Genomic DNA, 55,407 nt, shown 5'->3' with positions numbered 1-55,407 from the left:
CTTTGCGCAACGGGAGGACGGCCGCTTTCCGCCGGTGCATGCCACGCTGAAAGCCGCAAGCGCCGAGGCAGAAGGGGATGACGACGCGCCGGCTCGAGACCGGCGCGCCGTTATTTCGGCTCAGTAGCCGAGACCCTTCTTGCTGTCGTAGATCGCCTGGGGATTGTCGGAAGCCGTGTAAAGCTTCGATTCCGTCTGGATCCATTTCGGCGGCACGGTGCCCTTGGCCTTGTAGGCGACGAGCGCGTCGAGGGCGGGCCCGGCCATGTTCGGCGTCAGCTCGACCGTGGCGTTGGCCTCGCCCGCCGCCATCGCCTTGAAGATGTCCGGCACGGCGTCGATCGAGACGGTCAGGATGTCCTTGCCGGGCTTCAGGCCGGCTTCCTTCATCGCCTGAATGGCACCGACCATCATGTCGTCATTGTGCGCGTAGACGGCGCAGATCGACTTGCCGCCGCCTTCGGCCTTGATGAAGCTCTCCATCACCTCCTTGCCCTTGGCACGGGTGAAGTCACCAGTCTGGCTGCGGACGAGCTTGATGTTGGCCTGACCGGCGATGCCGTTCTCGAAGCCCTTCTTGCGGTTCGTCGCGACGCTGGCGCCGACCGTGCCCTGGAGTTCGACGACGTTGCAGGGCTTGGATCCGACGGTCTTCACCAGCCAATCGCCGGCGACCTTGCCCTCATGCACGCTGTCGGAGGTGACGGCGGTGAGATAGAGGTCCTTGCCGGCGGGATCGATGTCGCGATCAAGCAGAACGACCGGAATCTTGGCCTCCTTGGCCTCCTTCAGCACGCTGTCCCAGCCTGTCGACACCACCGGGGCGAGGAACACGGCATCGACGCCCTGGGCGATGAAGGACCGGATCGCCTTGATCTGGTTCTCCTGCTTCTGCTGGGCGTCGGCGATCTTGAGGGTGACGTTGCGCCGCTTGGCCTCCGATTTGGAAACCGTGGTTTCAGCTGCGCGCCAGCCCGATTCCGAGCCGATCTGCGAGAAGCCGACGGTCAGGTCCTTGGCCTGCGCATTGGCCGACACGGCGCCCGCAATCGCAGACGCGATCAAAATGCCCTTGAGCTTCATCATGATCCTCCTTGGTGAGCCACGCCGCTTGATGCAGCTTGTTATTCCCCCTTATGGCACAGGCGCGGAGGTGGAGGAATAGTCATATTGTTTGACTATTGGATGATGATCGCGCGGGCCGGGAAGCGACGTCGGCAGATCCCGCTCGAGCGCGGCCTCGCGGGCCAGCGCGGGCCATTCCGGCCGGATCGGCGGTGAAGGCCGCGCGCCGGGATCAGCCTTGTGTCTCGCAGCCAAGCCGCTTCAACGTCTCCTCGACCCAGCTCCGATCGTAGCGGCGCTCCTCGATCGCGCGCCTCTGCTTCTGCTCGACCTGCTGCTTGGCCTGCGCGGCGGCGAAGATCGTCTCCGTCTCGTCGTAGGGCACGCAGAGCAGACCGTCCTCGTCGCCGATGACCAGATCGCCGGGTTCGATCACCATGCCGTCGAGCGCGATCGGCACGTTGATCTCGCCGGGGCCGTCCCTATAGGGGCCGCGATGGGTGATTCCGGCGGCGTAGACCGGGAAGTCATGGGCGGCGATCCAGCCCGCATCGCGGATCGCGCCGTAGAGCACCATGCCGGCAATGCCACGCGTCTGCGCATAGGCCGCCATCAGCTCGCCGATCAGGGCGTTGGTGAGATCGCCGCCGCCATCGACCACGACGACGTCGCCCGGCGCCGCCAGGTCGATCGCCCGGTGGATCATCAGATTGTCGCCCGGGCGCGTCTTCACGGTGAGCGCCGGCCCGGCCAGCATCCCGCCCTTGTGCATCGGGCGCAGCCGCGGCCCACCCGCCGTCATGCGCGACATCGAATCGCTGACATTGGCCACGGGCAGCGAACGGAAACGCGCGACGACCTCGGCGCTCACGGCACGCTCACGCTTCAGGATGCGGAAACCGATCATATCGACCTCGTCTGGCGGGAGAAAATGGATGAGAGCCCGAAGGGGCCGGCAAAGCGCCACAGCATCGACCTGAATATCGTATTCAGCCCGATGCTGCGCACCATTGTTTTCGTATCGGCTTTTCCCGAAAGCCGCATTCACCCACCTTCAGCCGAGCCGCGACTGCTCGCGAAACTGACGCGGTGTGACACCGGTCATCCTCCTGAAGGCGCGGCTGAAATGCGCCGGATCCGTGTAACCGGAGGAAAAAGCGACGTCGATGATCCTGCAATCGGTGTCGCGCAGCAGCTTGCTCGCATTTTCGTATCTGACGGTGTCGAGGAGGTCCGAATAGGAGAGACCGAGATGGGCGAGCCTGCGCTGAAGCGTCCGGATGCTGATACCCGCGATCTCGGCGACGTCGGCAAGAGCGGTTGTTCCCTCGTCGAGATAGGCCGGAAGCATCAGCTTGAGAAGATCGACGATATTGTAGGCGGACGGGCCGTCCTCATTGTCGGGTGGCGGCGCAAACGAGGCGGCCGAACGGTTTGGGAGGCCGAGCAGCATGGTCGGTACTCTGATCCAAGCGGCATGCTGGCCCGATAAAAACCGCACGTTCGGCCAGCAGGATCGCGTCGCAGGGCTTGGCCCATAAGACGATTCAAAGCCGATCGCCGCCGGCATCCAGTCGGACCCTGCGAATTGCCGGACGATGTAGACCGAGAAGATGTTCTGGATCCACTGCGCGTGTTTCAGCTGCAGGGGCCATGGCCCGGTGAGCCTGCTGCAGACCCGCACGTGATCCGTGTCATGCTCGATCCACATGCTCAGGATGGTGTCTTCGCCTGACGCCTCGCGGCAGGCGTGCCGGAGCGCGACGAGCAGCGTCGGTGAATGCGCGATGAAGGCCCGCGTCTTTTCCCTCATATGCGAGAAATGCAGGCGCCGGGCGGCGAGGAAGCCGAAATCCTCGATACCTTGGCTTCTCTGGGCGGTCTCGACGAAGCGCAAGGCCGGCAGGAGCGGCAGGTAGAGCTCGCTCTTCTCGGCCAGGGACGATGGCAGCCGCGACCTCTCCAGGAGAGTTTCCGTCGGCGCGCCGATATCGTCCAGGATGCTGACGAAGGGCAGCAGAAACTGGCCGCGCGTCAACGGGATGTCAGCCATCAGGTCCACCGTCATCACAGGATCTGCACGTCCTCAGGCAGGCCCCTGAATCGCCTGAGGAGTGCAGAATAGCCATTTGCGGGTGGCGTGAAATGGCAAGACCGACAACCCGCATATGCACCAAGTATTCAAAATAGAGCATGTCGGCTGAGCCGAAGATGATCCGTCGCATGGAGCGTCCACTGCTGGAAATTTTCGCCTCACGGAGATTCGGCAATGCGGCCTTCTTATTCGGAAATCCCGGGCTTTCGTACGTTTTAGTTCTAATTCGTCAAGTGAGCGTCACCGCAAACCTCCAGATCCCACCTCGTGATCACCATTGAATTGCTCGACCATCTGCGGATGGCCTCTGAGATTGCAGATTGAGGAGTTTTTGAATGCTGTCGAGAATTGACCAACTGGCTGTGCTCTCGGCCTTCGCACTCCTTGGGCAGGGCATCGACTTGACTGGTACCGGTGCTGCACTGGCGCAGGATGCAAATGCTGAGCTGGCTAAAAAACTCAGCAATCCCGTGTCGTCGCTCATCAGCGTGCCGTTCCAATTCAACTACGACCGAGGCTTCGGACCGAACCGTGGCGACCGGAAAACGCTCGACATCCAACCGGTCATCCCGTTCTCGTTGAACGCGGACTGGAACATCATTTCCCGGACCATCGTCCCCGTCATCTGGCAGCACGACATAGCAGGGCCCTCCGGCTACCAATCCGGTCTAGGAGACATCACCCAGAGCTTTTTCATTTCCCCGACGCAGCCGACCGCCGGTGGGATCATCTGGGGCGCAGGTCCTGTCTTCCTGCTGCCGACGGCGACCGACGATCTGCTCGGAGGCGGCAAGTTCGGAATGGGTCTGACTGCCGTCGTTCTGAAGCAGGAAGGGGCATGGACGATCGGCGCACTTGCAAACCACATCTGGTCCGTTGCGGGGCGGGGAGACAGGTCCGACATCAGCGTGACCTACCTGCAGCCCTTCATCGCCTACAGGACATCGGACGCCTGGACGTTCACGCTCAATACCGAGAGCACCTATGACTGGAAGGCTGAACGATGGTCGGTGCCCATTAACGTCCAGGTTTCGAAGCTTATGAAATTTGGCGAGCAGCCGGTGAGTCTCACCGCAGGCGTGCGCTATTGGGCGGCCGCGCCAAAGAACGGGCCGCATGGCTGGGGCCCCCGTGTGGGGTTGACGTTCCTGTTTCCGACATAGGCGCAGTTGGCGCTGCAACACTGGTTCTGTCGCGCCGCGGTGAACTGACGATTCAGCAATTTGGTGCGCCGCCCCATGGGGAGGGAGCACAACCGGTCGCGATTGTCGCGAAATGGCAAGACGGACAGGCCGCCCATGCACGAGATGCTCGTGACGACATTCGCCGGCCAATCGGGCCGCGATCACGTGCTGCAGCAAGCCGAAGCGCTCGCGCAGATGCCGTTAGGCAGGCTAGGCAGGGGACAAGCAGCAATGTCAGGCGCAACGGCGCGCAATCTTGCCATCGGTTGGCTGTCGGCTGCGTTGTGTGGACCCGTTTTGGCGTCCGATCTCCGGCAGCCCGCCGCGCCACCAGGGCCTGTCCTCGCATCGGCGCCGAGCTTCTCGGTTACCAGCTACATCTGGGCGACCGCGATCGACGGCAGGAGCGCGACGCTGCCGCCACTGCCGCCCGCAGATATCAATCTGCGCTTCCGCGACGTGCTCAAGGAGTTGAACGGCGCGTTGATGGCGTCCGCCGAGATGCGCATCGAGCGCTGGAGCGTCCTGGTCGACGGGCAGTTCTCGCAGGTGACGATGGGCGGCAATCTGCCCGGCCCCTTCTTTTCCGCGCTGAAGCTGCGCTCGCAGACCACGACCCTGCAAGGCTCGGTCCTCTATCGCGTCTATGAAGACACCGTTCTTGCGCTGGATGTGGGGGCTGGCGTCCGGTTCTGGAACCTCGACACCAAGCTCGAAATCCTGCCCGGCCTCGCCAATCTTCGCATCGACCACCGTCAATCGCAGATGTGGGCCGATCCGATCCTCGGCGCCCGGCTCGGCGTAAAGCTCGACGGGCCGTGGAGTTTGACGGTGGCGGGCGACGTCGGGGGCTTCGGCGTCGGCTCGCGCCTGACCTGGCAGGCATTGGGCAGCCTCAACTACGCCTGGAGCGAAAACCTGACGCTGAAGGCCGGCTACCGGGCGCTCCATGTCGATTATCGCAGCGGCGGCTTCTTGTACGAGGTGACCCAGCATGGGCCCGCCATCGCCGCAACATACCGGTTCTGACCGCGATCTTGATGAGTTCGGCGATGTCGAAAGGGATGGGAATGTCGATGACAGGGACTGCGGTGCGAGCCGCCCATGTTTCGCTGCTTGCACTGCTCGTCGCGCTCTGCGGGCAGGCCCTGGCGCAGGCGGGCGAAGCCCGGCCAGAGGTCACCGACCCGCATTTCAAGATCGCGCCCGGCTATCTGAAGCGATCCGATCTGCCGAACAGCCTGGTCCTGCTCGGCCCGCCTCCAGAAGCAGGCTCGGCTGCGCTCGCCCGGGACGAGGAAGCGCGAAAGGCGACGCTTCCCTTGCGAAACACCGCGCGCTGGAACCTCGCCCGTACCGATGCAGACCTCGCCTTTCCGCAGGCTGCCGATAACTTCTCCTGCGCACTGGGCGTGAAGATCGACAGCCGGCAGACGCCGCGCCTCTCCGCGATGATGCAGAAGGTGCTGTCGGATTTCGGCCTCTCCACCTATGGCGTGAAGAACAAGTACAACCGGGTCCGCCCCTTCGTGGTTCACAACGAAGCGACCTGCCGGGCGGATCAGGAGGCCATTCTGCGGAATGACGGCTCCTATCCGTCGGGGCACACGGCTGCCGGCTGGGGCTGGGCCCTCGTCCTCGCGCAAATCAGCCCCGAGCACGCGGATGCGCTGCTCAAGCGTGGCATCGAGTTCGGGCAGAGCCGCGTGATCTGCGACGCGCATTGGCAGAGCGATGTCGATGCAGGCCGGATCATGGGCGCGGCGACCGTTGCACGACTGCAAACCGACCCGGCCTTCCTCGCCGATCTCAAGGCAGCGAAGGCAGAAGTGAAGGCGGCGAAGGCGAAGCGGCCGCTCCCGGTATCCGAATGCGCCGCGGAAGCGGCTGCGCTGTCGGCGCAGTAACGACGAGCACATGGATCAAAGACACCAATGAGGTACCGTTCGATGCGCATGACGCTGCTCTCCAGCCTAAGTTTCCTCGTTCTCGCGCCGTGCGTGGCGTTCGCCCAGCCGGTTGCGGTCAATGTCGACAACTTCAAGCGAGCCGAGTCCGATTTCTATATGGCCAAAACGGTCGATGCAGGCGCTCTCGGCAAGTTCGTCCACAACAGGGCGCCGACGCCGATCGACAAGCAGCCCGTGGTCCGGATGAACCGGGATACGCTCTATTCCCAGGCGATCTTCGATCTCGACGCCGGCCCGGTGACCATCACCCTTCCAGACGCCGGCAAGCGCTTCGTCTCGATGCAGGTCATCAGCGAAGACCACTACACCCCGATGGTGGTCTACAAGCCGGGCCGCACGACGCTCACCCGGGACAAGGTCGGCACTCGCTATGTGTTCGTTGCGGTTCGCATCCTTGTCGATCCCAACGACAGCAAGGACCTCGCGCAGGTTCACGCATTGCAGGATGCGCTGAAGGTGCAGCAGAAGTCGGCCGGCAAGTTCGAGGCCCCGAATTGGGACCTGGCTCAGCAGAAAAAGATCCGTGAGGCGCTGGAAACGCTCTCCGCTGCATCGGGCGACTTCAGCAACGCTTTCGGCCCGAAGGGCAAGGTCGATCCGGTCAAGCACCTGCTCGGCACCGCGTCCGGCTGGGGCGGCAACCCCGACAAGGACGCATCCTACCCCTCGGTGACCCCGGCCAAGAACGACGGCAAGACGGTCTACAAGCTCAGGCTCAAGGATGTTCCCGTCGACGCGTTCTGGTCGATCAGCGTCTACAACGACAAGGGCTTCTTCCAGAAGAACGATTACGACGCCTATTCGGTCAACAGCATCACCGGCACGAAGAGCGCTGACGGAGCGATCGACATTCAGTTCGGCGGCTGCGACGGCGAGATCGCGAACTGCCTGCCGATCACGGAGGGGTGGAACTACACATTCCGGCTCTACCGACCCCGTGCCGCGTACCTGAACGGCACATGGAAGCTGCCGGTAGCGCAGCCTGCATCGTAGAGGGCATCAACCTCCTTCGCTCGGCCCGGCAAGCAGCGGTCATCGCCCACCGAGGCTTGCCAGCCGGGATTTCGATCCGCATGTCGTCGTTTGGGACACAGAGATGCGGATGACGGGACCGGCCACCGACTTCTTGGCCTGAAGCCGGTCCGACAGATGCTGGTCCCGGTCTCTGCACGGCCGACCCGCGAGAGAATTTCCGCAGCCACCACCGAGCTTCAGACGGAAATCGCTGTTCCGTCACGCTGTGGGTCTGCGCTGCCCGAACACAGGCCATCGGCGATTCCAACCGCGCGGAGGACCCTCGACCGCCACTACGGCGCAGGCGGAACGGACGAATTGCCGACGCCCAGACCCGCTCAGATTTTGTTAGCGCGGCTCCTGGCGCGCACCGCCGGATAGCAGTTGCTCGCTCCCCGCGAGCGCGACGTCGACGGCGCGCCCCGAAGCCGTGAGAGAGTACTCGACATGCAACACCCGGCCGCTGAGATCGTGGCGCTCGACATAGCCGGCGGCCTCGAGAGCCTTCAGCCGGGCGGAGAGAACCCGCGCCGAAATCCGCGGCGGGAGTTGCCGTCTCAGAGCTCCGAAACGCAGGGGCCCGTGACGAGCCAGTGAAAACACGATGTGGCTCATCCATTCCTGCGAGAAGAACTTCAGGAAGCCGTCGGCCAGACAGTGTTCGTCTGCGGAATCATTCGAACTGGTCATGCGCTTTGCTCTGACTACCGGTATCTCTCAGGTAACTAATGGATTTCGCGCCGCCCGCCCCCTAGGTTCCGCCAGAGTTCGGATGTTCCGGGTTTCCCATACCGGTCGTCGGGCAGGCAAGGCCACATATTCGTTCGCCGCTCCAGGCGGCGACCAGCGCGCGGATGCCCGCGCTTTCGCAACCGGCCCCGGACGATGCCCGACCTGACGGGCCCGCGGACCACTTTAGAGAAGGAAGCTTGCCATGCCATTCGTGACGACGCGCGACGGGGTCGATATCTTCTTCAAAGATTGGGGCCCGCGGGACGCCCGTCCGATCGTCTTCCACCATGGCTGGCCTCTGTCTTCGGATGACTGGGACGGGCAGATGCTGTTCTTCCTGTCGAAGGGATATCGCGTCGTCGCGCATGACCGGCGCGGGCATGGTCGTTCCGCCCAGGTCTCCGACGGACACGACATGGACCACTATGCCGCGGATGCCTTCGCCGTTGCCGAGGCTTTGGATCTGCGGAACGCCGTCCATATCGGCCACTCGACCGGTGGCGGCGAAGTGGCACGCTATGTCGCCAGGCACGGCGAGCCGTCGGGGCGCGTGGCCAAGGCAGTCCTCGTCAGCGCCGTGCCGCCGCTGATGCTCAAGACCGAGACGAATCCCGGGGGATTGCCGCTGGAGGTCTTCGACGGCTTTCGCCAGGCCCTGGCCGGCAACCGCGCCCAGTTTTTCCTCGATGTGCCGACCGGCCCCTTCTACGGCTTCAACCGGCCGGGTGCGAAGGTCGATCAGGGCGTCATCTGGAACTGGTGGCGCCAGGGCATGATGGGCAGCGCCAAGGCCCATTACGACGGCATCAAGGCCTTCTCCGAAACCGACCAGACCGAGGATCTGAAGGCGATCGGCGTGCCGACGCTGGTCCTCCATGGCGAGGACGACCAGATCGTGCCGATCGCCGATTCCGCGCATGAATCGATCAAGCATTTGAGGCACGGCACGCTGAAGACCTATCCCGGCTTCAGCCACGGCATGCTGACCGTGAACGCCGGGACGCTCAACGCCGATCTGCTGGCCTTCATCGAGGCCTGAGATCCCGCGGGCAGCGGCCGTCAGCTTGCCCGGCCGCTGCCATTCCACGCGACAGGAAGACGTGATGAAACTCTATCTGGTCTCGCTAGGCGCCGGTCTGCTCGTCGGCGTCGTCTACGGCCTGCTGAACGTTCGCTCGCCTGCGCCTCCCGTGATCGCGCTCATCGGACTGCTGGGCATCCTCGCCGGCGAGCAGATCGTTCCGGTCGCAAAGCGCCTCGCTTCGGGACAGGGCCTGACGCTCGGCTGGCTGCGGCATGAATGCGGCGAACATCTCTTCGGCACGCTGCCGTCTCGCCCCTCGGGCGATCAAAACCATGAAAGGCGGGAGTCATGAGTCCGACACGCCGGCAAACCACCTTCGGTGTCGCCGCCGGGGCCCTGTCGGGCCTGCTCGGCACCGCCGCCGCCCAGTCTCCGCAGCGAGGAACCGCTCCCATGACCGCCGATCTCATCCTCCGCAACGGCCGTTTCACGACGCTCGACCGGAGCAACCCGATCGCCAATGCGGTTGCCGTCAAGGACGGCGCCTTCCTCGCCGTCGGCAGCGAAGCCGACGTGATGGCTCATGCCGGGCCGAACACGAAGATCATCGACCTGAAGGGCCGCAGCGCCCTGCCCGGGCTGATCGACAACCATCTCCACATCATCCGCGGCGGGCTCAACTTCAACATGGAGCTGCGCTGGGACGGCGTACGCTCGCTCGCCGATGCGATGAGCATGCTCAAGCGCCAGGTCGCGGTGACACCGCCGCCGCAATGGGTGCGCGTCGTCGGCGGCTTCACCGAGCACCAGTTCGCCGAGAAGCGCCTGCCGACGATCGAGGAGCTCAACACCGTCGCGCCGGATACGCCGGTCTTCATCCTGCACCTCTATGACCGCGCCCTGCTGAACGGCGCCGCGCTGCGGGCCGTCGGCTATACCAAGGACACGCCGCAGCCGCCGGGCGGCGAGATCACACGCGACGCCAACGGCAATCCGACCGGGCTGCTGCTGGCGCGCCCGAACGCCGCCATCCTCTACGCGACGCTGGCCAAGGGGCCGAAGCTGCCCTTCGACTATCAGGTCAACTCGACCCGCCATTTCATGCGCGAGCTCAACCGGCTCGGCGTCACCGGCGCGATCGATGCCGGCGGCGGCTTCCAGAACTATCCGGACGACTACGCCGTCATCCAGAAGCTCGCTGACGAGAACCAGCTCACGATCCGCCTCGCCTACAACCTGTTCACGCAGAAGCCCAAGCAGGAGAAGGAGGACTTCCTCAATTGGACGAAGAACTCGACATACAAGCAGGGCGACGACTATTTCCGGCATAACGGCGCTGGCGAAATGCTGGTCTTCTCCGCCGCCGATTTCGAGGATTTCCGCGAGCCCCGGCCCGACATGCCGCCCGAGATGGAAGGCGATCTCGAAGGCGTCGTGCGCATCCTCGCCGAAAACCGCTGGCCCTGGCGCCTGCACGCGACCTATGACGAGACGATCTCCCGCGCGCTCGACGTGTTCGAGAAGGTCGACAAGGAGATCCCTCTCAAGGATCTGAACTGGTTCTTCGACCACGCCGAGACGATCTCGGAACGCTCGATCGACCGCATCGCCGCACTCGGCGGCGGCGTCGCCGTGCAGCATCGCATGGCCTATCAGGGCGAGTATTTCGTCGAGCGTTACGGCGCGGCGGCAGCCGAAGCGACGCCCCCCGTGGCGCGCCTGCTGGAGAAGGGGGTGAAGACCTCGGCCGGCACCGACGCCACCCGCGTCGCCTCCTACAACCCTTGGGTCGCGCTCTCCTGGCTGGTCACGGGCAAGACGGTCGGGGGCTTGCGCATCACGCCGCAGCGCAACTGTCTCGACCGCGAGACCGCGCTCAGGATGTGGACGGAGCACGTCACCTGGTTCTCCAACGAGGAGGGCAAGAAAGGCCGGATCACTGTGGGCCAGTTCGCCGATCTGATCGTGCCGGATCGCGATTTCTTCGGCTGCCCCGAAGACGACATCGCGCATATCTCGGCGGACCTGACCATCGTCGGCGGCAAGGTCGTCTATGGCGCGCGGGACTTCGCCGGGCTCGACGAGAGCGCACCACCGCCGGCGATGCCGGACTGGTCGCCGGTCAGGACGTTCAAGGGCTATGGCGCCTGGGGCGAGCCGGATGGCGCCGGCAAGAATTCGCTGCGGCGGGCGGCCATGACGCATTGCGGCTGCGCCAGCTCCTGCGGCGTGCATGGCCACGACCATGCCAGCGCCTGGTCGAGCAAGCTGCCGGTCGGTGACCTCCGCAGCTTCTGGGGCGCGCTCGGCTGCGCCTGCTGGGCGGTGTGACCATGACAGCGAACGACCACGACTCGCAGCCGATGCGCGGCCTGCGTTGGCTGGCACTCCTGCTGCTCTGCGCCGCCTATATCCAGGGTCCGGTGACCAAGATCCTCGATTTCGAGGGCGCCATCGCCGAGATGACCCATTTCGGCCTGTCGCCCGCGCCGATTTTCGCGATCGGTGTTATCGTCTTCGAACTCGCGATGAGCGCGCTCATCCTGCTTGGCCGCTGGCGCTGGCTCGCGGCGCTGGCGCTCGCCATGTTCACGCTGGCTGCAACGTTCGTCGCCCTGCGCTTCTGGGAAATGCCGGCCGGCCAGGGGCGAATGATGGCGATGAACGCCTTCTTCGAGCATCTCGGCCTGATCGGCGGCTTCGTCATCGTGGCGCTCGACGACCTTAGCCAGCGAAAAGGATCAGCGCGATGACCGGCACCGCCTTGCAAGGATCCGGTTTCGCGCCGCTGCGCCAGAAGGTCTTCGCGGTCCTCTGGGCGGCGACGATCATCGGCAATATCGGCTCGTTCATGCGCGACGTCGCCAGCGCCTGGCTGGTGACCGACCTCTCCGGCGCACCCGCCGCGGTGGCGCTGGTGCAGGCGGCGGCGACGCTGCCGGTCTTCCTGCTGGCGATCCCGGCCGGCGTGCTCTCGGATATCCTCGACCGCCGCAAATTCCTGATCGCCATCCAGATCCTGCTCGGCTGCGTCAGCCTCTCGCTGATGACGCTGGCGAGCCTCGGCCAGCTCAGCGTGCCCGCTTTGGTCGGCCTCACCTTTCTCGGCGGCATCGGCGCGGCGCTGATGGCGCCGACCTGGCAGGCGATCGTGCCCGAACTCGTCGGCAAGGCCGATCTCAAGAGCGCGGTGGCGCTGAATTCGCTCGGCATCAACATCTCGCGCGCCATCGGCCCGGCGCTGGGCGGCTTGATCCTCGCCGCCTTCGGCGCCGGCTTCACCTATGGCGCCGACGTGCTGAGCTATGTGCTGGTGATCGGAGCGCTGTTCTGGTGGCGCCGCCCGGCGGGCGCCGACGACGCGCTGAGCGAGCGCTTTGCCGGGGCGTTCCGGGCCGGGCTGCGCTATGCCAAAGCGAGCCGGGAGCTCCATCGCGTGCTGCTGCGCGCGGCGATCTTCTTCGGCTGCGCCAGCGCCGTCTGGGCGCTGCTGCCGCTGGTCGCGCGCAATCTGCTCGGCGGCGGCGCCAGCTTCTACGGCGTCCTGCTCGGCGCGGTTGGAGCAGGTGCGATCGGCGGTGCCGTCATCCTGCCGCGCTTGCGGGAGCGTCTCGATGCCGATGGCCTGCTGCTGCTCTCGGCCGTGCTCACAGCGTTGGTCATGGCCGCGCTGACGCTGTCGCCACCGCAATGGCTCGCGATCGTCATCCTGCTCGTACTCGGGATGGCCTGGATCGTGGCGCTGACGACGCTGAATGGCGTCGCGCAGGCCATTCTGCCGAACTGGGTGCGTGGACGGGCGCTTGCCGTCTATCTCACCGTGTTCAATGGCGCGATGACCGCCGGCAGCCTCGGCTGGGGCGCGGTGGCGGAAGCCGCAGGGATCCGCGGCACCCTGCTGATCGGCGCGGCCGCATTGCTCGTGGCCGGAATCGTGATGCACCGGATCAAGCTGCCCGCGGGCGAGGCCGATCTCGCGCCCTCCAATCATTGGCCGGAACCGCTCGTCGCGGCGGAGGTCGGCAATGATCGCGGCCCCGTTCTGATCCTGATCGAATACCGCGTGCCGGCTGCCGATCGGGAGGCGTTCCTGCGGGCGATCAACGAATTGTCGATCGAGCGGCGCCGCGACGGAGCCTATGGCTGGGGCATCACCGAGGACACGGCCGACCCCGAGAAGCTCGTGGAGTGGTTCATGGTCTCGTCCTGGGCCGAGCATCTGCGCCAGCATCGCCGCGTCTCGAAGGCCGATGCCGATATCCAGCAAGAAGTCAGGCGCTTCCATGCCGGGCAGGAAGGGCCGGTCGTCCGCCATTTCCTGCATGTCGATCCGCCGGCCCGTCCTGCCGATGCCCCTGCAGGAACGAAGGCCTGATGCGGTCGCGCCATTCAACCACTCACGAACAGGAGAGCCCTATGAAGAAATATCTCGAAGTCCTCACCCCGCAGAATTGCCAGATCATCTTCATCGACCAGCAGCCGCAGATGGCCTTCGGCGTCCAGTCGATCGATCGACAAGTCTTGAAGAACAATGTCGTCGGCCTGGCCAAGGCCGCGAAGATCTTCGGCGTTCCGACGACGATCACCACGGTCGAGACCACGAGCTTCTCGGGTCATACCTATCCTGAATTGCTGGCAGTCTTTCCGCAGAACAAGATCCTCGAGCGCACCTCGATGAACTCCTGGGACGACCAGAATGTCCGCGACGCGCTCGCCGCCAATGGCCGCAAGAAGGTGGTCGTCTCCGGCCTCTGGACCGAGGTGTGCAACACGACCTTCGCGCTCTGCGCCATGCTGGAAGGCGATTACGAGATCTACATGGTCGCCGATGCTTCCGGCGGCACCTCGGTCGATGCGCATAAATACGCCATGGACCGCATGGTACAGGCCGGGGTCGTCCCGGTGACCTGGCAGCAGGTGCTGCTCGAATGGCAGCGCGACTGGGCCCGTCGCGAAAGCTATGACGCGGTCATGGGCCTCGTGAAGGAGCATTCCGGCGCTTATGGCATGGGCGTCGACTACGCCTATACGATGGTCCACGGCGCGCCGGAGCGTGTCGTCCATGGCGAGCGGATCGGCCCTCGGCCGGCAAAGGCCTGAGGTTCGGGAGGTCACAGCCGGGTGCTTTCGGCCGTGACCTCCGTCAATGCCCGGATGGATCAACGCCCCTTGTCGAGGAAGGGGCGGACCATGGCGATCGTGGCCGTGGGGTTCTCCTCCATGATCCAATGACCGGAATCGGGGATAACGCCTTCGGTCACGTCGGTCGCAGCATCCCGCATGACCACCGCCATCGTCGTGCCGAACGACTTCTCGCCGCCGAGCGCCAGAACCGGCATGGTGAGCTTGCCGCCGGCCTTCAGAAAAGCACGGTTGTCGATCGCGTCCTGATCGAAGGCCGCGAACTGGGCAAAGCCCGAATGCATCGCGCCGGGCAATGCGTAGAGCTTGGCGTAATGCTCGCGCGACGCCTCGGTGAAGCGCGCCGGCGTTGCCGAGAACTCGTTCCAGAAGCGGTCGAGATAGATGCGCTCGCGGCCGGCCACGAGCCGCTCCATGTCCGGCCCGCCGAAACGGAAATGCCAGAGCAGCGGGTTCTTGAGGATCTCCTCCCAGGGACCGACGCCGGGTACGGGTGCGTCGATGAGAGCGAAGCGGCCGACGCGCTGCGGATATTGCGCGGCGAAGGCGAAGCCGACCATGTTGCCAATGTCATGCGTCACCAGATCGGCTCGCTCGATCTTGAGCGCGTCGAGCACGCCGGCCACGTCCCCGGCCTGGGTCTTCTTGTCGAAGCCGGAGGCCGGCTTCGACGACAGGCCGAGCCCGCGCAGATCGGGCACCACCACCATGTAGTCCCGCGCCAGATCGGCCGCCATCGGCGCCCACATGTCGCCGGTCTCACCATAGCCGTGCAGCAGCACCACCGCCGGGCCCCGGCCGCCGACACGAACATGGATGGTCGCGCCGTTGGTCGCGATCTCCTGTGTCTTGAAGGAAGCCGGAAAGTCGGAAACCTGAGCGACCGCCGGGGTGGCCATGGCAATCGCTCCAAGTGCTAAAGCGAGCTTCAACATCCCAAATCTCCCGCCTGTCGGGAGGGCGGTCGCTGCGACCGTCGCTGTCAGCCCCGTTGGCGTGACGCAACGTAGCATTGGCCTCACGTTCGGATTAGCATCGCATCAGCGAAATTCAGATCCGGAAAAACCGAACGATGTTGAAGCTCGACGGCATCGCAACCTTCGTCGCGATCGCGGAGGCCGGCTCTCTGAGCGAGGCGGCCCGCCGGCTGCGCCTGTCGAAATCGGTGGTGAGCGACCGCCTCGCCGAGCTGGAACGCGGCCTGGGCGCGAGCCTCCTGCATCGCAGCGCGCGCCGGCTCACGCTCACCGAGGACGGAGCCGCCTTTCTCACCCGCGCCACCCGTATCGCCCGGGATGTCGAGGAGGCTGCGGCCGATATGGCGGAGCGGCGGGGCGCCCTCGTCGGAGCGTTGCGGATTTCGGCACCGGTCACCTTCGGCCGGATGCATCTCGGCCCGGCGATCTACCCTTTTCTGGCCCGGCATCCCCGGATCGAGTTGACGCTCGACCTCGACGACCGCCGTATCGACGCCGGCTCCGACAGCTTTGATGCCGTGCTGCGCCATGGGCCGATCGCGGATTCGCGCCTCGTCGCCTGGACGCTGGCGCCGAGCCGGCGGGCTCTCGTCGCGTCGCCGGACTATCTCGCGCGGCGCGGGACGCCCGGCTCATTGGCCGAGCTCGATGGGCATGACGGCATCTTCTACACGAACCGCGGCGTGGGCGACTGGCGGTTCCGCGGGCCCGAGGGCGCCATCAGCGTGCGCGGGCGCCCGGCGCTGCGGGTCAACAACGGCGACATGATGCGGGATGCCGCGCTGGCGGGTCTGGGCATCGCATTGCTGCCGCTGTTCATCGCAAGCGCCGAGATCCGGAGCGGCGGTCTGCGCATCGTCGACATCGGCGTTCAGCCTGAAACCGAATTCATTCACCTGGCCCATCCCGAAGGTCGCCGCCCCTCGGCGAAGCTGCGCGCCTTCGCAGATTGCCTTCGCCGCGCCTTCGGCGATCCGCCCCCTTGGGAACGCTGAGGCGCAATCCGCAGCAGGACGGACGACAAAGCTTCTCGCCGCCGCCTCTCATGCAGCAGCGAGACCTGCGATCGGATTTTGAGGCGTCAGCGCAGGCGCAAGATCATGTGCCTCAGCAGCGCTTCCCTGCGCGGCAGGGCCGATACGAGAATGTGCTCGCGCGGCAAGTGCCACTCGTTCCCGATGACGCCCAGCCCGTCGAGCGTCGAGGTCCCGACGCTCGACGTGAAATTGCCGTCGCTGCCAAAGCTGCCGCGCGTCGCGCTCAAATCGCCCCCCCAAGATCACGGCCGATTTCGCCGGCCTTCGCGAACAGGGGCCGGGAGCGATACGGTGTTTCCTGGTAGAATCTCGACGCTGATCGAGACGACACATCGATCCCGCAAGCCGGTTGGAGGAAATCATGCGCGTTGGCGTCCCCAAGGAAATCAAGGTCCATGAATATCGCGTCGGGCTGACGCCGGAAGCCGCCCGGGAATATGTTGCCGCCGGCCACGAGGTGTTGATCGAGGCAGGAGCCGGGACTGGTATCTCCGCCCCGGATGCAGCCTATGAGGCAGCCGGAGCGCGGATTGTGGGCCACGCTGCCGAGGTGTTCGCCTCGGCGGATATGATCGTCAAGGTCAAGGAACCGCAGCTGACGGAGTGGGGGCAGCTGCGTGAAGGCCAGATTCTTTTCACCTATCTGCACCTCGCCCCCGACCCGAAACAGACGGCCGGCCTGGTACAGTCCGGCGTCACCGCCATTGCCTACGAGACCGTGACAGACCGCTTTGGCGGGTTGCCACTTCTGGCGCCGATGAGCGAGGTCGCCGGACGGCTCGCGATCGAGGCCGCCGGCGTTTCCCTCAAGCGCCATGCAGGCGGGCGCGGCATCCTGATCGGCGGCGTGCCCGGCGTTCCGCCGGCCCGCATCGTCGTGATCGGCGGTGGCGTCGTCGGCACGCATGCTGCCCGCATGGCCGCCGGATTGGGCGCGGACGTCGTCATCATCGACAGATCGCTGCAAAGGCTGCGGCAGCTCGACGAGTTGTTCGGCGGCAGGGTCCGCACGCGATTTTCGACGCTGCATGCCATCGAAGAGGAGGTGGTCGCCGCCGACGTGGTCATCGGAGCGGTCCTCATCCCCGGCGCTGCGGCACCGCGATTGGTGTCACGCGCGCAGCTCTCGCGGATGAAGCGCGGGGCGGTTCTCGTCGATGTCGCGATCGACCAGGGCGGGTGCTTCGAAACCTCGCGGCCGACGACACATGCCGATCCGACCTTCGAGGTCGACGGCGTGATCCACTATTGCGTCGCAAACATGCCCGGAGCCGTCCCGCTGACCTCCAGCTACGCCTTGAACAATGCCACGCTCCCGTTTGGACTGGCGCTCGCCGCGAAGGGCCTCGACGCCATTCGCAGCGATCCCCATCTCGCGGCCGGCCTGAACGTCCACCGCGGCCAGATCACGAACGAACCGGTCGCCGCCAGCCTTCGATCGCCCTGCGTATCGGTGGAGAAGGCCCTGGCCGCATAAGGCGGTGGCTCCCGGCAGTTTTTCCCTGGACGGTTTGCCGGGAGCTGCCGAGCTGCTCCTGACGTGGAAGCCATCTGCCGCGAAAGCCTGAGATCGCGGTCCGACTACGGCGTGTTTGGGCGGGTGACGCTCACGTCGTGGCGTGGGGAAGCGCGGTCATCGCGTGCAGGTGCAGCCGCATCTTGATGTCCTGGTTGTGATTGCCGAAGCCGCGGCCGAAGATGTTGACGCCGCCGGGCCTGCCCTCCCTTTCGTCGATGCCGACACGCATCTTGATCGAGTGGTGCCGGTCGAGGTCGAGCTCCTCGATCGTGACATCGCTGAGTCTGCGCTCGCCGAGGAAGGTGCCTTCGGCCGTGATGCGCCAGGTCGTCAGAATGCCGTATTGCGATCCCTCGAGCTTCCACCAGTGCGGCGTGTAGGCGCCGCGGCGGTCCCCATAATCGCCGGGGCATGTCCAGGTTCCGATCTTGCGCTCGTTGACCCACAGGCTGATGTCCGAGGGCCAGTCGGAATTGGTCCCCGGCACTTCCGACGACATCTCCATCTCGAATTCGAGGGCTTCGACCTTGCGGTTGAGAACCTTCGCATTATTCGGGAATTTGTATTCGACATAGCCGCGACCGAACCAGATCAGCGCCGCCTGTACGCGGCGCGGATCGAGAAACAGTTCGGGCACGTCGAGCACCCCTAGAATGCGCTCGGTCGAGCACAGACCGCAGGGGGCGGAGACGTCCGAATTCGTATACAGCCCGAGCGGCATCTCGACCTCGACGACATTGTTCTCGCGGCTGGGATCGTCGGGGTCGAGATTGACGACGATCTCGGTATAGCGGGCGGCGCAGACCTTCTGCTGGCCCTTGGTGGCCTTGCCGAGCGAGGTCGAGATCAGCTCGGCCTCTTCCAGCACCTGGACGTTGGTCACGATCGTCGATTGCGGCAGACCGAGGATCTCCGCAATCTGATTGATGTTCTTCGGGCCCTGCCGGTTGAGCAGCCTCAGGATGCGCAGCCTGACCGGAGAGGCCAGGCCGCGCAGCACCTGATACTGCCGGTCGGCGTTAACGACGAGGAAGCCCCGGTCGCGCGGCTTGGTCGCGCCCGACGTGTCGCCGCGATTGCCGCGGCGGCCGCGCTGGTGTCGTGGCGGGCTCTCGTCCATCGTCGCGGGCTTCTGTCAGCTGTCCAGCCTGATCACATTCCACGAAGCCGGCTGCAAGGCCAGGGTGATGCTGTCCGGCTTCGTCGAGACCTTCTTCAATGTCGCCGGCTTGACCTTGAGCGGTTCCTCCTTGCTGTTGACCGCCTTCAGGTCGGCATGGCGCAGTTCGGTCGCTTCCGAGACCGTGAGCTTGCCGAAGCCGCGCGCATCGACGGTGACCTCGACGCCCTGTTCAAGGTCGCGATTGAGCAGGAAGAGCGAGACGCCCTTGTCGTCGCAGACCACGGACGCCTTCAGATAGGGCGCGTCGATCGGATAGAAGAGATCCTGCTTGCCCCTGGGGTCGAAATAGGAGGCCTCGTAGCTTTCGGATTTGACGATCGCCTTGAGCACGGTCCCGCGTCCCAGCCGGCTCATCTGCGCGAAGGGCCAGAAGATGGTCTGGCGCCAGGCCGGACCGCCGGTCTCGGTCATGATTGGCGCGATGACGTTGACGAGCTGTGCGAGGCAGGCGGTCTTCACGCGATCGGCGTGATTGAGAAGCGAGATGCAGGCGCCGCCAAAGACCAGGGCGTCCTCCATGGAGTAGATTTCCTCGAGGATCGGCGGCGCCACCGGCCATCCTTCCTTGACGCGGTCGGCCCGCACGCGCCGCGTCCGGTACCACACGTTCCATTCGTCGAAGCTCAGCATGATGCGCTTGTCGGAGCGACGGCGTGCCGCAACGGCGTCTGAGATCGCGACGACCTCCTCGATGAACTGGTCCATCAGGTCGGGGCTGGCGAGGAAGGCTTTGGTGTCGCCGGCGTAGTTGTTGAAGTAGGTGTGCAGCGAGATGAATTCGACCTGGTCGAAGGTGTGCTCCAGCACCTCGTCCTCCCAGCGGCCATAGGTCGGCATGTTGCGGCCAGAGGAGCCGCAGGCGGCGAGCTCGATCGACGGGTCGATCCAGCGCATCATCTTCGCCGCCTCATAGGCGACGCGCCCGTATTCCGTCGCGGTCTTGTGCTCCATCTGCCAGGGGCCGTCGACCTCGTTGCCGAGGCACCAGAACTTGATGTCATGCGGCTTCTTCCAGCCATGCTTGATGCGGAGATCCGACCAGGCCGTGCCGCCGGGATGGTTGCAGTATTCGACGAGATTGCGCGCCGCGTCGCCGTCGCGCGTGCCGAGATTGACGGCGAGCATGGGCTCGATCTTCGCCGCCCGGCACCAGTCCACGAATTCGTTGGTGCCGAAGCTGTTCGGCTCGGTGGTGAACCAGGCGAGGTCGAGCCTCGCGGGGCGGTCCTTGATCGGGCCGACGCCATCCTCCCAATTATAGCCGGAGACGAAATTCCCGCCCGGATAGCGCATGATCGTCGGCCCGAGCTCCTTGACGAGTTCGAGCACGTCCTTGCGGAAGCCACGCTTGTTGGCGGTGGGGTGGCCGGGCTCGTAGATGCCGCCATAGACGCAGCGACCGAGATGCTCGACGAAGGCGCCGAAGAGCCTCGGATCAGTGTCGCCGATGGCGAAGGCGCGGTCGAAGGTGATGCTGGCTTGTCTCATGACCTGTCTCCGGATGTTTCAACCGCTTTGCGTGGATGGGTGGCACGAAAGGCCCCGGCGCTGTCGGGCGTGAGCACGGCGTCGCGGAGTTGGCGGGAATAGGGATGCGTGGGTGCCGAGAGCACGGCACGAGCCGGTCCCTGCTCGACCACGACGCCCTTCTGCATGATGATCAGCCGGTCGCTGATGTAGTAGGCGGTGGCGAGATCGTGGGTGATGTAGACGATCGACAGGCCGAGCTCGTCGCGCAGCCGGCCGAACAGGTTGACGATCGACATGCGCAGAGATGCGTCCACCATCGAGACAGGCTCGTCGGCGACGATCAGCCTGGGCTTCGCGACGAGGGCACGCGCGATGGCGACGCGCTGCAGCTGGCCGCCGGAGAGCTCGTGCGGAAACCGCCCCGCGATTTCCGGGAGCGACAATCCGACCTGCCGCAACGCCTCGTCGACCGGTTCCTCGACGGCGCTTTTGTCGGCCGCGCCGCCGAAGCGCTCCGCCGTCATGAACAGATAGCGGTCGAGCTGCTTCAGCGGATTGAACGCCTCGAACGGGTTCTGGAAGATCGGCTGGACCTCGGCCATGAAGGCGCGCCGCTCATAGGCCGCGACGTCGCGGCCCCCGAGCCTGATCAGGCCGGAGCTGGGCGCATGGATGCCGAGGATCATCCGCGCCAGGGTCGACTTGCCCGAGCCCGACTCGCCGATCACGGTGAAGATCTCAGGCTTGTCGGCCGCGAGGGCGAAGCTCACCTCCTTCACGGCCTCGACGCGGCGCGTCGAGAACAGCCCCCCGCGCGAGAAGCTCTTGCCGACTCGGTCGAGTTCGAGCAGCGCGCTCATGCCGCCGCCCCCTCGTTGACCGCATGGCAGGCGACGCGATGGCCGGGAAGGCTCTCGATCATGGCGGGCACGGTGGTTGCACAGATCGGCATGGCCAGCGGGCAGCGCGGATGAAAGCGGCAGCCGGGCGGAGGCGCCGCCAGATTGGGCGGGGATCCTTCGAGGCCGTCGCGCTGCTGCGTGTCGCCGATGCGCGGCAGGCTCGCGATCAGGTGGCGCGTATAGGGATGCAGCGGCCGCGAGAAGATCTCGGGCGTCTCGCCATCCTCGACGAGGCGCCCCGCATACATGATGCCGAGCCGGTCGGTCAGGGCGGCGTGGACACCCATGTCATGGGTGATGAACAGCACGCTCGAGCCCATCTCGCACTGGATCGCGCGGATCATCGCCAGCACGTCTTTCTGCACGACCACATCGAGGGCCGTGGTCGGTTCGTCGGCGATGATGAAATCCGGCTTGCAGATCGTCGCGAGCGCGATGGTCACACGCTGGCGCATGCCGCCGGACAGCTCGTGCGGATAGGCGGCGAGCACCGACGGGTCGAGGTTGACGCGCTCCAGATGCGCTTCGGCCCGCGCGTCGAATTCGGCCTTGCTGCCGCCGAGATGGCGCCAGGCGAAGTCGCGAAAACAGTGCCTGACCCGCCTGAGCGGGTTCAGCACGTTCATCGAGCCCTGCATGATGTAGGACAGGTGCCGCCAGCGGATGGCGCGCACCACATCCGGCGGCGCCCGGCCGATCGCGTCCCAGCCCGGCAGGAAGGAAAAGCGGGCCGAACCACCGACCATTTCGAGCGGCGGCTTCAGCAGCCCCGCGATCGTCTTGACCAGAGTCGTCTTACCGGAGCTGGATTCCCCCGCAAGCCCGTAGATCTCGTTGCGGTTCACCGCGAAGGTGACGCCGTCCACCGCCCTCACCTCGCGGTTGACGCCGAAATAATGGCTGCGGAAATGCGCCTGGAGGTCGCGAACCTCGAGCACCGGCCCCGCATCGTCCCCACCGCTCATCGGCTGCCTCCCATCCGGGCGAGACGGCTGCGCGGGTCGATATATTCGTTCATCGAGACAGCCAGCAGAAACAGGCCGACGAAGGTCATCACCACCAGCGCGACGGGAAAGGCGATCCACCACCAGATGCCGGCCACGAGAGCGGTATGCTGGTTGGCCCAGTAGATCATCCCGCCGATCGTCGGTGTGTTGATGTCGGTGAAGCCCAGCACGGCGAGGGTGACCTCGATGCCGATCGACCAGTTCATGTTGTTCATCGTGGTGGAGAAGACGATCGGCAACACATAGGGCAGGTGCTCGCGCGCCAGGATCTCGTGCGTCTTCATCCCCGAGAAGACGCTCGTCTGCGTGAACTCGCGCGTCTTCAGGGAAAGGGCGACCGAGCGGATCAGGCGGGCGTCATAGGCCCAGCCGAGGCAAGCCATGATCGTCGCCAGCAGCGGCGTCGACATCGAATCGCGCAGGACGAAGTAGAAGAGGATCAGGATCGGGAAGAGCGGGATGACGATGAAGGTGTCGTTGATCGACATCAGCACCCGGTCGATCCAGCCGCCGCAGTAGCCGGCGAGCAGCCCGACGACGAGCGCGATCACCCGCGACAGCGCCGCGACCATGATGCCGAAGAAGAGCGTGTTGCGGATCGCCGCCGTGAGCTGCCAGAACACGTCCTGCCCGCGCGAGGTCGTTCCGAGCCAATAGGCGGTGGAGGGCGGCAGGTCGGGCGGCACGACATAGACGTCGCCCGCCGGATAGGGCGAGACGAGGGACAGCGCCGCCATCATCGCCACGATGCCGACGAGCACGAGCCCGATCCGGAATTCGAGGTTGTAGCGGATCAGGTCCCGCAGGATGGCCAGCATCAGCGCAGCTCCACGCGCGGGTCGATCAGCGGGTAGAGCAGATCGATCACCAGGACCCCGACCGAGACGGCGATGATCGAGACGGTGGTGACGCCGAGCACCAGCCCGTAGTCGCCGGCATAGACCGCATCGACAAGGAGGGTCCCGACGCCGGGATAGCCAAAGACCTTCTCGGTGATCACCGCGCCGTTGAAGATGCCGCCGAGCGACATGGCGAGCCCGGTCACCTGCGGCGCCAGCGCATTGCGCATGACGTAGGAGCCGAGCACCCTGCGGCTGTCGAGCCCGGCGATCTCGGCATAGACGACATAGTCCTCGGTCACGATGTTCGAAACGAGCGAGCGCATGCCGAGGAACCAGCTGCCGAGCCCGATCAGGATCAGCGAGAGCGCCGGCAGGACCGAGTGCCGGGCGACGCTCGAAACGAAGGACCAGTTCCAGCCCTGCTGCAGGTTCATTGCCGACCCGCCGGTGATCGGCAGCACCGGCCAGAGGAAGCCGAAGACGATGAGCAGCAGAAGCGCGACGATGTAGTAGGGGATCGGATGGACGCCCATGGCGACGACGCCCATCAGCTTCAGCGTGCGGTTGCGCTGGTAGTAGCCGGCGAGCCCGCCGAGCCAATTGCCCAGCACCCAGGTGATCAGCGTCGAGACGATCAGCAGACCCGCCGTCCAGGGCAGCGCGCGACCGATCAGGGTCGAGACGGGGGTCGGGAAGGCGGACAGAGAGGGGCCGAAATCGCCGCGCAGGACCCGGCTCCAGAAGGTGACGTATTGCTCGGCCAGCGTGCCCTTGAGCCCGTAGAGCTCCTGCAGCGAGGCGCGCATCGCCGCGATCGCCTCGGGCGCGGTGCTGCCGAAGGAGGTCACGGCCGAGATCGACTGCTCGACCGGGTCGATCGGCGAGGCATGGGTGATCACGAAGGCCAGGTTGACCCCGATGAAAACCACCACGGCGAACTGGGCCAGACGTTTCGCGAGATAGGCGGGGTAGGCGCTCATGCGATCCCGAAAGCTCCACCGGTCCGTGCGACGCAGACGTCACCGGCTGGCGATTGTCCTGGGAGGAAGGCGGGCCGCCCGGCGAGGCGGCCCGGGTTTCTCAGTTGGCCGGCTTCAAGCGCACGAACATGTAGCGGGAGTTGCCCCAGTTCGTGACCGGGTTCGCGTAGGGATCGTCGGCGGTCGGGTAGCCCTTCCAATAGGTCTGATCCATCGCGGTGAAGACGTTGTAGGCCATCAAGGGAATGATCGGCATCTCGCGGGTCATCAGCTTGACGTAGTCGCGACCGAGCTCGACGCCCCTGGGATCGTCGAAGTCGATCTTGCGAATGTCCTCAATGATCTTGTCGAGTTCCGGATGGCTCCAGCGCTGCCAGTTACGCAGCGGCTGCGGTTGGCCGGGCGGGGCGACGAACTGCGAATGCCAGCTGTCCATGAAGTAGGACAGGTCCTGATGGCCGCCCCAGGTTTCGACGCTCCAGCCGATGAAGGCGTCGAAATCGCCGGCCGCGCGCCGCGTCAGCAGCGTGCCCTGCGCAACGTCGATGCGCGCATCGACGCCGGCCTGCTTCCATTGCTGCACGATCATCGTGCCCGCCCGCGTCATGACCGGCCGGAGGTCGCCCTCGACCATGAGCCTGACCACAAACGGCTTGCCGTCAGGCGTCAGCCACTGGTTGCCCTGCTTGCGGAAGCCGGCCCGCGTCAGCAATTCGCCGGCGGCGGCGACATTGGTCTTCCACCAGCCGAGGCCGAAGGATTTGTCGATCACCGCCGGATCGGAGGGGATCTGGTCGCCCATGGACGGACGCAGCATGTCGGCGATCTGCTTGCCGACCGTCGGGTCGTAGGGCTTGATCTTGCTCTTGCCGGTATCGATCTCGAAATCCTTGAGCCAGGCCTCCATCGGCTTGTGATAGGCCTCCGGATGAATACCGGTCGGCGGCACGGCGATCGCGGAGATGGTCGCGGCGCCGCGATAGGCGGCCATGGTCACGGCCTTGACGTCGATCATCAGCGCCAGCGCCCAGCGCACGTCGCGGTTCTTCAGCTGCTCGTGCTGGGTGTTGAAGATCACCGCCGGCAAGGTCGGGTCCGGATGGCCATAGGGGAAGCCCTTGAACCAGGCGCGGGTGCCCTTGTCCTGCTTTGCCAGCGTGAACATGCCCTCCGGGGCGATGTCGTGAATGACGTCGAGCTCATGATTGAGCTGCGCGATGACGCGCTTGTCCGGCGGCCCCGGGTCGATATAGGCGAGATATTTCGGTCCCGGCTTGCCGTGCCGGCCGAGCGAGCTGCGCTGCCAGTCCTCGCGCAGCTGCCAGATGTACCATTTGCCGTCGGGGTCGAAGGAGTGGAGCGTATAGGCCCCGAGCGAGACGGGTTTGTTAAAGTCGAACTTCGCGGGATCTTCGACCTTCTCGAAGACGTGCTTGGGCAGGATCCAGATCGCCCCCCAGCGCACGGTGAAATTGGTGTGGAAGCGCGAATTGGACTTCTTGAGCTTGAAGATGACCGTCTCGGCGTCAGGCGTGTCGACGGAGGCGACGTTATTGGCGAGCACCGCCGAGAAGCGCATGTTCGGGTTCTTGATCTGGATATCGACCGTGGCCTTCACGTCCGCGGAGGTGAATTCGACGCCGTCGCTCCAGAACAGGCCGCGCCGCAGCTTGACCCGCATCTCGGTGAAGTCGGCATTGTAGACCGGCTTCTCGGCGGCCAGCGAATTGTCCCAGGCGCCGTCGAGACCCTTTTCGGGATCGATGTACCAGAGCGTGTCGAGAGCCGCCTGCTGCAGCCCGTTCGACTGGCTGCCGGCGTTGATCGCCCAGATGTTGAACCAGCCCGCGTTCTTGATCGTCCCTTCCGGATTCTCGAGAATCAGGAGCTCCTTGCGGGGAATGCTCTGCGGAACGCCCTGGGCCGCCGACGGCGTCGGCAAGAACGGTATTGCGGGTGCAAGGAGCGCGGCCGCAAGCAGCCACGCGCGCAGACGCGTCATCGTCACCTCCCTGAAGACGGGGCGTTGTTCGCCCTTCGATGACGCGAGCTTAGGCGGTGCCCAAAAGGGGGGCAACGATGGATATGGTCTATATCAGAAGGTTAGATATGAATGACGTAAGACATTGAAAATATGACTTATAATGCATCTTTTGAGCGCCCCGCCACATCCGGCCGCGCCGCTTGCCATGCCGTGAAGATCGCCCGGGCTGATGCGTCGGCGATCCGGCGCGACCGCGAACGATATGCAGGGCTCTGGCCGCCCTATCGCGCCCGGATGGAGGAGAAAGGTCCGCCCTGATCGGTGTCCGGGGTCCGCCCGAATCCGGGACAAGCCCATAGCGCCCGAGCACCGCCATCGCCGCTGGATCGCTCCCGCCCAGAGATTTCAAGCGATTTGCGATTTGCAGAGAGATTTGAGCTGCGAAAAATTCAGGACCTACTGTTTTCGATCGGCGCCGGCCGCAGCTTTAGCGCGAAGTATCGCACGTAATTTCTACATAATTGAAAATATTCGTCATCGTCCTTGAAAATAAAATATTACGAATTATTTCTTTAAAGTGTGATATTATGTTCTGCGGAAGGATTTTCTTCCGCAGGGTGGAAGAAAATATCATGAAGATTCCTTCACAAACCAAGCCTGCCATCTGGGGTGCCGTTGGTGGCGCGATCGCCCTGGCGGTAGTCGGATTTTCCTGGGGCGGCTGGTCGACAGCCGCGTCGAGCGAGCGCTTGGCGAAGCTCAGAGCCGAGAACGCCGTTGTCGCCGCCTTGTCTCCGATCTGCGTGAGCAACTTCCAAAATCAGCCAAACGCGGATACCGCACTCTCCGAGCTGAAGAAGATCAGCTCGTGGAGCCAGGGCGATTTCATCGCCAAGGGTGGCTGGGCCACGATGATCGGCAGCACATCGCCCGACTCGGCGGTCGCCAAGGCCTGTGCCGAAAGGCTCGGCATGCCGAAGACTTGAAGCGATCGCAGCGACCGTTCCGCGCGCAACGCAACGTCAGCCGAGCGGTCGCGACGCTTTCGGGACAGCGCGCCGGGGGCGTGTGCTGAAGCCGCGCGTGCCTTTGCCTGGTTTCCGGGGCGATAGCGATCTCGCATTATCGCTGGTCGACCTCGATGCCGGCGCCTGCCGCGACCGCCTGCATCGCGATCGGTCAAATGAGAACAGCGGCGGCGAATCCGTGGTATCCTGTCTGATCAGTCTCGCCGAGATTCGCCAGTTTGCCCGCGTCGGCGGGGATCGGCCGAAACTGGCGCCGCTTCGGGTCTTGCACGCCTGAGCCTTCGGCGATCTTGCACAAACAGATCGGCGGACATCTTGTCCCAGCCCAGTTTCCTGAACAGGCAGGCCTTGTACCTGCATCCCGATCCGTCGAGGGTCGTCGTGCGTTGGTATCGCCGCGCTGCTGGATGCGATGGACGTTTGCGACGCGCGCCTGGATACCCGTCGCAAAGACGCACGGCGTCCCGGCGGCCAACTTGCCCTCGAAAGTGAAAAACCATGACCGAACGGATCATCAAGGTTGGCGATATCGTGAACCTCTCATTCGGCTTCGCCGACCGGTCGGGAGAGGGAGATTATGAGGTCTTTCGCGTGATGCCCGTGCGCGAGAGCGGAGAGCGCCAGTATCGCGTCAGAGGCGCTGACGGACATGAGAGGGCGATCGGTCACGACCAGATCGTCCTTTCGACAACGAAATCGCCGGCATCCGGCTCCCGGTGACGATCATGGGTTCGCTGGCATCAGCGACCGGACAGAAGGGGCGGCCGCAGCCGCCTATCAGGAGAAAGCAGATGACCGAACATTCGAAATCCCGCACCCAGGCGGAAGCCGCATTCCTCAAGACGCAGACACAAGCCCTGTCGCGCAATCGCATCCTGTCGGAAGCCGAAGGCGTCAATCAGGCCCGCGACGCCAATACGGCCAGGCTGAAGGAACAGCGGCTCCAGAAGGAAGCCCTCGACCGCGCGACCGCGGCAGCAACGCCGAAGGCCGGCAAGCGCCCGAAATGAAAGCCAAGGCCGTCGCGGTCGCAAGCAACGAACCGAAGGAATCTGTCTTGGATATCGACGTGACGTCTAAACCGGGCGAGGCGGCGTGGCTGCTGACCGATCTGCTTGGCCGGGAGATGGGGCAGGTTGTGGAAGAAAGCCCGGGCGCGTTTCGAATCCAGCCCGCCGGTCATGCGGTGCAGACGATGGCGAGCATGAAGCTCGAACCCTATCGGACACTGGATGAGGCGCTTGCCGAGATCGAACGCTTCACCCGTGGAACTTGCAGGCGCGCGCAACCCGGCGATCGTGACGAGGAGCCGGCATCGTGACGAACCGCCCCGCTTCCGTCACGGCCAGGGAACGAAGCTGAGCTTTATTCCGGCCGCTTGCGGCGGCGCTTATCCGGGGTGCCGGCCGGCATGTCGATGAGTTTCGCCTTCCGCGAAGCCTTGGTTTCGTCAGAGATCGGCACGTCGGAGAGCGCTTCGTCGATATGCCGCCCTGCAACGGCGCGCGCTTTCAGTTGCTGGCTCTTGCGGGTGACATTCTTGGGCGAATCCAGCGGAAGCGACCGATCCATGTCGTGAACCGGGGCGTGTGTCGCAGCGTGTGTCTGGCCGTCCTGGGATTTGATCGCATCGGTCATCGAGGATGAACGGCCCGCGCTGTTCTTTGTTCCTCGTCGAGGCCCGCTCCCGAGCTTCGAGTCGGACAGTCCTGCATGTCAAATGACAGGGACATCGATCTGGCCGCGTGGCACGTACATGGCGTAAATTGGGAATGCCCCGCCAAGCGGAGCGAGAGCGGGGATATTTTGACGACGCCGGAACTGCGAGACGCACGCTTCATGCGCAGCCTGCTGGCGGCGTCCGACGACTGCATCAAGGTCATCGATCTTGCCGGCGGGCTGTCCTTCATGAGCGAGGGCGGCCAGCGCATCATGGAGGTCAGCGACTTCAACGCGATCAAGGGATGTCCCTGGCCTGATTTCTGGACCGATGAGGGCAACGCAGACGCCAAATTCGCGCTCGAGGAAGCGCGGGCCGGCCGCAGCTATCGCTTCCAGGGCATCGCCAATACGTTTGCCGGAAATCCTCGCTTCTGGGATGTCCAGGTCGGCCCGATCATCGGTCCGGACGGCAAGCCCGAGGCGATCCTGTCGGTGTCGCGCGACATCACGGCGATCAAGGAAGCCGAGCAACGGCAACGCCTGCTCGCGCTCGAGCTGAAGCACCGGATGAAGAACACGGTCGCCATGATCCAGGCGATCGCCAATCAGACGATCCGTGGCGGCGCCGAGATTGACGCCGTCAAGGAAGCCTTCACCGCGCGGCTCAACACGATGGCCTCGGCGCAGGACATCCTGACACAGACCGCCTGGGCAAGGGCGAGCTTGAAGTATCTCGTCGCAGAATCGTTGAAGGGGCATGGCGACCTGTCGCGCTTCCGGATCGAAGGTCCGGCCGTCGAGCTCTCGTCGAAGACCGCCCTGGCGATGGCGCTTGCGCTCCACGAACTGGCGACCAACGCCACGAAATATGGCGCGCTCAGCCAGGACGACGGACGTATCGACGTGACGTGGTCGGTCCTGGAGGGCGAGTTCAATTTCGAGTGGCGCGAGAGCGGCGGCCCTCCCGTCGAGCCGCCCAGCCGCCGTGGCTTCGGATCGCGGATGATCGAACGGGCCTTGGCCGGATACTTCAGCGGGACAGCCGGGATGGACTATCAGCCGGCCGGCGTGGTCTTTTCGCTCCGTGGGCCCATCGAAGCCCTCACCGCCGACTGATCAAGCCGCTTCCCGGAAGGCTTCGATCACCTCGGCTGGCCGGTACGGCTTCCTGAGATAGCGAGCATTCGCCGGCAGATCGCCTTCCGGGGGCAGGACGCGTCCGCTCGTCACCACGATGAGGACCGGCGGCCAGCCGAGGCGCACGGCGTGCGCCAGCTTCATGCCGTCCATGGAGCCCGGCATTTCGATATCCGTGAATACCACCGCGATGTCACGGCGGGCATTCAGGATGGCGATGGCTTCGTCGGCATGGGCAGCCTCGACCACCTCGAATCCGGCTTCCGCGATGAAGTCGGCTGCGTCCATCCGGAGGAGCGGCTCATCTTCGACGATCAGGACAACCAGCTTCGACATCATGTTCTTTCGGATGCGTCTCTCAAGCCAACTGCCCGCGGCAGCTCTTGTTGCCTCGCATTGAAAAGAATTGCGTCCGTTGTCCTGATCGCCGCATGAAAGCCGGCGGGGTTTCGATGAAGCCGAGCGCTTCCTGCCCGCGTCGCCTCAGCCGCGGTGCTGCCAGCCTGTCAGCTTGCTCCACGCGGGTTGAGAACGTCCCTCAGCCGATCCCCAACAAGGTTGATCGCGATGACGGTGAACAGCAGAGCGAGGCCCGGATAGAAGCTGATCCAGAACTTGCCGGAGAGCATGTACTGGTAGCCATTGGCGATCAGCATGCCGAGGCTCGGCTCGGTGACCGGGACCCCGAGCCCCAGGAAGGACAGCGTCGCTTCGAGCGCAATGGCGCGGGCCACCTGGACGGTCGCGATCACCATCAACGGCGTCAGGCAATTCGGTAGCAGGTGCCGCAGCAGGATGCGCCAGGGCGAGGCGCCCATCGCCCTGGCCGCCTCGATATATTCCTTGCGGCTCTCGATCAGCGCGCTGGCCCGGGCCGTGCGCGCATAGGCAGCCCATTCGACGATGACGAGCGCGAGCACGACGTTGAGCACGCCCTTGCCGAGAAAGGCGAGGATCATCAAGGCGATCAGGATCGCCGGAAAGGAGAGCTGCAGGTCGACCAGGCGCATCAAGGCACTCTCGATCCGCCCGCCGGCATAGGCAGCAAAGAGGCCGAGCAGGGCGCCGACCGCGGCCGCGACCACGGCGGAGGTCACGCCCACGAACAGCGAGATGCGCAGGCCATAGAGAATGGCCGAGAGCATGTCGCGCCCCTGGTCGTCGGTGCCCAGCCAGAACGTCATGCCGCTCGCCGAGGTCGAGCCGGGCGGCATGCGTCCGTCCAGGATGTCGAGCTGAGTCAGGTCGTAGGGGTTCTGCGGCGCGATCCAGGCAGCGAGGAGCGCGAGCAGGACGACGACCGCCAGCAGCGTCAGGCCGACCACGGCGGTGCGCGAGGCGGTGAAGGCGCGTGCGAATCGATTGAAGCCCGAGGCGCGCGGCGGGACGACTTGATCGAGCGAGGCCGGCGCGCTCATCGGCTCGTCCTCACGCGCGGGTCGAGCACCGCGTAGAGGCAATCGACCAGGAGGTTGATGGCGACGAAGAGCAGGACGATGATCATCAGATAAGCGACAATCATCGGCCGATCCAGGACATGAATGCTGTCGATGATCAGCTTGCCCATGCCCGGCCAGGAGAAGATCGTCTCGGTGACGACGGAAAAGGCGATCACCGATCCGAATTCGAGCCCGACGATGGTGACGACCGGGATCATGATGTTCTTCAGCAGATGCCTGCTCACGACCGCGCGCTCGGAAAGTCCCTTGGCGCGGGCGGTGCGGATGTAGTCCTGCGGGATGATCTCGCGCGCCTCGGCGCGGACGAGGCGCATCACCAGCGAGGTCTTGAACAGCGCCAGATTCAGCGCCGGCAAGATCATGTGCTGCAGCCCGTCCAGCGTCAGGAACGACCATTGGATGCCGAGGAACGCGCGCGTCTCGCCGCGCCCGCCGGAGGGCAACCAGCCGAGCTGCACGGCAAAGACCATGATGAGCAGCAGTCCCACCCAGAACCCCGGCAGCGAGAAGCCGAGGATCGAGCCGGTCATGATCGCCTTGGAGACCGGCGAATGCGGTTTCACCCCGGCGAACAAGCCGAGCGGGATGCCGATCACGATCGCCAGCAACATCGCCGCGACCGCCAGTTCGAGCGTCGCCGGCATGCGCTGGAGAATGACCTGCAGGGCAGGCTCGTTATAGACGAAGCTGCGCCCGAGATCGCCGTGGATCGCGCCGTTCAGGAAGGAGAGATATTGGACCCAGAGCGGCCGATCGAGGCCGAAGGCGGCAATGGTGCGCAGCCTCTCGCCCTGGTCGGCATCTTGTGAGATCAGCGTCTCGACCGGATCGCCGATCACGCTGATACCGATGAAGACGATCACCGTCATGGCGATCACCACGAAGATCGCCTGCAGCAGGCGCCGCAGCAGCCAGGCGCTCATGATCTGCGCTCGCCCATCTCACGCGCCTCGGTGGTGCTGCCATTCATCTGATTTCGCGCCGTCCGCTCATCTGCAGGCTGGGGCCGCTATTTGCCGATCCGATGCCCGGAGCGCTCGAGATCGAAAGCGGCCTCGGTGCTGCGGCTGAGATCGCTCTTCTTGATCCGCTGCGTCGGCGTCTTCGGGAACTCGTCGATCCTCTCGATATAGCGCGGAATCTGGAAATACGGCATCCGCCCCTCGCACCAGCGGATCAACGCCAGCGGATCGGGGCTGCGTCCGCCGGCCGCGCGGATGAACAGCTTGAGATCGTCGTCGCCGAGTTCGCTCGGCACGCCGATCAGCGCGCATTCTTCAATGTCGTCATGGGTAAGGATGATGCGCTCGACCTCCCAGGCCGAGATGTTGACGCCGCGCCGGCGCACGCTGTCCTTCTTGCGGCCGGCATAGAACAGGAAGCCGTCCTCGTCGCGCCGGGCGAGGTCGCCGGTCGAGAACCAGCCGTCCCTGACCAGCGCGGCGCTCGCCTCCTCCATCCGGAAATAGCCCTTGAAGGCGAGCTCGGCCTCGCGCGGCCTGACGACGATCTCGCCCGCTTCGCCGACAGGCACCTCCTGCCCGTCCTCGCCGAGCAGCTTCACATCGTAGAACGGCAGGGCGCGCCCGCAAGAACCGAGCCGGCCTTCCGGATTGATCGTGACGAAGGTCGTCATTTCCGAGAGCCCGTAACCCTCGCGCAACACGACGCCAAAGCGTTCCTCGAAGGCCCGCCAGACATCGATCGGGCAGCCGCCGCCCCAGGCCATGCAAACCTTGTGCTGCCGGTCGAGGGGACTTTCCGGCTGCTTCAGGAGCAGCGGCAGGACGCCGCCGAGATAGTGGATATGCGTGACGTCGTAGCGCCGGACCTGGTCCCAGAACTGCGAGGCACTGAACTTCTCGACCATGGCGAGCGTGATCGGCTCCATCAGCGCCGCGATCAGCACGGCGACGCCGGCCCCATGATGCAACGGCTCCCAGAGCAGGAAGACGTCTCCAGCCCTGGCGCCGGTCAGCGCCAGCGTCCCCATCGGCCCCGCACGCAGGCTGCGGTCGCTCTTCAGCACGCCCTTCGGTTCGCCGGTGGTGCCGGAGCTCGGCGTGATCGCGATGATGTCGTCGGCCAGCACATCGACGGGCGGCCGGCCAGGCGAAGCGGCATCGATCAAGCGGGAAAACTCTCCCGGACCGTCGCCCCCGCGCCAGACCAGCTTGAGCTCCGGCAGCCGCGCGGTGATCGGCGCGAGCAGCTCGGCATGGCTGCGATCGGCGATGAGCGCATGCGGCGCGAAGCGATCGAAGACGAAGTCGAGCGAGGCGCCCTTGAGATGGACATTGACGGGGATGCGGACCAGTCCCGCCTTCGCCAGCGCGAAGATGGTGACGATGTGATCGGGATGGCTCGGCAGCATCACGGCGACACGGTCGCCCTTGCGCAATCCCATCGCCAGCAACGCGTTCGCCAGCCGGTTGATCCGGCCATCGAGTTCGCCGACGGACCAGTCGCGCTCCCCGAAGCGGCAATAGACATGTGCGGGATCCGCGGCAGCGCGCCTGTCCCAGAGCTGCCCGATCGTGATGGCGTCGGTCTGCATGTCGTACCCCGGAATGCTCGCCCGGTCGACGCGCATATGTCGGCCAAGGAAGTATCGAATTACAATAACAGTGATTGAATATTGATATTATGTTCGGATATGTGTCAAGCCAGGGCGAGCGAGACACGGAGGCTGATTTGTCCGACATCGAACTGGAGCGCCACGGCGCGGTCGCGATCGTCGCGATCAATCGTCCGGCCAAGCGCAACGCGCTCAGCGGCGAGGCCTGGCGCGAACTGGGTGGCGCGTTCACGCAGCTTCATGCCGACGATGCGCTGCGTGCCATCATTCTCACCGGCCGTGGCGGCGCATTCTGCGCCGGCGACGAGATTGGCGCCTTCGCCGTCGTGCGCGACGATCCTCCGGCGCGCCAGGTCTATTGGGACGGCATCATGGCTTGCTACGCGGCGGTGTCGGCGGCACGCGTACCTGTGATCGCGGCCGTCAGTGGACCCTGCGTCGGCGGCGGCTGCACCCTGGCGCTGCGCGCGGATTTCCGGATCGCCGACGCGACCGCGCGTTTCGGCGTGCCCCCGGCAAAGCTAGGCCTGGTCTATCCAGCCGACAGCACGCAGCTCCTCGCCGCGACGGCCGGTCTCTCGATGGCGCGGCATATGCTCTACACCGGCGCTCTGATCGGGGCCGAGGCGGCGCTGTCCTGCGGGCTCGTGTCGGACGTCGTCGAGGACGATGTCGTCGAGGCGGCGCTACGCTTCGCCGCGCCCATGCTTGCCAATGCTCCACTCTCGATCCGGGCCGCCAAGCTCGCCTGCGACGCGATTCAGCTGGGCCGCCTCGCCGATGTTGCAGCCAATGTCGCGGCGCTGTCGGAGGCCGCCGATCGCAGCGAGGACTATCGCGAAGGCACGCGCGCCTTCGCCGAGAAGCGCAAGCCGGTCTTCACCGGGCGCTGAACCGGAACGCCGACAGGACGACGACGATGACCGAGATCACCGTGCCCACCGACGCGAACGTGTTTGGCGCCCTGTTCGGCCGGGAGCACGATCCGGCGCGCGTCTTCATGGAAACGGCGGCCGGGCGGCAGCTCCGCTTCGGCGAGGCGGCGGACATCACCGCCCGCTACGCCGGCCTGCTGGCCGGACTCGGCGTCGCGAAAGGCCGGTTCGTCGCCGGCCTTCTGGAGAAATCGCCGGAGGGCATCCTGCTCTATCTCGCGGTTTGCAGGCTCGGAGCCGTCTATCTGCCTGTCCATATCGGCCTGACCGACGCTGAAATCAGCCATATCCTCCGGGACGCCGAGCCGGTGGCGGTGGTCTGCGACCCCTCGCGGCGCGACTGCGTCGGCTCGGCCGGAACGCACCGAGTGCTGACGCTGGACGCAAAGGGCGCAGGCACGCTGACCGAGGGGAGCCGCGGAATCGAAGGGCTGGACGAACTCACGGCGGTTTCGCCGTCCGACGCGAACGCCATGGTCTACACCTCCGGCACGACGGGCCGGCCGAAAGGCGCGCTGCTTTCGGCCGGCAGCGTGATCTGGAACGCACGCGCGCTCGCCGCCTGCTGGCGGATCGGCCCGGACGATACCCTGCTCCACGCCAACCCCATGGCCTACGGGCTCTTCGGCACGACGACGCCGGCACTTGCCGGAGGCGCCGCGATGATCCTGCTGTCGAAATTCGAGACGGAGGCGGTGCTGGCCGCCTTGCCCCGCGCGACGATCTTCGCCGGGGTCCCGACCTATTACAGCCGCCTCATGGCCGACCCGCGTTTCGGCCGGGAGCTCTGCACCGAGATGCGCCTGTTCGTCACCGGTTCGGCGCCGATGCGGGCCGATGCCTTCGAGGCCTTCGCGGCCCGCACCGGCCATCGCCTCCTCGACCGCTACGGGCTGACCGAGGCCCTGATCGCCACCTCGAACCGCTTCGAGGATCACCGCCGCCCCGATACGTCGGGCCTGCCGCTGCCGGGTTCGCGGCTTCGCATCGTCGACAAGGACGGACAGGAGGTGCCGGCCGGAACGGTCGGGATGATCGAATTGCAGCAGCCTTTTCCGTTCCTCGGCTATTGGCGCGACGACGCGAAGACGGCAGCCGCCTTCCGCGACGGCTGGTTCGTGACCGGCGATTTCGGCCGCGTCGACGAGGAGGGCCATGTCAGCGTGCTCGGTCGCGGCGCCGATCTCATCATCACCGGCGGCCTCAACGTCTACCCCAAGGAAGTCGAGGCTGCGCTCAACGCCTTGGACGCGGTCACCGAAAGCGCTGTGATCGGCGTTTCGCACCCCGATTTCGGAGAGGCCGTCGTCGCCGTGGTGCAGCTGGCGAACCGCCGCACACCCTTCGATCCGCAGCAAGCGATCGCGGCGCTCCGATCTTCGCTGGCCGGCTACAAGGTGCCCAAGCGCATCGAGCTGGTCGACGAGATGCCGCGCAATACGCTCGGCAAGATCCAGAAGAACCTCCTCAAGCAGCGCTTCGCCGGAACGTTCGGCCCGGGCGCGGGTTGAGGCGCCGGACGAAGCTGCTACAGCTTGGACAGCCCCGCGAAAGGTCTCCGCACACCATGGTGTCGTCGATGTCGAAATCTGCGCCAGCCGCACCCCTGGCCGACCGCGGCGAAGGGGCGCCGGAGATCGACGAGCGCCTCTTCGTCGCCTCCGTCGCCAAGGCGATGAAGGTCCTGGAGGCCTTCGACAAGACGGCCGCGACGCTGAGCCTGTCGGACATCGCGATCCGTACGGGGCTCGGCCGCAGCGCCTCGCAGCGCTTCATCTATACGCTCGAGCGCCTCGGTTATCTCGATCGCGACGCCCAGACGAAGCGCTACGGCCTGTCGCGGAAGGTCTTCCGTTTCGCGCAAAATGCCAGCTCGTCGAACCAAGGGCTGGAAGCGGCCTATCCGCAGATGCGCATCCTGAGCGAGAAGACCCGGGAGACGATCTCCTGGGTCGAGGTCGACGGCGCCGACATCGTCATCATCGCAACGATACCGAGCACGCATATCTCGTCGGTCAACCTCCCCATCGGCACCCGGTTTCCGGCACTCTCCTCCTCGTCCGGCCAGATGCTGCTCGCCCATTCCGCACCGAGCCATGTCGAGAAGGTCTGGAAAGCGTCCGCCCCTTCGGTGTCACAGCGCACCAAGGCGCGCGACGCGGCCGAGATGATGCGCATCCTCGAAGCGGCCAAGGCGGTCGGCTTCTCCGTCACCGAGAAGAACATGGAACAGGGCAGCATCTCGGTGTCCGCGCCGGTTCATGATCGCGCCGGCCGCGCGATCGGCTCGATCAACCTCTCGACCCTGACCACGCGCTACAGCCGCGAGACCGCGATCGCCGAACTCGCGCCGCTCGTGCTCGAGGCCGCGACGAAAGCGACGGAAACGCTCGCCTCCTGAGCCGGGCCTCGGCGCCCGCTCACTCAGTCGGAATCTCTGGGTTTCAACGTGCGGGCGTCGCTCGCGCGCAATCGGGCTTGCGCTCGCTTGACAGTCAGCAAAAATCGTCTTCAAATATCAATTATTATATACCAATAATAAGGGGATCGCGTATGGCTGCCACCCTCACCTCGCCGGTAAAGCGCCTCGCGCTCGCCTCGACCCTCCTTCTGTGCCTGGGCGCCGCGCCTGCCTTCGCCGAGAAGCTGACCATGGGAATCGGCGGAGCGGTCAATTCGCTCGACCCTCATTTCTACAGCACGACGCCCAACAACCTGGTCGCGTTCCACATGTTCGACCGGCTGGTGCATCGCAGCCCGGAGGGCAAGCTCACTCCCGGTCTCGCTACGGAATGGCGCGCGATCTCCCCGACCGTGTGGGAGTTCAAGCTGCGCGAAGGCGTGACCTGGCATGACGGCAGGCCCTTCACGGCCGACGACGTCGCCTTCACCCTGAAGCGCGCCATCGACGTTCCCAACAATCTCGGCGGCTTCGCCGGCATCATCCGGCCGATCAAGGACACCGAGGTCGTCGGCCCCACCGTGATCCGCCTGACCACCACGTCGCCAGTGCCGAACCTGCCGAGCGACCTCACCCGCCTCGCCATCGTCTCGCGTCACGCCGGCACCGATGCGACCACGGCCGACTACAACAGCGGCAAGGCGGCGATCGGCACCGGCCCGTTCAAGCTGGTGAGCTATACGCCCGGCGAGCGCGTCGAATTCGCCCGCAACGACAACTGGTGGGGCGAGAAGCCCGCCTGGACGACGCTGACGATCCGGCTGATCCCGAATACCGCCGCACGGACGGCCGCCCTGCTGTCCGGCGATCTCGACCTGATCGACACGCCCTCCGCCAGCGATCTCCCGCGCCTCGAGAAGTCCGAGAACATCCACGTTGCCTCGGTCGCTGGCATGCGCGTCAACTACATCGTCCCGATGATCAAGCCGGCCGAGGATGCGCCGCCGATAACGGACAAGAAGGGCGCCAAGCTCGATCCGTCGCCGCTGACCAGCCAGAAGGTCCGCGAGGCGCTCTCGATCGCGATCAACCGTGCCGGCATCACGGAGCGGATCATGCTGGGCACCGCCAATCCCACGGGCCAATGGCTGCCGCCCGGGATCATGGGATACGATCCCAAGACCCCGGTCCCGGCCTATGATCCGGAAAAGGCCAAGCGCCTTCTGGCCGAGGCCGGATTCCCCAACGGCTTCAAGATCACGCTCTCGACCTCAAACGACCGGGTGCCCTACAGCGTCGAGGTCGCGCAGGCGATCGCGCAGATGTGGAGCCGCATCGGCGTCGACACCGCGATCGACGCCATCCCCTTCAGCGTCTACTCGTCGCGAGGCGCCAAAAGCCAGTTCACCGCCTATCTCGGGAGCTGGAGCAACAATTCCATGGAAGGCACGGGCCTGCTCAGGGATCTCGTCGGCACGCGCAACAAGGAGACCGGCTGGGGCCTCTACAATTGGGCGCAGTATTCCAATTCGAAGCTCGACGCGCTCAATGCCAGCGCCATCGCCGAGATCGACGACACCAAGCGCGAGGCCCTCGTGCTCGACGCGGTGAAGCTGGTCTCCACCGACGTCGCCATCCTCCCGCTCTACCACTTCAAGAACATCTGGGCGACGCGAGGCAAGGTGTTCTACCAGCCACGCATCGACGAGCTCACATTGGCAGTCGACGTGAAACACAAATAGCACGAGCACGCACAGTTTGATCTCGATCAGCGGCAAGCGCCAATAGCTGACCTTGTCGCCCGCCAGGAAGCAGACGCTGTTGGGCGAGCGAATGGGGGTGCCTTGCGCCGAGAGGCCTCCAGCAGCCTTCCTGGAGGCATCTCAAGCCGGGCATGCGATTCCGAACTGTTGTCGTTTTCCCTACAAGTTGCGATTAGACGCCGCCTCTGGCCTTCGCCACCCAGTCGTCGAACATGGCCTTGTTTTGGGTGATCCACTCATCGGCCATGCGGTTGATGTTGGCGCTGCTGGCGCCGTTCTTGTTGATGTTGAACTCCCAGGCCGACCAGCTCGCGAGCGGGAACTTGATCTGCTCGATCAGTGTCTTGATCGCCGGGTTGGCCGCGACGAACTGCTTGTTCGCGACAGAGGCCCAGTTCCAGGACGACATCGCCATGCGGCAGGGATCGGCTCCGCCGGCGCAGCCTTTGACGCCCGGTACCAGGGCTGAACCGCGGTTCGGCACGTTCGGCGGCAGCGCATCCTCCGGCGTGGGCAACCAGACGACGTCCTCGCCCGGGATCAGCGCGTTGTTCACCCAGGACGGGCTCCACGCATAGAAGAAGGCGGGCTCGCCGCGCTTCACGCGCGCCACGGCCTCGACCATCAGGGTCTCGTATTTGCCGCGCACCGAGCGGACGGTGTCCTTGAGGCCGAACTTGTCGAGCTGGAAGTCGACCACGTCGCCGCAACTCCAACCCGGGTCGCAGTTGATCAGGTCCGCGCGCCCATCCTTGCCGAACAGCGCGGCGATCTTGGGATCCTTCATCTGCACCAGCGTGGTGATGTTGTGTGCGGTCGCGGTCTTCTTGTCGATGAGGTAGCCGTTGATGCCGCCGCCGACGATCATGCCGCTGCCGAGCAGCTCGGCCTGCTTCTCGACGGCCCGGAAGGCGGGTTCGCGTTGGGGCATGTTGACGTCGGTGGCGAGGTCGAGATCGCCCTGCCCTGCAGCCTGGAAGAACAGCGTCGTGTTGAGCGTCGAGAGCTTCACCTCGTAGCCGAGCTCCTTCATCGCCCGGCTGATGATTTGGGCAGTCACGTAATTGGCGCCGAGGCTGTCGCTCTGGGCGTAGCGCACGGTCTTGCCCTTGCCCGGCAAGGCCTGGGCGAACGCCGCTCCCTGCAGGGCGACTGCGGCGAGCGCCGCCGCGGCAACAGTCTTGATAAACGGTCTGGCTGACAGGCTGATCATCGCGTTCTCCTCTTCGGTTATGGCTGGTCTTGTCCCCGGCCCGCCCTTTGTGGGCGGGTTCTTCGTTGAAATCGGTCGGTCACGCCGCCTGTCGGCTGGCCTCCGGCGGCGCAGGCGCGGTGATCTCCTCGCGGCGGTTTCCCCGCAGGAAGCGCATCAGCGCCTGAAGCAGGGAGGTGCGCTGATCACGTTTCGTCTCGGCGAGTTTCTGGGTGATGCGGTCGAGCATCATCGCCAGCAGGACGATGGCGATGCCGCCGATGGCGGCGCGGCCGACATCGAGCCTCCCGAGGCCCTGGAGCACGACGAGGCCGAGCCCTTCGGCGCCGATCATCGCGACGACGACCGACATCACCATCGCGGTCAGAACGGTCTGGTTGAGCCCACCGAGGATGGACGGGATCGCAAGCGGAAGCTGGATCTCCCAGAGCAACTGGCGGCTGTCCGCGCCGAAGGCGAGACCAGCCTCGACGATCTCGTGCTCGACCATGCGGATGCCGAGATTGGTGAAGCGGATCAGCGGGGGAGCCGCAGCAGTGACCACCGCGACCTCGCCCGGGACAGTGCCGACGCCGAACAGCATCACCACCGGCACGAGGTAAACGAAGGTAGGCGTAGTCTGCATGATGTCGAGGATTGGGCGGACGACGTTCCAGACCCGGTCGCTGCGGGCGCAGAGAATACCGATCGGGATGCCGATCACCGCGCAGAAAACGATCGCGGTCGTGATTAGCGAGAGCGTCGTCATCGCCTCGGTCCAGACGCCGAGCATGGCGATGACGATCAGAGACACGACGCTGAAGGCCGCGACGCCCCGGCCGGCGCTGCGCCAAGCGATCAAGCCGATCAGCAGGAGCATCGCGGGGAACGGAATCGCATGCAGCGCCCAGTCGTTGAAGCCGAGCAGACTTTCGACCGGCCATTTGATCGCCTGGAACAGCGGCCGCAGGTTCAGGGCCAGCCAGCGGACTCCGTCCTGGATCCACTGGTCGACCGGGAAGATCGCGAGATCGTCAGCCTTGATCATGCGGCTTCTCCCGGGCTCGGCAGGTTGGCGATACGGGCGAGTATCTGCTCCGCGCCGAGCAGACCGACGAGCTTGCCACTGTCGTCGACGACGCCCATGGCGTGATCGGCGCGGTAGCTGCGCGCGACATCGACGAGCCTGGCGCCCTCGGGAACGCAGAGATAAGGGCCACGCCCGGCCGGCAATTCGCCGGTCTGCTTCAGCGTGGCGATCTGGGCTTCGCCGAGTCCGGCGACCACATGCTCCTGCTGGTCGAGCAGGAGGCCGCCCCCGGCGCCTCCGACGACGATGCCGTTCGGCCCGCGCCAGAGCACGGTCGGCGCCTTCATCACCGAGTGTGCGTCGAACAGCCGTGCCCTGTCGACTTCGCGCGTGAAGGCGGCGACATAGTCGCTGCCCGGCTCGAGCACGATCGATTGCGGCGTGCCCTCGCGCACGAGCTTGCCTTCCGACATGATCGCGATGCGGGTGCCCAGCTTCAGCGCTTCCTGGAAATCATGGGTGATGAACAGGATGGTCTTGTTCAGCGTGCGCTGGAGGCGCAGCAACTCGTCCTGCATCTCGGTGCGGATCAGCGGATCAAGCGCGCTGAAGGCCTCGTCCATGATCAGGATGTCGGCATCGGTCGCGAGGGCCCGCGCGAGCCCCACACGCTGGCGCATGCCGCCCGACAGCTCATGCGGCAGGTGATAGCCCCAGCGCGCAAGCCCGACGACGGAGAGAATCTCCTCGGCGCGCTTGCGGCGCTGGGCCGGCGCGACGCCGCGCAGCTTCAGCCCGAACTCGACATTCTCGATGACGCGCTTGTTGGGCAGCAGCGCGAAGTGCTGGAACACCATCGACATCCGCGTGCGCCGGACCTCGCGCAGCGCCTTCTCGGAGAGCGGCACGATGTCCTGGCCGTCCAGCAGGATGCGCCCGGCGCTGGGCTCGTTCAGCCGGTTGACGCAGCGTGCGAGCGTCGATTTGCCGGAGCCGGACAGACCCATGATCATGTACATCGCGCCGGACGGGACGCTGAGCGAGACGCCATCGAGCCCAACAACCTGGCCGAGCTTCCCGAAGACGCTGTCCTTCGTGCCGCCGCCGCGCAGGATCTGCAGCGCCTCGGTCGGGTCCTTGGCGAAAACCTTGTAGAGGTTTTCGATACGCAGCCTTTCGCTCACCGCTGTTCCCCTTCTCATTGTCCGGTGGGGTCGACCTTCCGCCCGTTCTCCCAGGAGCGCTGCGCGGTCAGCGCAGCGGCGAAAAGTCGGTCGGCAGCAGGATCTTGTTCTCGGCCTGCTCGATGTTCTCGGAAAGCCTGGGCAGGAAGGCCTGCCAGCGCGGCTCGTCGGCAAGCTGCTGGCGCCTGCGCCGCCGGTCCTCCAGATCCTCATAGGCCCAAAGATGCGTGACCTGGCTGAGAGCACCGATCTCGGTGGTGAAGTAGCCGATAAGGCGGCCGAGGATGGGCTGCTGGATCGCGAGCCCTTCCTCGCGAACAAGCTTGAGATAGGTCCCCATCCTGCCCGTTCGGATGCGGTAGATGCGCTCCTCGACGATCACGCGCGGCCCTCCTCGGCGGCTTCGGTGAGAAAGCCCCGCATCAGCGCAGCAACCTGGCCGGGTGCCTCGTTCAGCAGGGAGTGACGCAGCCCCGGCAGGATGTGCAGCCGGGAGTCCGGAATGCGCTCATGCATGTAGCGCGACATGCGTGGGTTCGAGCCCTGATCGTGCTCGCCGGTCATGATCAGTGTCGGCAGCCGGATCTGGTCGATCAACCCGCCGAAATCAGTCTCGGCCAGCACGCGGTAGGCCGATGCGTAGCAATCGGGATCGTTCTCAGCGTTGCGGCGGCGGAGTTCGACGATCAGCTCGGGATTGCGCGCCTGAAAATCCTCGGTCAGCCAGCGCGACAGCGAGGCGTCGTAGTGCGAACCGCGATCGCCGGCCTTGAGCGCGGCGAGGCGCGCCAGCACGCGCTCCCGCTCCTCGTCGGTCCGGCCAGAGACCGTCGACAGCAGCACCAGCCGCCGCAGCCGCTCGGGGTGGGTCAGAGCGAGGCGCTGCGCGATCAGGCCGCCGAGCGAAAAACCGGCGAGATCGAAGCGGCCGAAGCCGGTGTGATCGGCAAGCGCGAGCACGTCGCCAGTGAAATCGTCGATCTCATAGCGGCCCTTGACCCGCGCCGAGCGGCCATGGCCGCGCAGGTCGAAGCTCAAGATGCGGAAGCGGTCGGACAGCCGCGTGATCACCCCGTCCCAGGACTCGCAATAGGAGCCGACGCCATGAACCAGCACGAGCGGCAGACCGCCCGAGCCGCTCAGCCGGTAGTTCAGCTCGACGCCGTCGCGAAGGAGCGTGCCGCTCACGTCAGGCGCCTGTGTCAGGGCAGCCGCATCCGCCATCGCCGTCAGGCCCCGACCGCAGCGAAGCGCGGACGGGCGGCCTCGCGTTCGCGGGCTGCGAAATGCGGCATCACCTCGTCGATGAAGAGCCTGAGCGTCCGGACCTGCAACTCGAAGGGCAGATTGTAGGAGAGGCCAAGACAGAACTGGTCGACACCGGCGGCCTCGTAGACCTCGAGCTTGGAGATGACCTCTTCCGGCGTGCCGAAGACGAGGTTATCGCGGATCGCCTTTGGGTCGTAGCTGCCGCGATTGGCGACCGTCTCGAATGGCACGGCCTCGGGGAAGCCGTTCTTCACCGTACCGATATTCTGCATCAGATTCTCGAAATAGCGCCCGTAATCGACGCTGTATCGGACGATCTCCTGCCAATCCTGCCTGCTGTCATAGACGCAGGTGCGGCGCTGCATCATGAATTTCGGGCGCGGGCGCTCGGGATTATCGGCGCAGGCCTTGCGGAACTTCTCGGCGAGTACTCCGATCTCCGCAACAGGCGCCGAAAGCGGGGTCGAGAGGATACTGGCGCCAATGCCGACGGCCCAGTCGAAGGTGCCGGGATCGCGCGCCGCGACCCAGATGCGCGGATGCGGCTTCTGCAGCGGCTTGGGTACCGAGGTCGCGAGCGGGAACCGCCAGTAATGCCCGTCATGGGCGTAGTCGCCCGCCCAGAGCTTTTGAACCGCGGGGACGAGTTCCTTCATATAGGCGACGCCCTCCTGCTGGGGCATGCCACCGGCCATGCGGTCAAACTCGTATTGATAAGCGCCGCGCGCGATGCCGATTTCGAGGCGGCCGCCGGTCAGGTGGTCGCAGAGCGCCGCCTCGCCGGCCAGCCGGATCGGCGACCAGTAGGGCGCGACCAGCGTCGCCGTGCCCAGCCTGATCCGGCTGGTATGCTGGGCGAGCCAGCCCAGCGTCTGGAACGGATTCGGCGAGATCGTGCATTCGATGGTGTGATGCTCGGCGGTCCACAACGTCTCGAAGCCGCCCTCGTCGGCCATGCGGGCAAGCCCCAGCATGTTGGACATGGCGTCCTGCATCGATTCATCGGGTGAAAAGCGCTCCATATTGATCGAGAGAGCGAATTTCATGGCTTGCCTCCGTGCAAACGTGCGGGACAGCGCATCAGCGCAGGCGGATGACGAACGGGTCCTGCATGGCACCCGAGTAGTCGATGACGACGTTCTTCAGGCGCGAGAACTCGCGCATGACCTCGAAGCCGCCGCGGCGGCCATAGCCGCTCTTCTTCGTGCCTCCGTTCGCAGACATGAAGGCGGCCGAGCGGTAGGTGTTGATCCAGACGGTGCCAGCCTCGACATTGCGGGCGAAGCGCATGGCTCGGTCGATATCGCGGGTCCAGATACCGGAAGCGAGCCCGTATTCGCTGTCGTTGGCGAGCGCGATCATTTCCTCCTCGCTCGAAAAGGGCACGACACCGACGACGGGGCCGAAGATCTCGTTGCGCATGAAACTCATGTCGTTGCGCGCTTCGGTCAGCACCGTCGGCTCGTAGTACCAGCCGCGCGCCAGCGCCTCGTTCTGCGGCTTGCGGCCGCCGACGGCGATCCTGGCGCCCTCGCGCACGCCGGAGCCGACGAAATGCTCGACCTTGTCGAGTTGCGCCGCGAGCGCGAGCGGCCCGATATCGGTGTCCTCGGCCATGGGATGGCCGACCTTGACGCGCCTGGTGCGCTCGACCAGCGCCTCGACGAAGCGGTCATAGACCGGCGCCTCGACGAAGCAGCGGGAACCGGCGACGCAGGTCTGGCCGGCCGCAGCGAAGATGCCGGAGACGACGCCGTTGACCGCGCGCTCGATGTCGACATCCGAGAACACGACATGAGGCGACTTGCCGCCGAGTTCCATTTGGCAGGGCACGAGATTGCCCGCTGCGTTTCCGGCGATCTTGCGGCCGGTGTCGGTCGAGCCGGTGAAGACGTATTTCGCGATGCCGGGATGGCGGGTCAGCGCATCACCGGTGGTCATGCCGTCGCCGGTGACGACATTGACGACGCCAGGCGGAATGCCGGCCTCGATCACCAGTTCCGCCAGCGCCAGCGCCGAGGCCGTGGCATGCTCGGAGGGCTTGACCACGATCGTGTTGCCGATGGCGAGGCAGGGCGCCAGCGTGCCCGTCAGCATCATCAGCGGCGAATTCCAGGGGATGATCATCGCGACGACGCCGATCGGCTCGCGCAGGTTGAAGTTCAGCGTGTCGAGCTTGTTGACCGGGATCGTGTCGCCCTGGAGCTTGTCGGCCATCCCCGCGAAGTAGCCGTAGGAGTCCGGGATCGCCCGCATCTGGGCGCGCATCTCCTTGATCAGCTTGCCGTTGTCGCGGCATTCGAGCTGGGCCAATTCCTCGGCATGGGCCAGAACGAGCTCACCGAGCCGGCGTACCAGCTTGCCGCGATCGGTCTGCGTCATGCGCCGCCAGGCCGGGTTGATCAGCGCGGCGCGGGCCGAGCGGACGGCGGCGTCGACATCGCCGGCATCGCCCAGGGCGAACTCGTACCATGGCTCGGCCGTGGTCGGATCATAGCTCGGCGCGTAGACGCCACCTTGCGGCGCGACGAAGGAGCCGTCGATGAAATGCCCGATGCGCGAGCCCTGAAGGGTTTCGACCGTCGTCTTCATGATGCGCCGCCGCGCTCCCAGAGTTGCGGAATGCCGGCCCAGGGCCGGGTGTCCTCGACCATCGCGAAGCGTCCGCCGTCATGGGAATCGATGTAGATGCCAAAGCGGCGGCCGTTGCTCTCGCTGACATAGCGGCGAAGAACGCTGCGGGTTTCCCGTGTCAGGATCTGCTCGTAGGGCAACTCGTCGAAGCCGAAGAAGCGCACGCCCTCGGGCAGGCAAATGTCGCCGGCATTACCTGCGAGTCGCGCCCGGTAGACAAGATGACCTGGATCGCCATCGGCGACGTCGAACACCGAATAGAGGAAGGTGTCCTCCGGCAGCAGCGGCAGGCTCTCGCCATTGGCGAGCGGCAGCCTTCCGTCGAGAATGCGGCGTGTCGCTCGCGGCAGGGCCCAGCCGCCATCGCCCTCGCGGCAGAGCAGGAGCCTGCCGTCGGACTCGACGAGGTAGTTGACGATCATGCTGCTCGACGCGAGCCAGCCCGGCGGCAGCGGGTCCTTCACCGCCGCATAGCGGCCGCGGCAGAAGGCCAGCGGCGCGGAGGGGCTGGTGCCGAATGCCTGCACCTGGCCGATCAGCACGATGTGGTCGCCGGCATCGACGCGCTGGTGCAGGCTGCAGTCGAACCAGGTCAGGCAATCGCCGAGTACGGGCGCGCCGGTATGGACGCTGTCATAAGCGACGTTGGCGAATTTATCCGGAGATTTGGAGGCGAAGAGGTTCGAGAGATCCTTCTGCTCCTCCTGCAGCAGGTTGACCGCGAAGCAATCCGCCGTTTCGAAGGCGGGAAAGCTCGACGCCCCCTTGCCGACGCAAACCAGCAACAAGGGCGGATCCAGCGAGACGGAGGTGAAGGAATTCGCGGTCATGCCGCGCGGACGACCCTCGGTGTCGTGCGTCGTGACGATCGTGACGCCAGTCAGGAAGGTCCCAAAAGCCCGCCGCAAGGCGACGGGGTCGATCGTGGTGGAATGTTGGGGCGCCGTCGCCAGCATGGCGATCCTCTTCGGTGCTCGTCACCAATGAGGATGAGGCTAGGCAGCCGCCCGCAGCCTTTCTTCCTCCGAAACGGAGGACACGCAGGCAAAAGGATTCGCCGCTTCAGGGGTAAGCGGCGGTTCGGCCTTCAATGACGTCGTGCATCTTCAACGCCAGTTCGAGGGTAAAGCGCCTTTCCGGCGTGTCCGGATTGATCTGGAACAGTTCCTCGATCCGGGCGAGCCGATAGCGCAGCGTCGTGACGTGCAGCCCCATCGCATCGGCGCAGGGTTGGCTGCGGCAGCCGGCGCGCAGATAGGCCGTCAGCGTTTCCAGATAGGGCGTGCCATGCTCGCGATCATGCGATGCTACCCGGCCGATGCTGCCCTCGACGAAGGCCCGCACCTCGGCCGAATCGGCGGCGCCAATCAGCATCGGCAAAGGGCCGAAATCGAGCGCCGAAAGCACGCCGCTGCGCCGGAAGCTGCGCGCGATCCGCAGCATTCGCCAGGCCCGCTCCCATTCTCCGGAATAGGCGTCGAGCCCGTCACAGACGCCGCCGATGACGGCGATGGGCTCGCCACGCGGGCCATGGCGCAGCGTTTCGACCAGGCGCTGCGCGAAACGGTCGAGCCGCTCTCGCTCCTCGCCCGCCTGCGCTGGGAGCAGGCAGACCAAGCCGGTTCCGATCGTGATGACATGGCAGCTCAGGCCATGTTGCCGCGCGAGCCGCTGGACGCTTTGATGGGCTTCCAGCGGCTCGCGCTCGCCGCCTGCGGCACCGGGAAGATCCACGACCAGCATCCGCAGCGCGCGCGACAGTGGCAGGCCGAGATGGCGCGCGCGGCGCGCGATGTCCTCCGGATCGCGCCAGCGCCGTTCGACGATCTCGAAGAATAACTCGGTCAGCGTGCGTGTCTCGAAGCGGAACTGGATCACGCTGCGCATCATCTGGACGCTCAGCGCGAATTTGGCGCTGTCCAGCATGAGCCGCCGCAGATCGTCGCCCGGCTCGGCGTCGAACAGGACGAGGGCACCGACGATATCCGCATCGACGCTCAAGGGCTCGATCAAGGCAGGCAAGACCAGCTTTCCGCCGTTGGCTTCGATGGAGATGCTGCCAATTTTTGCCTCGCCGTCGGCCACCGCGGCCTTGACCGTGGCGATGACGGGATCGGCCTGCCCCGTCGCCAACAAGGTGCGCCACGCAGCTTCGTCATAGGAGACGGGGGCTGGCGAACCTGCGGCGACGAGTCCGTTTTCGGCGAAATCCACCACAAGCACCGCGCATCGCAGCAACTCGTCGAGCCGAGCCGCCAGGGCCTCCGCCGATCCGCCCGACAGGACTTCCTGCAGCAAGGCTCCCTGGGCATGCAGCGCGCGACGCTGCTCCTCTGCTGCGCGCCGCTCTGCCCATAAACGATGCTCGCGCTCGACTGCGATCGCGCCGAGATGGGCGATCATGCCCATGAAGGCGAGGTCGTCGGAGGGCAGCGGCTTGATGTCGCGCGAGATGAGGCTCAGCACCATCGGGCGCCCTTCGGCATCGACGCTGGTCAGCGGCATCACCAGAACCGAACGGTAGTCGCGCTCGAAGGCCTCGCGCCGGTAGCCCGGGAATTCCTCCGAGGCCCGTGCGTCGGGGATGTAGACCGGCTCTCCCGTCCGCAACGCCAAGAGCGCCGGGCTCGTCGCCAGTTCCCAGCGATCCTCGAGCTGGCGTCGCAGCAGCGTCGGGTCATGACGCACGGAGACATGGGCGTAGCCATGCCCTACGTCGATCGACATGATCGAGCCCATGCTCCAGCCGCCATGGTCACAGGCCGCCTTGACCAGGTCGAACAGGATGCCGGGGAGATCGACGCCGGAGTTGATCCGGCTCGCCACCTCCCTGAGCGAATGCATTTGCGAAACAGGCGTAAGCACTTCGTCCCCCTTCCTATCTTGCGCAGCCTCGCAGCATTCCAACGGCCAAGCTTCCTCGCAATCATAGGAAGACATCCGGCTGACGAACACTAGCCTCGGCCGTCATCGCCACTGAGCTGTCGGGAGAGGGCCATGGATATCGGGGTGCGCAAGATCGCGACCTTCGTCGAGGAGACGATAATCGAGGGGGGCAAGGCGGCGCCGCGTCCGATCACCATGACGGTTGTCGCGGCAGTGGTGAAGAACCCCTGGGCCGGCCAGGGCTTCGTCGAGAACCTTCGTCCCGAGATCATGCGCATCGCGCGCCCGCTCGGCCTGGAGATGACGCGCCGGCTGATCGCCGTGCTGCCGGGGGAGCGGGTCGAAGCCTATGGCAAGGCCGCGATCGTCGGCGTAAATGGCGAGATCGAGCACGCTTCGGCGCTCATCCATACGCTGCGCTTCGGCAACACCTTCCGCGAGGCGGTCTCGGGAACCGCCTTCCTGAGCTTCACCAACACGCGCACCGCGCCGGGCGCGCTGATTTCGCTGCCTATGATCCACAAGAGCGAGACCGGCAAGCGTTCGCATTTCATCACGGCAACCTTCCAGATCGCCGATGCGCCCGGCCCCGACGAGATCGTCGTCGCGATCGGCGCCTCCGATGGCGGCCGCGCCCATCCGCGCATCGCCGACCGCTTCGAGGATATGAAGGAGATGGAGGCGGAGCTAACAGCACCTGAGCTCGTCAGCATCTGATCGAATCCGATGGTGGCAGACGCCATCGGCCTCATCTGTGCGAATGCGGTCCATGCCGGCGCCGATGCACAGCGCGGTGGGCCATCGAGACAATCCTGGCACACAGGGGCGTGGCGCCTTCGCAATGGCCCCGACCTAAGGCATCGGTGCGCTCGTGGGCGCCTGGTTTGATCGGCATCTATATGAGGCGACTGGCGTCGAGCTATCTTGAGGCTACATAAACTTGCATGTTTCCGATGGGAGGCAGCATCCCTCGCCAGCACATCGCGCTGCGCGCTCCCATCTTGCGCCGTATGTAAACATTGGCACGATGCCCGGAAGCAGACATTCGTTCAGGCACACCCTGGTGTCGGTGTCGGATTTAGACGGATATTTCTCACTCGCAGGCGAGCGACGAAGGCGTCCGCCTCAGCACTCAATCCCGCGGCAGGCTGCGGGCGCTGAAGTCACAGGATTGCTGAGCGATTGCCGCAATGCGCGCGGCGAGCGGCGAGATGTCGCCCTTGCGGTGCACCGCATGGTAACGGAGCGGTGGAATCGGCGGCTCGGTCCGGATGACGCGCAGCCGGCCGTTGGCGATCTCCGGGCCGAAATAGCTGGCCGTCAGGAAGGTGACGCCCAATCCGGCGGCGGCAAGGGCTGCCAGCACGTTCAGGCTGTTGCATTGAACGATGTGGTTGATCGCGAGTCCATTGGCCACCGCCCAGTCGAGCACCAGCTTCTGCAGGCCGGAGCCCTGGGTCTGCGTCAGGATCGGATAACGCGCCATCTCGCCGAGCGGGATCAGGTTCTCCTCCGGACCGAAGCCCGGCGCCGACACCCATTCGAGCTGAACCGTATCGAGCGGCAATGCCGTGAATTCCGGCGTTTGCGGGGGATCCAGCGCGATGACGAGGTCGAGCTCGGTGGCCGCCAGCTTGCCGAACAGGTCGACGCTGGCCGCGACTTCGGGAACGGGCACGACATTGGGGTAGTCGTGCTTCATCGCGACGATCAGCTTTGGCAACCAGGTCAGGGCGACGAGCTCGGTCGTGCCGAAGCGGAACGGCCCCGAGAAGGTCGCGGCCCCGCCGGCCGCCTCACGGAAGCGCGGTTCCAGCGCGAGCATCTCTGTGGCGATCGGCAGGCTCGCCTCGCCGGCCCGGGTCAGGCGCAAGGCATGGCTCGTGCGGTCGAAGAGGGGTCCGCCGATCACGGCCTCGAGTTCGATGATCCGCTTCGACACCGTCGATTGAGCCAGATTGAGATGCCGCGACGCCTCGGTGAAGCCGCCAAGTCTGGCGGTCCAGTAGAAGGCCTCGATCTGCCTCAGACTCGCCGGCATCGCTTTCCCCCATCGCTCGGCGCCACTTCATGATGAAGAAAAGCGATAGCTTGTGAGAAATATATTCGCTTTCTGTCATTCTCGCCATGTCACATGATTCCCGAAACCAAGCTCTTGGGGACGGAATCTTCCATGTCGTTGATCGGCCACCGTACCAATCCGAACAGCCCTGCGGTGCCGGAGGCGATCCTCGACGGCTTCCGGACCGCCCCCGTCTCGATCATCTCCGACGTGATGAACCGCCTGCATGGGACCAGGGCGCTGCGGCCCTATCATCGCTCCGGCCGACTTCTCGGGACGGCGGTGACGGTGAAGACGAGACCGGGCGACAACCAGACCCTGCACCGCGCCTATGAGCTGCTGCGCCCGGGCGATATCCTCGTCGTCGATGGTGGTGGCGACCTGACCCAGGCGCTCGTCGGCGAGATCATGATGAGCCGGGCGCGGGCGATGGGTGTCGCCGGCTTCGTCATCGACGGGGCGATCCGCGACGTCGATGCGTTCCAGCAGGCGGATTTTCCCTGTTACGCCCGCGGCGTGACCCATCGCGGCCCCTATAAGAGCGGGCCGGGCGAGATCAACGTCCCGGTCTCGATCGACGGCATGGTGGTGATGCCGGGTGACGTCGTGGTCGGCGATGCGGACGGCATCGTCGCCTTCGATCGTACCGACGCGGCCGGGCTCCTCGAACTGGTGCGCCAGCAGGAAGAGCGCGAGGCGAACGCGCTCGCCGCGATCGCGGAAGGACGCGTCGACAGCTTCTACATGAAGACCGGAAAGGCTGCGTCGTGACGGTACCGGCCATCCCGCTTTCCGCGCGCGTCGGCCGGATCAAGCCCTCGCCCAGCATGGTGGCGCGACTGCGAGCCCAGGAGCTGAAGGCGCAGGGGCGCGACATCATCGACCTCACCACCGGAGAGCCCGATTTCGACACGCCTGCCCATATCCGGGAAGCGACGACCGCCGCCATGGCGGCCGGCGAGACCCGCTATGCGCCGGTCAACGGCACGCTCCACCTGCGCAAGGCGATCATCGCCAAGTTCGCGCGGGAGAACGGCGTGACCTACGCCGCCGACGAGATCGTGGTCGGCAGCGGCGCCAAGCAGGTGATCTTCAACGCCCTGGCGGCGACCATCGGCGAGGGCGACGAGGTCATCGTGCCCGCGCCCTATTGGGTATCCTATCCCGACATGGTGCTGGCCTGCGACGGCACGCCCGTCATCGTCGCCTGTGGCGAAAATACCGGCTTCAAGCTCACCGCCGAGACGCTCGAAGCCGCGATCACGCCGCGCACGCGCTGGCTGATCCTGAACACGCCGTCGAACCCGACCGGCGCCTTCTACTCCGCCGACGAGATGACGGCGCTGACCGAGGTGCTGAAGCGCCATCCTCACGTCGCGCTGATGACGGACGACATCTACGAGCATATCCGCTTCGACGGCGGCGAGCCGGTCTGCCCGGTCGCGATTGCGCCCGAACTGCGCGAGCGCACTTTGCTCGTCAACGGCGTCTCCAAGACCTATGCCATGACCGGCTTCCGCATCGGCTACGGCGCCGGACCGAAGGCACTGGTCAAGGCGATCAACGTCATCCAGTCGCAGACGACCTCAGGCGCGGCCTCGATGTGCATGGCGGCGGCCGCAGCGGCACTCGAAGGTGACCAGAGCTTTGTCGGCGAGGCCCGCTCGGCCTATCGACAGCGGCGCGACCGCGCGGTCGAATTGCTCGACGCGATCGACGGGATGAGCTGCCGCAAGCCCGACGGCGCCTTCTACGTCTATCCGAGCTGCACTGGGTTGATCGGCCGGCGCCGGCCGGACGGGCGGGTGCTGCAGAGCGACCTCGATGTCGCGCTTTACTTGCTCGAAGACGCCGGCGTCGCCGTCCTCGACGGCTCGGCCTATGGGCTCTCGCCCTATCTGCGCCTGTCGATCGCGACTTCGCTCGGCGCGATCGAGGAGGCTTGCGCCCGCATCAAGACGGCCTGCGACGCATTGCAACGATCATAACAACAGGGGATCACGATGAAGCTCTTCTCGGCTCTCGGCCTTGCGGCCGCCCTCGCCGCCGGCCTCTCCGGAGCCGCCCAGGCCGACCAGCTCGCCGACATCAAGGCGCGCGGCAAGCTGATCTGCGGCACGCTCGGCACCTCCGAACCATTCTCCTTCCAGCACCCGCAGACCCGCGAGATCGTCGGCTACGATGTCGACATCTGCAAGAAGGTCGCGGACGCGGTCGGTGTTCCGCTTGAGCTGAAGAGCATCGCCGTCGAGGCGCGCATTCCCGAATTGCTGCAGGGCCGGGTCGACATCCTCGCCGCCAATCTCGGCTATACGCCCGAGCGCGCCCAGCAGATCGACTTCTCCCATTCCTATTTCGTCAGCCAGCAGAAGCTGCTGACCACCAAGGAAACCGGCATCACCTCGCTGGAAGGGCTGGCCGGCAAGAAGATCACGGCGATCAAGGGCTCGTCTTCCGAACAGGGCGTGCGCCGGCTGATCCCGACTGCCGAGACTGTGACCTTCCAGGACACCTCCTCCGCCTTCCTGGCGCTGGCGCAGGACAAGGTCGATGCCTTCTGCGGCTCGGAGCTCATCCTGGTGAAGCTCGCCAAGCAGTCGAAGGTGCCGATGGTCGTGATCGAGAAGTCGCTTTTCGTCGAACCCTGGGGGCTCGGCCTGCGCAAGGGCGAAACGGCCTTCAAGACGCTGGTCAACGAAACCCTCGCCAAGGCCGCGGACTCCGGCGAGATCGACAAGATCTTCTCGAAGTGGTTCGGCCCGGGCACGGCCTTCGACATCAAGCGCGACTACAAGATCGAAGAGATCAGGGGCTGATCTGACGGCAGGGCATCGGAGGGGAGCCGATCGATGGGCTATGTCTTCGATATCGGCAGCGTGCTGACCGGGAAATATCTCGACTGGTTCCTGATCGGCATCGCCACCACGCTGGCGCTGACGGCGGTCGCCTGGTGCCTCGCCATGGCGATGGGGATCGTCCTGACGCTTGTCCGGATGATTCCGTTCCCGCCGCTCGGCTGGTTCGTGGCTCTGTATGTCGAGTACCACCGCAACGTGCCGCTGCTGGTCCAGATCTTCGTCTGGTATTTCGGCGTGCCCTCGCTGCTGCCGCGCCCTGCCCGGCAGTGGATCAACGCCCATCACGGCGAATTCCTGCTGGCGGCGATCGCGCTCGGCCTCGCTGCGGCGGCCTATGTCGCCGAGGACATCCGCAGCGGTATTCGCTCGATCCCGAAGGCCCAGTACGAGTCGGCCCGCTCGATGGGCTTCGGCTATCTCGGCGCCATGGGCTATGTCGTGCTGCCGCAGGCGCTGCGCATCGCCGTGCCGCCGCTGATCAACCAGACCCTGCTGCTGTTCAAGAACACCAGCCTCGCCATGGCGATCGGCGTCGGCGAGCTGACCTATCGGACGCGCGAGGTCGAGAGCTACACCTTCAAGACCTTCGAGGCCTTCGCGGTCGCGACCGCGATCTATCTCGCCATCTCCTTCGGCATCATGGCGCTGGGCAGCTGGTCCGGCCATCGCCTCAGGCTCGAGACGCGCTGATGCTCGAGATCCTGCAGAACAACTGGCTGCTCTTCCTTGTCGGGCAGTATCCGCACGGGCCGATCGGCGGCCTCGTCATGACGCTGTTCATGGCCGCACTCTCGCTGGCGCTGTGCTTTCCCTTCGCGATCGGCCTGGCGCTGGCGCGTCTCAGCCCCTATCGCTGGCTGCGCCTGCCGGCGACCGCGATCGTGCACACGGTGCGCGGCCTGCCGCTGATCATGTTCATCTTCTGGACCTATTTCTTCTCGCCGCTGATCATCGGTCGGGCGGTCGGCGGGGTCGAGACGCTGGTGATCGCGCTCGTCGTCTACGAAGCCGCCTATCTCTCCGAGATCATCCGCGCCGGCATCGAGGGGCTGCCCAGGGGCCAGACCGAGGCTGCGACCTCGCTCGGCCTGCGCTACTGGCCGACGACGATCAAGGTCGTGCTGCCGCAGGCGCTGCACAACATGCTGCCGAGCATGGTCAGCCAGTTCGTTTCGACCATCAAGGAGACCTCGCTGGGCTA

At 65.4% G+C, this 55,407-nt stretch carries 56 protein-coding genes (1 of these 56 running past the window's edge); 28 read left to right on the top strand and 28 right to left on the bottom strand.

Annotated features, from left to right (window positions below):
- Positions 1-120: 120 nt before the first annotated feature.
- The 3 genes from ytfQ to GGC47_RS18780 form a co-directional block, all read right to left on the bottom strand.
- Positions 121-1,083: a galactofuranose ABC transporter, galactofuranose-binding protein YtfQ gene (gene ytfQ / locus GGC47_RS18790; protein ID WP_112762634.1), complete on the bottom strand. Its 963-nt coding sequence runs from the start codon at positions 1,081-1,083 to the stop codon at positions 121-123.
- A gap of 214 nt (positions 1,084-1,297) precedes the next feature.
- Positions 1,298-1,972, bottom strand: coding sequence for an RraA family protein (locus GGC47_RS18785; RefSeq protein ID WP_142023298.1), 675 nt, complete (start codon positions 1,970-1,972; stop codon positions 1,298-1,300).
- 147 nt (positions 1,973-2,119) lie between these two features.
- Positions 2,120-3,118, bottom strand: coding sequence for a helix-turn-helix transcriptional regulator (locus GGC47_RS18780; protein WP_142023297.1), 999 nt, complete (start codon positions 3,116-3,118; stop codon positions 2,120-2,122).
- A 377-nt stretch (positions 3,119-3,495) separates the two neighbouring features.
- Between GGC47_RS18780 and GGC47_RS18775 the strand changes: the two genes are divergently transcribed.
- The 4 genes from GGC47_RS18775 (at position 3,496) to GGC47_RS18760 (ending at position 7,307) form a co-directional block, all read left to right on the top strand.
- The gene (locus GGC47_RS18775) at positions 3,496-4,323 is read left to right on the top strand and encodes a transporter (protein WP_112762584.1); all 828 of its coding nucleotides are present in this window, start codon (positions 3,496-3,498) and stop codon (positions 4,321-4,323) included.
- A 135-nt stretch (positions 4,324-4,458) separates the two neighbouring features.
- The gene (locus GGC47_RS18770; protein ID WP_429068596.1) at positions 4,459-5,373 is read left to right on the top strand and encodes a hypothetical protein; all 915 of its coding nucleotides are present in this window, start codon (positions 4,459-4,461) and stop codon (positions 5,371-5,373) included.
- A gap of 47 nt (positions 5,374-5,420) precedes the next feature.
- A complete protein-coding gene (locus GGC47_RS18765; protein ID WP_142023295.1) occupies positions 5,421-6,251 on the top strand; it encodes an acid phosphatase in 831 nt (276 codons plus the stop codon).
- Between the two features lie 42 nt (positions 6,252-6,293).
- Positions 6,294-7,307, top strand: coding sequence for a DUF1254 domain-containing protein (locus tag GGC47_RS18760; RefSeq protein ID WP_142023326.1), 1,014 nt, complete (start codon positions 6,294-6,296; stop codon positions 7,305-7,307).
- A 369-nt stretch (positions 7,308-7,676) separates the two neighbouring features.
- Here the strand turns inward: GGC47_RS18760 and GGC47_RS18755 are convergent, their stop codons facing one another.
- A complete protein-coding gene (locus tag GGC47_RS18755) occupies positions 7,677-8,018 on the bottom strand; it encodes a winged helix-turn-helix transcriptional regulator (protein WP_051988418.1) in 342 nt (113 codons plus the stop codon).
- A 244-nt stretch (positions 8,019-8,262) separates the two neighbouring features.
- Between GGC47_RS18755 and GGC47_RS18750 the strand changes: the two genes are divergently transcribed.
- The 6 genes from GGC47_RS18750 (at position 8,263) to GGC47_RS18725 (ending at position 14,184) form a co-directional block, all read left to right on the top strand.
- Positions 8,263-9,099, top strand: a complete 837-nt coding sequence (locus tag GGC47_RS18750) for an alpha/beta fold hydrolase (protein ID WP_142023294.1) — start codon at positions 8,263-8,265, stop codon at positions 9,097-9,099.
- Between the two features lie 64 nt (positions 9,100-9,163).
- The gene (locus GGC47_RS18745) at positions 9,164-9,436 is read left to right on the top strand and encodes a XapX domain-containing protein (protein WP_038367164.1); all 273 of its coding nucleotides are present in this window, start codon (positions 9,164-9,166) and stop codon (positions 9,434-9,436) included.
- Positions 9,433-11,415 carry an amidohydrolase gene (locus tag GGC47_RS18740; protein WP_429068595.1) on the top strand — a complete coding sequence of 661 codons (1,983 nt, stop codon included), beginning with the start codon at positions 9,433-9,435 and terminating at the stop codon, positions 11,413-11,415. The genes GGC47_RS18745 and GGC47_RS18740 overlap by 4 nt, the downstream gene beginning before the upstream one ends.
- A gap of 2 nt (positions 11,416-11,417) precedes the next feature.
- Positions 11,418-11,837 (top strand): DoxX family protein, encoded by a 420-nt coding sequence (locus tag GGC47_RS18735; protein ID WP_113251851.1) that lies wholly within the window; start codon positions 11,418-11,420, stop codon positions 11,835-11,837.
- Positions 11,834-13,459: an MFS transporter gene (locus GGC47_RS18730; RefSeq protein WP_429068594.1), complete on the top strand. Its 1,626-nt coding sequence runs from the start codon at positions 11,834-11,836 to the stop codon at positions 13,457-13,459. The genes GGC47_RS18735 and GGC47_RS18730 overlap by 4 nt, the downstream gene beginning before the upstream one ends.
- Positions 13,460-13,500: 41 nt before the next feature.
- Complete coding sequence (locus GGC47_RS18725) at positions 13,501-14,184, top strand: hydrolase (protein WP_142023291.1); 684 nt, start codon at positions 13,501-13,503, stop codon at positions 14,182-14,184.
- 59 nt (positions 14,185-14,243) lie between these two features.
- On the opposite strand, the gene GGC47_RS18720 is transcribed toward GGC47_RS18725, so the two are convergent.
- The gene (locus GGC47_RS18720; RefSeq protein WP_142023290.1) at positions 14,244-15,161 is read right to left on the bottom strand and encodes an alpha/beta fold hydrolase; all 918 of its coding nucleotides are present in this window, start codon (positions 15,159-15,161) and stop codon (positions 14,244-14,246) included.
- 137 nt (positions 15,162-15,298) lie between these two features.
- On the opposite strand from GGC47_RS18720, the gene GGC47_RS18715 reads away from it, so the two are divergent.
- On the top strand, positions 15,299-16,198 hold the full coding sequence (locus GGC47_RS18715) for a LysR family transcriptional regulator (RefSeq protein ID WP_038367151.1): 900 nt from the start codon (positions 15,299-15,301) through the stop codon (positions 16,196-16,198).
- 86 nt (positions 16,199-16,284) lie between these two features.
- Here GGC47_RS18715 and GGC47_RS18710 read toward each other — a convergent pair whose 3' ends face one another.
- Positions 16,285-16,467 (bottom strand): M20 family metallopeptidase, encoded by a 183-nt coding sequence (locus GGC47_RS18710; protein WP_142023289.1) that lies wholly within the window; start codon positions 16,465-16,467, stop codon positions 16,285-16,287.
- 134 nt (positions 16,468-16,601) lie between these two features.
- Here GGC47_RS18710 and ald point away from each other — a divergent pair, with 134 nt between their 5' ends.
- Positions 16,602-17,717 (top strand): alanine dehydrogenase, encoded by a 1,116-nt coding sequence (gene ald, locus GGC47_RS18705; protein ID WP_142023288.1) that lies wholly within the window; start codon positions 16,602-16,604, stop codon positions 17,715-17,717.
- Between the two features lie 130 nt (positions 17,718-17,847).
- Here the strand turns inward: ald and GGC47_RS18700 are convergent, their stop codons facing one another.
- The 7 genes from GGC47_RS18700 to GGC47_RS18670 form a co-directional block, all read right to left on the bottom strand.
- Entirely contained in the window at positions 17,848-18,879 is a 1,032-nt protein-coding gene (locus GGC47_RS18700) for an ArsR/SmtB family transcription factor (RefSeq protein ID WP_081925606.1), read from the bottom strand.
- 15 nt (positions 18,880-18,894) lie between these two features.
- Positions 18,895-20,430 (bottom strand): arabinosylfuranosidase ArfA, encoded by a 1,536-nt coding sequence (gene arfA, locus GGC47_RS18695; RefSeq protein WP_038367143.1) that lies wholly within the window; start codon positions 20,428-20,430, stop codon positions 18,895-18,897.
- Complete coding sequence (locus GGC47_RS18690) at positions 20,427-21,272, bottom strand: ABC transporter ATP-binding protein (protein WP_142023287.1); 846 nt, start codon at positions 21,270-21,272, stop codon at positions 20,427-20,429. Before GGC47_RS18690 ends, arfA begins: the two co-directional genes overlap by 4 nt.
- Positions 21,269-22,279, bottom strand: coding sequence for an ABC transporter ATP-binding protein (locus tag GGC47_RS18685; RefSeq protein WP_429068593.1), 1,011 nt, complete (start codon positions 22,277-22,279; stop codon positions 21,269-21,271). The genes GGC47_RS18690 and GGC47_RS18685 overlap by 4 nt, the downstream gene beginning before the upstream one ends.
- Positions 22,276-23,139 carry an ABC transporter permease gene (locus GGC47_RS18680; protein WP_142023285.1) on the bottom strand — a complete coding sequence of 288 codons (864 nt, stop codon included), beginning with the start codon at positions 23,137-23,139 and terminating at the stop codon, positions 22,276-22,278. Before GGC47_RS18680 ends, GGC47_RS18685 begins: the two co-directional genes overlap by 4 nt.
- On the bottom strand, positions 23,139-24,143 hold the full coding sequence (locus GGC47_RS18675) for an ABC transporter permease (protein WP_142023284.1): 1,005 nt from the start codon (positions 24,141-24,143) through the stop codon (positions 23,139-23,141). Before GGC47_RS18675 ends, GGC47_RS18680 begins: the two co-directional genes overlap by 1 nt.
- Before the next feature lie 100 nt (positions 24,144-24,243).
- Positions 24,244-26,145, bottom strand: coding sequence for an ABC transporter substrate-binding protein (locus GGC47_RS18670; RefSeq protein ID WP_038367131.1), 1,902 nt, complete (start codon positions 26,143-26,145; stop codon positions 24,244-24,246).
- 503 nt (positions 26,146-26,648) lie between these two features.
- Here GGC47_RS18670 and GGC47_RS18665 point away from each other — a divergent pair.
- The 5 genes from GGC47_RS18665 to GGC47_RS18645 all read left to right on the top strand — a co-directional run bounded on the left by GGC47_RS18665 (position 26,649) and on the right by GGC47_RS18645 (position 28,476).
- A complete protein-coding gene (locus GGC47_RS18665) occupies positions 26,649-27,113 on the top strand; it encodes a hypothetical protein (RefSeq protein WP_370954801.1) in 465 nt (154 codons plus the stop codon).
- 82 nt (positions 27,114-27,195) lie between these two features.
- The gene (locus GGC47_RS18660; RefSeq protein WP_038367125.1) at positions 27,196-27,432 is read left to right on the top strand and encodes a hypothetical protein; all 237 of its coding nucleotides are present in this window, start codon (positions 27,196-27,198) and stop codon (positions 27,430-27,432) included.
- Positions 27,433-27,653: 221 nt separating this feature from the next.
- Complete coding sequence (locus GGC47_RS18655; protein ID WP_038367122.1) at positions 27,654-27,875, top strand: hypothetical protein; 222 nt, start codon at positions 27,654-27,656, stop codon at positions 27,873-27,875.
- Positions 27,876-27,946: 71 nt separating this feature from the next.
- Complete coding sequence (locus GGC47_RS18650; protein WP_038367119.1) at positions 27,947-28,165, top strand: hypothetical protein; 219 nt, start codon at positions 27,947-27,949, stop codon at positions 28,163-28,165.
- Entirely contained in the window at positions 28,162-28,476 is a 315-nt protein-coding gene (locus GGC47_RS18645) for a hypothetical protein (protein WP_051988416.1), read from the top strand. The genes GGC47_RS18650 and GGC47_RS18645 overlap by 4 nt, the downstream gene beginning before the upstream one ends.
- A gap of 44 nt (positions 28,477-28,520) precedes the next feature.
- On the opposite strand, the gene GGC47_RS18640 is transcribed toward GGC47_RS18645, so the two are convergent.
- On the bottom strand, positions 28,521-28,793 hold the full coding sequence (locus GGC47_RS18640; RefSeq protein ID WP_038367116.1) for a hypothetical protein: 273 nt from the start codon (positions 28,791-28,793) through the stop codon (positions 28,521-28,523).
- A 201-nt stretch (positions 28,794-28,994) separates the two neighbouring features.
- Here GGC47_RS18640 and GGC47_RS18635 point away from each other — a divergent pair, with 201 nt between their 5' ends.
- Positions 28,995-29,933 (top strand): sensor histidine kinase, encoded by a 939-nt coding sequence (locus tag GGC47_RS18635; protein ID WP_185748067.1) that lies wholly within the window; start codon positions 28,995-28,997, stop codon positions 29,931-29,933.
- Here GGC47_RS18635 and GGC47_RS18630 read toward each other — a convergent pair whose 3' ends face one another.
- The 4 genes from GGC47_RS18630 to GGC47_RS18615 form a co-directional block, all read right to left on the bottom strand.
- Positions 29,934-30,293 carry a response regulator gene (locus tag GGC47_RS18630; protein ID WP_370954802.1) on the bottom strand — a complete coding sequence of 120 codons (360 nt, stop codon included), beginning with the start codon at positions 30,291-30,293 and terminating at the stop codon, positions 29,934-29,936. It lies immediately after the preceding gene.
- 167 nt (positions 30,294-30,460) lie between these two features.
- On the bottom strand, positions 30,461-31,372 hold the full coding sequence (locus tag GGC47_RS18625; RefSeq protein ID WP_038367113.1) for an ABC transporter permease: 912 nt from the start codon (positions 31,370-31,372) through the stop codon (positions 30,461-30,463).
- A complete protein-coding gene (locus tag GGC47_RS18620) occupies positions 31,369-32,337 on the bottom strand; it encodes an ABC transporter permease (protein ID WP_142023282.1) in 969 nt (322 codons plus the stop codon). Before GGC47_RS18620 ends, GGC47_RS18625 begins: the two co-directional genes overlap by 4 nt.
- Positions 32,338-32,423: 86 nt before the next feature.
- Positions 32,424-33,971 carry an AMP-binding protein gene (locus GGC47_RS18615; protein WP_142023281.1) on the bottom strand — a complete coding sequence of 516 codons (1,548 nt, stop codon included), beginning with the start codon at positions 33,969-33,971 and terminating at the stop codon, positions 32,424-32,426.
- Between the two features lie 137 nt (positions 33,972-34,108).
- Between GGC47_RS18615 and GGC47_RS18610 the strand changes: the two genes are divergently transcribed.
- The 4 genes from GGC47_RS18610 (at position 34,109) to GGC47_RS18595 (ending at position 39,070) form a co-directional block, all read left to right on the top strand.
- Positions 34,109-34,885 carry an enoyl-CoA hydratase/isomerase family protein gene (locus tag GGC47_RS18610; RefSeq protein ID WP_185748066.1) on the top strand — a complete coding sequence of 259 codons (777 nt, stop codon included), beginning with the start codon at positions 34,109-34,111 and terminating at the stop codon, positions 34,883-34,885.
- A gap of 26 nt (positions 34,886-34,911) precedes the next feature.
- Positions 34,912-36,438: an AMP-binding protein gene (locus tag GGC47_RS18605; RefSeq protein WP_142023279.1), complete on the top strand. Its 1,527-nt coding sequence runs from the start codon at positions 34,912-34,914 to the stop codon at positions 36,436-36,438.
- A 68-nt stretch (positions 36,439-36,506) separates the two neighbouring features.
- Positions 36,507-37,328 carry an IclR family transcriptional regulator gene (locus GGC47_RS18600; RefSeq protein WP_038367107.1) on the top strand — a complete coding sequence of 274 codons (822 nt, stop codon included), beginning with the start codon at positions 36,507-36,509 and terminating at the stop codon, positions 37,326-37,328.
- A gap of 152 nt (positions 37,329-37,480) precedes the next feature.
- Positions 37,481-39,070 (top strand): ABC transporter substrate-binding protein, encoded by a 1,590-nt coding sequence (locus tag GGC47_RS18595; RefSeq protein ID WP_038367104.1) that lies wholly within the window; start codon positions 37,481-37,483, stop codon positions 39,068-39,070.
- Positions 39,071-39,263: 193 nt separating this feature from the next.
- On the opposite strand, the gene proX is transcribed toward GGC47_RS18595, so the two are convergent.
- The 9 genes from proX to GGC47_RS18550 form a co-directional block, all read right to left on the bottom strand.
- Entirely contained in the window at positions 39,264-40,304 is a 1,041-nt protein-coding gene (gene proX, locus GGC47_RS18590; protein WP_142023278.1) for a glycine betaine/L-proline ABC transporter substrate-binding protein ProX, read from the bottom strand.
- Between the two features lie 79 nt (positions 40,305-40,383).
- Positions 40,384-41,331: an ABC transporter permease gene (locus tag GGC47_RS18585; RefSeq protein WP_142023277.1), complete on the bottom strand. Its 948-nt coding sequence runs from the start codon at positions 41,329-41,331 to the stop codon at positions 40,384-40,386.
- Positions 41,328-42,497, bottom strand: coding sequence for a quaternary amine ABC transporter ATP-binding protein (locus GGC47_RS18580; RefSeq protein ID WP_142023276.1), 1,170 nt, complete (start codon positions 42,495-42,497; stop codon positions 41,328-41,330). Before GGC47_RS18580 ends, GGC47_RS18585 begins: the two co-directional genes overlap by 4 nt.
- Positions 42,498-42,564: 67 nt before the next feature.
- Positions 42,565-42,879, bottom strand: coding sequence for an NIPSNAP family protein (locus tag GGC47_RS18575; RefSeq protein ID WP_038367094.1), 315 nt, complete (start codon positions 42,877-42,879; stop codon positions 42,565-42,567).
- A complete protein-coding gene (locus GGC47_RS18570; protein WP_370954803.1) occupies positions 42,876-43,685 on the bottom strand; it encodes an alpha/beta fold hydrolase in 810 nt (269 codons plus the stop codon). The genes GGC47_RS18575 and GGC47_RS18570 overlap by 4 nt, the downstream gene beginning before the upstream one ends.
- A gap of 41 nt (positions 43,686-43,726) precedes the next feature.
- Positions 43,727-44,812, bottom strand: coding sequence for an LLM class flavin-dependent oxidoreductase (locus tag GGC47_RS18565; RefSeq protein WP_429068592.1), 1,086 nt, complete (start codon positions 44,810-44,812; stop codon positions 43,727-43,729).
- Between the two features lie 34 nt (positions 44,813-44,846).
- On the bottom strand, positions 44,847-46,358 hold the full coding sequence (locus tag GGC47_RS18560; protein WP_142023273.1) for an aldehyde dehydrogenase: 1,512 nt from the start codon (positions 46,356-46,358) through the stop codon (positions 44,847-44,849).
- A complete protein-coding gene (locus GGC47_RS18555; RefSeq protein ID WP_429068591.1) occupies positions 46,355-47,356 on the bottom strand; it encodes a flavin reductase in 1,002 nt (333 codons plus the stop codon). Before GGC47_RS18555 ends, GGC47_RS18560 begins: the two co-directional genes overlap by 4 nt.
- 106 nt (positions 47,357-47,462) lie before the next feature.
- The gene (locus GGC47_RS18550; RefSeq protein ID WP_429068590.1) at positions 47,463-49,265 is read right to left on the bottom strand and encodes a helix-turn-helix domain-containing protein; all 1,803 of its coding nucleotides are present in this window, start codon (positions 49,263-49,265) and stop codon (positions 47,463-47,465) included.
- 132 nt (positions 49,266-49,397) lie between these two features.
- Here GGC47_RS18550 and GGC47_RS18545 point away from each other — a divergent pair, with 132 nt between their 5' ends.
- Positions 49,398-50,003, top strand: coding sequence for an amino acid synthesis family protein (locus tag GGC47_RS18545; protein ID WP_113251872.1), 606 nt, complete (start codon positions 49,398-49,400; stop codon positions 50,001-50,003).
- Positions 50,004-50,418: 415 nt separating this feature from the next.
- Here the strand turns inward: GGC47_RS18545 and GGC47_RS18540 are convergent, their stop codons facing one another.
- Positions 50,419-51,327, bottom strand: coding sequence for a LysR family transcriptional regulator (locus GGC47_RS18540; RefSeq protein ID WP_112762614.1), 909 nt, complete (start codon positions 51,325-51,327; stop codon positions 50,419-50,421).
- A 132-nt stretch (positions 51,328-51,459) separates the two neighbouring features.
- On the opposite strand from GGC47_RS18540, the gene GGC47_RS18535 reads away from it, so the two are divergent.
- The 5 genes in view from GGC47_RS18535 to GGC47_RS18515 are tightly spaced (at most 33 nt apart) and all read left to right on the top strand, a layout consistent with a single transcriptional unit that may run on beyond the window.
- On the top strand, positions 51,460-52,119 hold the full coding sequence (locus tag GGC47_RS18535) for an RraA family protein (RefSeq protein WP_133565758.1): 660 nt from the start codon (positions 51,460-51,462) through the stop codon (positions 52,117-52,119).
- Complete coding sequence (locus tag GGC47_RS18530; RefSeq protein WP_429068589.1) at positions 52,116-53,336, top strand: aspartate transaminase; 1,221 nt, start codon at positions 52,116-52,118, stop codon at positions 53,334-53,336. The genes GGC47_RS18535 and GGC47_RS18530 overlap by 4 nt, the downstream gene beginning before the upstream one ends.
- Before the next feature lie 15 nt (positions 53,337-53,351).
- Positions 53,352-54,164, top strand: coding sequence for an ABC transporter substrate-binding protein (locus tag GGC47_RS18525; RefSeq protein WP_429068588.1), 813 nt, complete (start codon positions 53,352-53,354; stop codon positions 54,162-54,164).
- A 33-nt stretch (positions 54,165-54,197) separates the two neighbouring features.
- Positions 54,198-54,896, top strand: a complete 699-nt coding sequence (locus GGC47_RS18520) for an amino acid ABC transporter permease (RefSeq protein WP_113251875.1) — start codon at positions 54,198-54,200, stop codon at positions 54,894-54,896.
- Positions 54,896-55,407, top strand: the 5' portion of a protein-coding gene (locus GGC47_RS18515) for an amino acid ABC transporter permease (protein ID WP_377006863.1). The gene runs 199 nt beyond the window's last position; 512 of the gene's 711 nt are visible here — the first part of the coding sequence; its start codon is at positions 54,896-54,898; its stop codon lies off the right edge, out of view. The genes GGC47_RS18520 and GGC47_RS18515 overlap by 1 nt, the downstream gene beginning before the upstream one ends.

Origin of the sequence: Allobosea sp. OAE752 (genome assembly GCF_050433265.1) — a bacterium.
GTDB lineage: Bacteria > Pseudomonadota > Alphaproteobacteria > Rhizobiales > Beijerinckiaceae > Allobosea > Allobosea spartocytisi.
Note: the sequence above shows the minus strand (reverse complement) of the source record. Positions and strands in the feature narration are given on the sequence as shown.

Bases quoted from the DNA above. Each gene is read 5' to 3' on its own strand.
- GGC47_RS18775 (WP_112762584.1), top strand. From the start codon at position 3,496: ATGCTGTCGAGAATTGACCAACTGGCTGTGCTCTCGGCCTTCGCACTC.
- GGC47_RS18765 (WP_142023295.1), top strand. From the start codon at position 5,421: ATGACAGGGACTGCGGTGCGAGCCGCCCATGTTTCGCTGCTTGCACTG.
- GGC47_RS18560 (WP_142023273.1), bottom strand. From the start codon at position 46,358: ATGAAGACGACGGTCGAAACCCTTCAGGGCTCGCGCATCGGGCATTTC.
- GGC47_RS18725 (WP_142023291.1), top strand. From the start codon at position 13,501: ATGAAGAAATATCTCGAAGTCCTCACCCCGCAGAATTGCCAGATCATC.
- GGC47_RS18615 (WP_142023281.1), bottom strand. From the start codon at position 33,971: ATGCAGACCGACGCCATCACGATCGGGCAGCTCTGGGACAGGCGCGCT.
- GGC47_RS18735 (WP_113251851.1), top strand. From the start codon at position 11,418: ATGACAGCGAACGACCACGACTCGCAGCCGATGCGCGGCCTGCGTTGG.
- GGC47_RS18780 (WP_142023297.1), bottom strand. From the start codon at position 3,118: ATGGCTGACATCCCGTTGACGCGCGGCCAGTTTCTGCTGCCCTTCGTC.
- GGC47_RS18715 (WP_038367151.1), top strand. From the start codon at position 15,299: ATGTTGAAGCTCGACGGCATCGCAACCTTCGTCGCGATCGCGGAGGCC.
- GGC47_RS18785 (WP_142023298.1), bottom strand. From the start codon at position 1,972: ATGATCGGTTTCCGCATCCTGAAGCGTGAGCGTGCCGTGAGCGCCGAG.
- GGC47_RS18750 (WP_142023294.1), top strand. From the start codon at position 8,263: ATGCCATTCGTGACGACGCGCGACGGGGTCGATATCTTCTTCAAAGAT.
- GGC47_RS18650 (WP_038367119.1), top strand. From the start codon at position 27,947: ATGACCGAACATTCGAAATCCCGCACCCAGGCGGAAGCCGCATTCCTC.
- GGC47_RS18585 (WP_142023277.1), bottom strand. From the start codon at position 41,331: ATGATCAAGGCTGACGATCTCGCGATCTTCCCGGTCGACCAGTGGATC.
- GGC47_RS18680 (WP_142023285.1), bottom strand. From the start codon at position 23,139: ATGCTGGCCATCCTGCGGGACCTGATCCGCTACAACCTCGAATTCCGG.
- GGC47_RS18700 (WP_081925606.1), bottom strand. From the start codon at position 18,879: ATGGACGAGAGCCCGCCACGACACCAGCGCGGCCGCCGCGGCAATCGC.
- GGC47_RS18555 (WP_429068591.1), bottom strand. From the start codon at position 47,356: ATGCTGGCGACGGCGCCCCAACATTCCACCACGATCGACCCCGTCGCC.
- GGC47_RS18685 (WP_429068593.1), bottom strand. From the start codon at position 22,279: ATGAGCGGTGGGGACGATGCGGGGCCGGTGCTCGAGGTTCGCGACCTC.
- GGC47_RS18670 (WP_038367131.1), bottom strand. From the start codon at position 26,145: ATGACGCGTCTGCGCGCGTGGCTGCTTGCGGCCGCGCTCCTTGCACCC.
- GGC47_RS18565 (WP_429068592.1), bottom strand. From the start codon at position 44,812: ATGAAATTCGCTCTCTCGATCAATATGGAGCGCTTTTCACCCGATGAA.
- GGC47_RS18605 (WP_142023279.1), top strand. From the start codon at position 34,912: ATGACCGAGATCACCGTGCCCACCGACGCGAACGTGTTTGGCGCCCTG.
- GGC47_RS18690 (WP_142023287.1), bottom strand. From the start codon at position 21,272: ATGAGCGCGCTGCTCGAACTCGACCGAGTCGGCAAGAGCTTCTCGCGC.
- GGC47_RS18675 (WP_142023284.1), bottom strand. From the start codon at position 24,143: ATGAGCGCCTACCCCGCCTATCTCGCGAAACGTCTGGCCCAGTTCGCC.
- GGC47_RS18760 (WP_142023326.1), top strand. From the start codon at position 6,294: ATGCGCATGACGCTGCTCTCCAGCCTAAGTTTCCTCGTTCTCGCGCCG.
- ald (WP_142023288.1), top strand. From the start codon at position 16,602: ATGCGCGTTGGCGTCCCCAAGGAAATCAAGGTCCATGAATATCGCGTC.
- GGC47_RS18755 (WP_051988418.1), bottom strand. From the start codon at position 8,018: ATGACCAGTTCGAATGATTCCGCAGACGAACACTGTCTGGCCGACGGC.
- GGC47_RS18730 (WP_429068594.1), top strand. From the start codon at position 11,834: ATGACCGGCACCGCCTTGCAAGGATCCGGTTTCGCGCCGCTGCGCCAG.
- GGC47_RS18655 (WP_038367122.1), top strand. From the start codon at position 27,654: ATGACCGAACGGATCATCAAGGTTGGCGATATCGTGAACCTCTCATTC.
- GGC47_RS18595 (WP_038367104.1), top strand. From the start codon at position 37,481: ATGGCTGCCACCCTCACCTCGCCGGTAAAGCGCCTCGCGCTCGCCTCG.
- GGC47_RS18620 (WP_142023282.1), bottom strand. From the start codon at position 32,337: ATGAGCGCCTGGCTGCTGCGGCGCCTGCTGCAGGCGATCTTCGTGGTG.
- arfA (WP_038367143.1), bottom strand. From the start codon at position 20,430: ATGAGACAAGCCAGCATCACCTTCGACCGCGCCTTCGCCATCGGCGAC.
- GGC47_RS18640 (WP_038367116.1), bottom strand. From the start codon at position 28,793: ATGACCGATGCGATCAAATCCCAGGACGGCCAGACACACGCTGCGACA.
- GGC47_RS18630 (WP_370954802.1), bottom strand. From the start codon at position 30,293: ATGATGTCGAAGCTGGTTGTCCTGATCGTCGAAGATGAGCCGCTCCTC.
- GGC47_RS18525 (WP_429068588.1), top strand. From the start codon at position 53,352: ATGAAGCTCTTCTCGGCTCTCGGCCTTGCGGCCGCCCTCGCCGCCGGC.
- GGC47_RS18545 (WP_113251872.1), top strand. From the start codon at position 49,398: ATGGATATCGGGGTGCGCAAGATCGCGACCTTCGTCGAGGAGACGATA.
- GGC47_RS18770 (WP_429068596.1), top strand. From the start codon at position 4,459: ATGCACGAGATGCTCGTGACGACATTCGCCGGCCAATCGGGCCGCGAT.
- GGC47_RS18645 (WP_051988416.1), top strand. From the start codon at position 28,162: ATGAAAGCCAAGGCCGTCGCGGTCGCAAGCAACGAACCGAAGGAATCT.
- GGC47_RS18745 (WP_038367164.1), top strand. From the start codon at position 9,164: ATGAAACTCTATCTGGTCTCGCTAGGCGCCGGTCTGCTCGTCGGCGTC.
- GGC47_RS18540 (WP_112762614.1), bottom strand. From the start codon at position 51,327: ATGCCGGCGAGTCTGAGGCAGATCGAGGCCTTCTACTGGACCGCCAGA.
- GGC47_RS18625 (WP_038367113.1), bottom strand. From the start codon at position 31,372: ATGAGCGCGCCGGCCTCGCTCGATCAAGTCGTCCCGCCGCGCGCCTCG.
- GGC47_RS18535 (WP_133565758.1), top strand. From the start codon at position 51,460: ATGTCGTTGATCGGCCACCGTACCAATCCGAACAGCCCTGCGGTGCCG.
- GGC47_RS18635 (WP_185748067.1), top strand. From the start codon at position 28,995: ATGCGCAGCCTGCTGGCGGCGTCCGACGACTGCATCAAGGTCATCGAT.
- proX (WP_142023278.1), bottom strand. From the start codon at position 40,304: ATGATCAGCCTGTCAGCCAGACCGTTTATCAAGACTGTTGCCGCGGCG.
- GGC47_RS18520 (WP_113251875.1), top strand. From the start codon at position 54,198: ATGGGCTATGTCTTCGATATCGGCAGCGTGCTGACCGGGAAATATCTC.
- GGC47_RS18600 (WP_038367107.1), top strand. From the start codon at position 36,507: ATGTCGAAATCTGCGCCAGCCGCACCCCTGGCCGACCGCGGCGAAGGG.
- GGC47_RS18740 (WP_429068595.1), top strand. From the start codon at position 9,433: ATGAGTCCGACACGCCGGCAAACCACCTTCGGTGTCGCCGCCGGGGCC.
- ytfQ (WP_112762634.1), bottom strand. From the start codon at position 1,083: ATGAAGCTCAAGGGCATTTTGATCGCGTCTGCGATTGCGGGCGCCGTG.
- GGC47_RS18720 (WP_142023290.1), bottom strand. From the start codon at position 15,161: ATGTTGAAGCTCGCTTTAGCACTTGGAGCGATTGCCATGGCCACCCCG.